This window comes from Mycobacterium sp. NGS17 (genome assembly GCF_059813205.1).
Genome location: NZ_JCALED010000001.1, coordinates 510304 through 565330, shown reverse-complemented (window position 1 = coordinate 565330; position 55027 = coordinate 510304). Strand labels below are relative to the sequence as shown.

Sequence of the window (55027 nt, the reverse complement as noted above, 5' to 3'; positions counted from 1 at the left end):
ATGTGCAGCCGCACCCCGTCGGCGTCGCGGAAGAAGCGCAGGTGTCGCAGCTGGTTGACCTTGTCGGGCCCGATCGACTTCTTTCCCGCGTATTGCAGGTACCAGGCGATGTTGCCCAGCGATCCGCCCAAAAAGCTCACACCGGCGCCGGCGAAGGTGATCTTCGAGGTGGACGCGAACACGTAGGGCCGATGCGGGTTCCCGGCCGCGGCGGCCAGCCCGAGCACGTCGACCTGCCGGACGAAGTCATGCGTCAGGGTGTGCACCGCATATGCGTTGTCCCAGAACAGCCGGAAGTCGGGCGCCGCGGTCCGCATCTGGACGAGCCGCAGGACGGTGTCCCAGGAGTAGGTGACCCCGGTGGGGTTGCCGAACACCGGCACCGTCCACATGCCCTTGATGGCCGCATCGGCGGCCACCAACTCTTCGATCAGGTCGACATCCGGCCCGTCGGACAGCATCGGCACGGGGATCATCTCGATGCCCATCGTCTCGGTGATGGCGAAGTGCCGGTCGTAGCCCGGCGACGGGCATAGGAACTTGATGCTCGGTTCGTCCTTCCAGGGCCGCTGCGAGTCCACGCCGCCGTACAACATCGAGAAGGCGACGAGGTCGTGCATCAGCTCCAGGCTGGAGTTGTTGCCCGCGATCAGGTTCTGCACCGGGATACCGAGCAGTTCCCCGAAGATGGCCCGCAGCTCGGGCAGGCCGTGCAGGCCGCCGTAGTTGCGAGTGTCGGTGCCCTCGCTGTCGCGGAAGTCGTCCCCGGGCAGGCTCAGCAGCTGGTTGGACAGATCGAGCTGGGCGGGTGCCGGCTTGCCGCGGGTCAGGTCCAGGGAGAGCTTCTTGGCCTGCAGGTCCGCGTAGTCCTGCTGGTGACGAGTGTTCGCAGCCGCGAGCTCGGCCGGGGTGAGGGACTCCAGCGACACCATGAACCCTTTCGCTGTCGAAGCGGGAAACCAGTCGCGGCGGAGCCGGGCGAAGCGGGTCGCCACTCATCGGACATAGGGGACCCCGCGCACCCGACAGAGCCCATTGACCCTTGCTGCCTTCCGGCCCTGGGGGAGTTCACAGGATAGACGCCGCGCGGGGTCCAGCGACGAGTGTAATACCCGCCTCGGAGTCGACGCCGAGCAACTGGCGGGGGTCATCTGGCCCTCGGTTACCATGGCCACGGAGGATTCGCCTAGTGGCCTATGGCGCTCGCCTGGAACGCGGGTTGGGTTAACAGCCCTCGCGGGTTCAAATCCCGCATCCTCCGCCATTGGTCCGCCAAGCGGACACGTACGAATTGATATGGATTCGGGTCGGCCGCCTTTAGGCTGGCGTGGACTCACCAGCACGAGGAGGGGTATGGGGCGCAAGGTCGCCATCCCGTGGCACGCGTCATTTTCGATCGCTGCCGGCGTCCTCTACTTCTTTTTCGTGTTGCCGCGTTGGCCCGAGCTGATGGGCGACACCGCACACTCGCTGGGGACTTCGCTGCGCATCGTGACGGGTGCGCTGATTGCGCTCGCGGCGCTGCCCGTGGTGTTCACGCTGCTGCGCACCCGCAAGCCCGAGTTGGGGACGCCGCAGCTGGCCCTGTCCATCAGGATCTGGTCGATCGTGGCCCACGTGCTGGCCGGGGTGCTGATCATCGGGACGGCGATCAGCGAGATCTGGCTGAGCCTGGACGCCGCGGGGCGGTGGTTGTTCGGGATCTACGGGGCGGCCGCCGCGATCGCATTGCTCGGCATTTTCGCCTTCTACCTCTCCTTCGCCGCCGAGCTACCCCCGCCGCCGCCCAAACCGATCAAGGCGAAGAAGCCCAAGGAGCGCCGCGTGCGGCGCAAGAAGGGCGCCGAAGCCGAAGCCGAAGCCGAAGCCGACGAAGGCGCGCCGGACGAGGCGGAGGCCACCGCTGCCGAAGCCGAAGAAGCCGAAGAAACAGAAGAAGCCGAGGCGGCCGAGCCTGCGGCGGCCCCTACCGAAGTCACCGCGGAAACCGACGCCGAGGCGGCACCGGAGCCGGCGGCCGAGGCGACGCCCGTCAAAGACACCACCGAGCCGTCCGACGCGGCCGCCCACGAAGGCGACGAGTCGAAGGCCAAGCTGCGCAACCGGCGCCCGACCGGCAAGGGGTCACACCGGATGCGCCGCAGGCGCACTCGGGCCGGTGTGGCCGTAGACGAAAACACCGACGAGGAATAGTCAGCGCCGCCGGAGCCGCTCCACGTAGGCGGCGATACGGCGCAGCGTCTCGTCCGTCCCCCACATCCGGCGCACCTCGTCGTCGACGTCGCGGGCCTCGCGGACCCGCGCCATCGCCGGGGCGTGCAACTGATTCTTCGTCTGCCTGTAGGCGTCGGCGGGGATGCTGCCCAGGTCCGATGCCTCCGCCACGGCCGCCTCGACGAGCTCGTCGGCGACGATGCGGTGGGCCAATCCGCGGGCCACGGCCTCCGCGCCCCGATAGTTGCGGCCCCCGAGCAGCACCTCGTCGGCATGGATTCCGCAGGCGTAGCGCATGACCTCCAAGGCGGCGACCGGGAACGGCACCCCGACGCGCACCTCGGCCGCGCCGATCTGCGCCTCCGGGCCGATCAGGCGGCGGTCGCAGGCGCACGCGAGCACGCAGCCGCCCGCGATGGCGGCGCCGTTGATCGCGGCGACGGTCGGCCCCGGATAGCTGAACATCGCATCGAACGCCGCGGACAGCGCGGGGACCAGCCGATCGGTGTAGCCGGTGCCGCCCTGCACCACCCGATTGAGGTCGACGCCGGCGCTGAAGGCGCGGCCGGCGCCGGTGACCACCAGCGCGCCGGCGTCCGAACGCGCCAGCTCGCGCACCGCCGAAGTCAGCTCTTCGAGCAGCTCGACATCCTGCGCATTGACCGGACCGGACGACAGCGTCAGCACCTGCACGGTCCCGACGGTGCTGATGTCGATCATGATCATTCCTTCCGATCAGCGGCTGACGGTCGCAAGGACCACGGGAATCGGCGTGTTCTCGTCGGTGTGATAGCTCGCGCAGACCCGGTGGTAGCCGTCGGCGATCTGCAACGCAACCCCGGCCATGAAGTCTCCGCGCACCAACAGGATGGGTGACAGCGGTAGGCCCTTTTCGATCTTGGTCAGGTCCGCGGCGACGTGGGGATTGTCCACCGGAAGCAGGCTCAGCTGCGCCGCCCGCAGAATGTCTTTTGCCTTCCGGTGCGCCACGGTCCCGGATTTCAGCTTTTTGATCACCTTCTTCACGGTTTGCTTGTCCGCAAGCATGGTGAGGTAGTCCGCCGCCGCCGGAAAGTCATGAGCCTCAGGCTTTTCCAGCCATTTCACGCTGAGCATCGCGTTACTCCCTTCGCCGGCTCCGACATCGACGCAGCCTACCGGTTCGGCCCCGCGAAATTTGGGATCGGTAGCAACCGAAGCGTTCTGTACTTGCGTCAGGACGACGCCATTGGGGCGGCGCACGAAGGAAGGAACCACAAGTGAAACGTCATCTCGCAGCTGCGATTGCGACCCTGGGCTGCGCCGCGGCTTCAGTGGCCTTGGTGGGGTGCTCGGGCGGCGGCCACAGCGCATCGCCCGCGTCGAGCACGACGGCCAGCGTCGCCACAGGCACCAATGCGCAAGTCAAGGTGGGCGGTACCGACCTGGCCGGCGTGAACCCCGCGTCGGTGACCTGTGTGCGGACCGGCGGCAAGATCAACATCGGCAGCGGCTCCACGGGCGGGGCCCAGCAGGCGCTGGCCGTCGTGATGACCGACGAGGCCACCCCGAAGGTCCAGTCGCTGGCCCTCGTTGTCGACGGCAACGCCCTGGCGGTCAGCGACAACATGGGCGCGAAGGTGGGTTCGGCCAACGTCGCGGTCGATGGCAAGACCTACACCATCACCGGTCAGGCCCAGGGTGCCGACATGAAGAATCCGATGGCGGGAATGATCACCAAGGACTTCAACATCAAGGTGTCCTGCGGCTGATCGGTTGCGGCCTCGAGCGGCGGACGTGCCTCACTCACGCGTCCGCCGCTCGCGGTTTGGCCAACCAGACGCCGCCCCCGGACTTATGATGCAGCCGTGTCGATCTCGGACGAATTGGCGAAGGCGCGTCGTATGGCGCTCGCCGCCGATGAGGCCGGTGCGCGGGATCTGCTGCTCTCGCTGATTCCGAGGATCGAGCGGGAGGATCGAGACGACTTCATGGTGGAAGCCCTTGCGCAGCTTGGGGAGATCTATCTCGCGCGCGGAGCCTACGACGGGGTCCGCGAATCCGTCCGCCGCATCCGGGACTGCGTGGCGATCTACGCCGGCATCGTCGCCGGCGATGAACGGGTGCGGCTGTCCGGCGCCGAGATCACACTGATGATCCGCCGCTACTCGCGGCGCGCCCAGTTCCTGCAGACCGGTCTGGCCGCGGCGCTGGGCGACCACGATGGCGCGGCGGCGGAGCTGGGGCGCTTGTGCGACAACGACTCCGGTTCGGAGCCCGGTGAACTCACCGACGAACACCGGTACCTGTGCACCCTGGCGCATGTCCTGTGCGCCACCGCGCTGTGCGACGACGACCTGCATGTCCGGTCGGTCCCATTGTGGCAGAACGTTCTTGACGGCCTCGAACACACTGGCGGCGGCGCTGAGCGGTCCGACTATCTGTGGGTCGCCGCCGCGACCGGGTACGGCAGGTTCTGCGTGGAAACCGGTCGGTTGTCAGAAGCGGAGCCGTGGCTGCGCCGCGCCGAAGCGCGCGCGCGAACCAACGGCTGGGAATTGGCCACGGCCAGAGCGCAATTGGAGCGCGCCGCGGCGCGCTGGGGGGCGAACGACCACGCCGGCACCGAGGAGCTGGTGGGACAGGCCTATCCCGTCATCGCCCGTCATGACCGGGCCCACGACGTCGCCCGGTGCTGGCTGTACATGGGACTCACTCGGCTGGCAGCCGGCGCACTGGAGGCCGCCGACGAATGCTGGGAACACGCCGAGCGGCACTGGCGGGAGTTGGGAAAACCACTGCCCCTGCACCGCATCCTGTTGCAGCGCAGCTGGATCGCCATCTTCTGGAGCCACTTCTCGGACGCGGTCGAGCTGATCGCGCAGGCGCGGGAGCTGCTGGACTCCTCGCCGCGCAGCAGCTGGCTGCAATACGCCCAGCTCGACAATCATCTCGGCACGGTCTGGCGCGCGGATGCGTTGGCGGATCTCGGCTTCGACAGCTCGGGCGATCCCGATGAGACGCTGCAGGAAACGGAGGCGCGCCAGGCCGAGGGCCTCGGCGTCCTGCGCGGCGAGGTCGGCACACCGGAGTACTGGCGCGGGATGGCCAAGCTCGAGCAGGCCGCCGAGCTCAAGGTGCCGGCCGCGCTGGCCGTCGACTCGGTGCGGTATTCGATCGCCGACGCCGACGCGAGGGCCCGCTGGGCCACCGGCATTTCGGCGCCCATCCTGGCCGGCGCCTTCGCCGTGGCCTGGGAGTGGGAGAACACCACGCTGATCAGTGAGCTCGTCGAATACCACAGTGCGCGTGGAACTTTCGAGGGTCTGCAACGTCCGCGACTCGGCGAATGGGCCTCGACGGCCCTCGCGTCGGTGCCCGTCGACGCCGACGCCGAGCCCGCCGCCCTGTCCGCCGCCGGCCCATCCGTCGCGGCGGGCGCCTCGTTGACCAGGCTAGGAGCGTTGCCGCCCTTGCGGATGCAACCCGGGGAGGCGCCGATCCTGAGCCACTACCGCGCCCTGGCATTGCAGCGCTACGGGCGCGAGGTCACCGCGGCCGAGCCCGCTTGGTGCACGTGGCCGTGAGTGAGCCCGACCGGCCGACATTGACGCTGCGCTACGCCGACCTCGGGATCGCGACGTACGCCAGCCTCCAGATCGTCGGTCAGCCGTCGAGAACCGTCACGTGGGTGCTGGAAGAGCCGCTGCTGCTGGCCGCGCTGCAAGAACTCAGCGCCGCCCTGCCCGAGCCGCACGGTGACGAAACCCGGCGTGACGCCATCGAGCGCGCGCTGACCACCGGACCATTCGCCAAGCCGGACACCGAACTCACCGTCGCCTACATCCTCGGCGTGCTGCTGATCGGTGCGCCCGGGTGGCAGCTGTTGGCCGAATGCATGACCTCGCCCCGGGCGGTGCTGTTCGTCTCGCCCAGCGCGCGGCTGGCGCGAGTGCCCTGGGGACTGCTGGCGATTCCGAAATCGGGCCCCAGCAAAGAGGAACTGGTGCGTGCGCGCCAGGACGCGATCACCGCGAGCGGCCGCGCCGCGGCCCAAATCCCTTGGCGGCTGGACAACATCGACGAGTTGACCGACGGCCATCGGCTGATGGAGTTGGTCGACGTGCTGATGGCGGTGCCGCCCAACATCGTGCACTCGCCGCGCACGCCCGCCGGCTGGGACGCCGGGCGCGGCGGGCCACCGCTGCTGGTTCTCGACCCACGGGTGCCGGGGCAGCGACCGGACTCCGCGCTCGGCTCGGTGCTGGGCAGGCCATCGCCGCACACGCCGCTGGCGCGGCACTTCGCCGAACTCCTCGAACGGCGTCCCGTCCTGCCGCATGCCGACACCGTGGTCGACCTGTTCCGTCGCCAAGATGCCGATCGCGCCTGGCTGGCCGGCCTGCTCGCTCAAACCCCTTGCCGGCTGCTCTATGTCGGGCACGCGAGTTCGGCGACCGACCAACACGACGGGGGAACTCGGGCGGACCGGGCGGCCCTTCACCTGGCCGACACGGCGGCTATCCCCGGGGATGCCAACACAATCGGCGATCACCGCCCGCTGACCGCCTCGGATCTGATGGCCCTTCGATTGCCGATGCCGCCGCGCGTGGCGCTGCTGGCGTGCGGCTCGGGGGGTGACTATCAATTCGATGAGGCGACCGGGTTGGTGGCGGCGATGATCCTCAACGGCGCGCAGTTGGTGACCGCCACCTTGTGGTCGCTGCCGACGACGGCCGCGTATCGGCAATTTGAGTCGCGCGATGCGCTGGGCGCGCAGCAGGCCGACCCGATGGCGGATCTGGTGGCCGCGGTGGACTCTTCGCACGATGTCGCGCCGGAGGCGGGATGCGAGGTGAACCGTTGGCAGCGGGAACAGCTGCGGCGCTGGCGCGGCGGTGATGTCAGCGCCAGCCCACTGTATTGGGCCGCCCTGGTCACGTTCGCGGTTGACGGCGCCCGCTGACGCTCACAGCGACGCCACCCAGGCCGCGTGGACGGCCAGCACATCGTCGGGCAGCGAAAGCTCCTCGCGTGCCGTCGGATCGAAGGCCACCAGCACGAGCAGGCCCGGCCGCAGCATGGATAGGTCGCGACCACCCTCGCGTCGCGCCAGCTTGCCGATGAACGTCTCACCCGAGACGGCCACCACCTCGATGAACGCCTGACGTTTGACCTTGCGCACGGTGCCGACCCCGACGGTACGGTTTCCCGCATCCCCGCGACGGCGGGACCCGAACCATTCACCCGACAGCTTGTTCATGCGACCAGGGTGCTGCCGAATACCGGCTACCGAACCCAACTTTGTGGCTGCCGCAAACTTTGCGATGGCCCTATTCTGTGCTGATGAGCGCCGAACCGCAGGTAGCGACCGCCGTGGGAGGTGAGGCGGTGGGCCAGCCGCGGCGGTTGGTTATCGAGGCGGCCTGGCGCGCCATCGGTCCGGGTGTGGAGGCTTTCAGCGCCGACGACGGGGGTCCGCTGAGCCGGACCGTCAAACGCATCATCGACCCATTGGTGCTGCGACTGCGCGGCAATCCGGCGTATTCGGCCCCGGTCGTGACGCGCGAGACGGCACGCGCCATGCACGACCTCATCGTCGGCAGTGGTTCCGAATTACGCTCCGCCGCAGCCTGGTTCGAGGCGCTCAAACTGGAGCGCCGCCGGCAGCGGATACGCAGCGGGAACGCCCAGGAATTGTACTTTCCGGTCTGCTTCGAGCTCGCCGTCACGAAAGGCGCACCGACGCCGCATGATTACGCGACGGCGGCGGCGGTGCTCGGTGACATCCACCGGGATCGCGATCGCACCGCGATCGAGGTGCTGCACCGATACGTGGCGGACGCCGAGGTCGTTGCCAGGCTGGCCAAGCAGTTGGAACGCAGTTGGCGCGACGTGCGGGCGGGCGAGGCCGTCGTCGACTCGTTGCGGGGCGAGCTCGACACGGTGTTGGGCGCGGCCGGCAGCCATGGCGCCGCGGCGGCACGTCAGCGCGTCTGGTCGGCGATGATCGCCGGCACCACCCCGTATAACATGGGTGCGCTGGCCCGCACCGACACGACGCGGCTGCCATGGTCGATCGTCGAGCTGGGCTTGAGTTCGATTGCGCCGCAGCGCCCTCCGGCGATCTCCCGGGGTAAGGATGGGGACCGCCCGCTGGACCGCAGCATCGTGGACCGGGTGCGCGCGACCCTGCGCCGCGCCCTGGATCGCGACGCGCTGCCCGAAATCCCGTTGCTGTGCGAGGAAGAAGTCGACCGGGCCTGCGCGCCGTGGGGGCTGCTGGCCGAAGACAAACAAGCCACTTTGGTGGCCGGCATCGAGGTCGCGGTGCAGCTGGCTCCGCTGGACCCATCCGCTTCTTGCCGCTATGACTTGGCGGCCCAGATTCAGGCACGACTTCGCAAGGAAGCCTACGTGTTACACGCCCGGCGCTATCTGGCCGACAACGGACCGATTCATCCGCGCCAACAACAGGTGGTCGACGACCTGGGCGCCTACGCGCAGCCGTACCTGAGCCGGCTGTGGGCCCGGCTGCATGGTCGCGACGTCTGGCAGGAACCCTGTGCCGACGTCGACGACGTGCGCGCACTGCTCGACGGGGTGGCGCGCTCGGTGAGCCTCGACCACCGGCAACGAATCAAATCGATGCTGGAATTGCAGGTGGCCGGATGAGACTTGTTGCTGATGCCGGGCTTTGGAGCACCTGGCCCGTCGATGCGCCCGTCGCGACGCCACTGGTCGCGCTGCTCGAAGTCAGCGGCGCGGTGCTGTCCTGGTCGGTGGACGATCCCGACGATGCGGCTCCGCACATCACGTTCACCGATGTGTCGCGCGCGGACTGGTTGTGGCGGATCTTCGGCGAGGCCGGCCATGTCGCGCTGGTGTCGGCCATGAACCACACGACCGGGCGCCCCCACAGCATCGAGCTCACCGGCGTCGAGCTGGTGCCGGGCTCGATCGCCCCGCTGCGCAGGCTGGCCATCGGGCATTGGCTGCGCCGGTGGTGGCCGGCCAGCAGGCACGACGGCATCGCCGGCCTGGACCGCGCGCTGCTCGATGCCGAGGTCGCGCTGTTGACCGCCGGGGCGCAGAGCTTCTTTCCCGACGACACCCTGGACTCCGATGTGGCGCAGCTGCTGGCGCCGCACGCCGCCGCGCTGATAGGCCATGTCCGCAGCGATGATTCACGGATCGTCGACCTGGTACGTGCCGGTGCCGGGCTCGCCGACGAATTCGGCGCGGACGGCGATCGGTGGTCCGAATTGATTGCGGCAGTTGATGATACGGACCTGATCATTGCCCCGCCGAGCGATCGTCGCGACGATTACGCGCTGGCCGCCGGTGCCGGCGCGGGTCCGCGCGGCGCGGGCGTGATAGCACGGGGCGTCGCGTCCATCGCCTGGAGCGGGGTTCCCCCCGCGATCTTCGACGCCGCCGAGAGCACCGTCGACTGGAGCATCGAGTCCGGCGGCACGGGGGTGGTCGCCGTCGTGCAGGCGGCCGTCATCGGGCCGGACCCGGCAACCGGCCTACCGGTGCGGCTGCGCTCGGCGCCCATCGACGGCACCGGCACCCTGGACGCGACCGGGCGCGCCACCCTTGCGCTGAAAGACGCCCAGCGGCGCGCCCTGACGGAGTCGGCGGCATGGGACCACGATTGGTCGACGACATCGGTGGTCGTCGGCGCCGAAACAGCCGAAGCCGCCGAAATGCGGGAGCGGGCGCGCCGGTGGGCGCGGGCGCGCCAGGACCTGCCGCCGCGAGACGCGTTCCTGGCCGAGATTCTGGCGTCGGAATCTGCCTATTAGGTCTACTAAGAACCCCGCTCATTCCCTATGCTGAGCGAGTGCCAAACACCTATCGCGTCGTTCAGTGGAACACCGGAAACGTCGGCAAGAGCTCACTGAAATCGATCGTCACCAACCCCACGCTGGAATTGGTCGGCTGCTACGCCTGGTCACCGGAGAAGGCCGGCCGCGACGCCGGCGAACTCGTCGGCATCGAGCCGCTCGGCATCAAGGCGACCAACGACATCGACGAGCTGCTGGCGCTCAAGCCGGACTGTGTGGTCTACAACCCGATGTGGATCAACGTCGACGAGCTTGTCCGCATCCTGTCCGCCGGCGTCAACGTGGTGACCACCGCCTCGTTCATCACCGGACACAACCTCGGCGACGGCCGTGACCGCATCTTGGAGGCCTGCGACAAGGGCGGTTCCACCATCTTCGGCTCGGGTGTCAGCCCGGGCTTCGCCGAACTGTTGGCCATCGTGTCGGCCATGGTGTGCAACCGGATCGACAAGGTCACCGTCAACGAGGCCGCCGACACCACCTTCTATGACTCGCCGGAGACCGAGAAGCCCGTCGGCTTCGGCCAGCCGATCGACCATCCCGACCTGCCGGCGATGGCCGCGAAGGGCACGGCCATTTTCGGCGAGGCCGTCCGGCTGGTGGGCGACGCGCTAGGAATCGAGCTGGACGAGGTGCGCTGTGTCGCCGAGTTCGCCCAGACCACCGAGGACCTGGTCATGGCTTCCTGGACCATCCCCGCGGGACACGTCGCGGGGACCTACATCAGCTGGCAGGGCATCGTCAACGGCAAGGTCCTGATCGACCTCAACGTCCGGTGGAGGAAGGGGCAGACCCTGGAACCCGACTGGAAGATCGAGCAGGACGGCTGGGTCATCCAGGTCGACGGCCAGCCCACGGTCACCACCAAGGTCGGCTTCCTGCCGCCGCCGTACTTCGAGGCCACCACGCTCGAGGAATTCATGGACCTCGGACACATCATGACGGCGGTGCCCGCCATCAACGGGATCGCCGCCGTCGTCGCCGCGGCGCCGGGAATCGCCACCTACGCCTATCTTCCGCTGACACTGCCGCGCGGCAACGCCTACGTCGGATAGCCCGGTTCAGCCCTCGCCCGCCGCCATGGCCTCGCCGACATTCGCCCGTCGCCGAGCGGGTTTGGCGTAGCGGGCGCCCAGGGACGGCACCGCGAGCGGGCCTTGGTCACGGACCGCCTCGATGGCGTTGCGCAGCGGACGGGCAAGGCCCGCAAAGGATCCCATGTCGAACAGCAGCGGCGTCAACAGCCGGTTGTGGACGAACCCGAAGGCGCTGCCCGTCTCTGGGTCGGCCCAGCCGAGTGTTCCGCCCAGGCCGACGTGACCGAAACCGCGGAGCAAACCGGGAACCGGCGACTCGTGGTAGCCCAGGTGAAAAGGCATGGGCACCACCATGTTCGCGTCGGGCCACTTGCGGCGCGCCTGCCCGGCCAGCCCGCGGGTCAGGTCCTCGGAGAGGAACTTCTTTCCGTCGATGCGGCCGTCGTTGGCCAGGACAGCGAACATCTTGGCGAGGCCCCGACCGGTGACCACGCCGTTGGCGGCGGGGATCTCGCCGTCCAGGAACGGGGTGTCGCCCTTGATCAGGGAGATGACGCCGGGGAAGTACATCGCGCCCAGCGCGCCGGAGAACGGCAGGCCGGCCACCCGCGGCGCGATGAAGCTGAATACCGGTGCGCGCAGCCTGCCCTGCGGTATCAGGATCTGGGCCGCCGTGGTCGGTGAGCCTTGCGGTGGGCGGCCCAGGTGCAACCCGTCGGTGTTGAGCGGACGCGCCACCTCCTGGCGGATCAGCTCGCGCATGCCCTTGCCGGTCACCGCCCTGGCCAGACCGGACAGCAACCACCCGTAGGTGAGCGCGTGGTAGGCCTGCACACCGCGCAGGTGATCGACCGGCGCCGCCGCCAGCCGCTCCTCCATGAGGAGGTGGTCCATCAGTTCCGTCTTGCTGACCCCGCGCAGGTGTGACAGCCCGGACCGGTGCCGCAGGACGTCGCGGACCGTGATCTCGGCCTTCCCGTTGGCGGCGAACTCGGGCCAGTAGTCGGCGACGGGCGCGTCATAGGAGAGCAGGCCGCGGTCGGCGAGCCGGTGAATCACCGTGGAGGCGACCCCTTTGGTCGCCGAGAACACCATCGCGCCGGTGTCCGCCGTCCAGCGCTGGGTGCCGGCCCGGTCCGACCAGCCGGTCCAGACGTCCACGACGGGAATTCCGTCGACGTAGACGCTCAGCGCTCCCCCGCCGAACCGGCGACCGGGAAACAGCTGGGAGAACAGTCTGATGGCGCTCGCGAAACGAGGGTCCGCAGCACCGGACACACCGCGTGGCAAACCAGCGTCGGTGACCAGCAGAGTCGACGGCGTCACCGCGTCGCGACGCCTCGAGCGTTCACGAGCTTGAAGCTATCAGTCGTCCGGTGGCTCGGGTTTCGAACCGCGGGCTTCTTCGGTGGGTGAGTCCCCCAGATACCGCCTCAGCCGCAGCAGCTGATTGACCACCATGCCGATGCCGAGCAGCATCAACACCACCACTACTGCCACCACGATCGCGGTGCTCACCCGTCCATGATGACAGGGCGGGGGTTTCGATATCTCCTGTTGAGGGGTAGCCAGCACGCCATGAGCAACGAAGACAAGCTGAAGAACAAGATCGAGGACCTCGGGGGCCGCGCGAAGGAAGCCATCGGCAAGGCGACCGGCGACCACGACACCAGGGACGAGGGCAGGGCGGACCAGGCGAAGTCCAGCCTGAAGGACGCCGGCGAAAAGGTGAAGGACGCCTTCAAGAAGTAGTGAACATCCGCAAGCTATCGGCCATGTCGGCCGCGGCGCTGGCGGGTGCGTTCGTGGCGAGCGCGCCCGCCCCGTCCGCGGCGGCCGAGCCGTGTCCCGACGTCGAAGTCGTCTTCGCCCGGGGATCCGGGGAAGCGCCCGGCGTCGGCGGGATCGGTCGGCCGTTCATCGACGCGTTGCGCTCGCAGGTCGGCGGCAGATCACTGACCGTGTATCCAGTCAATTACCCTGCCAGCACTGACTTTTCCAGCCCTGACTTCCCGCTCACCGTGATCGACGGCATCCGGGACGCCAGTTCGCACCTCGAATCGATGGCGGCGAATTGCCCTAATACCAAAGAGGTGCTCGGCGGCTACTCGCAGGGCGCGGCGGTGGCGGGCTACACCACCTCGGCCGCCGTGCCCGCGGGCGTGCCCGCCTCCACCGTGCCCCCACCGATGCCGCCGGACGTCGCGAAGCACGTCGCCGCCGTGACATTATTCGGCACCCCATCGGGCCAGTTCCTGCAGAAGTACAACGCGCCGCCGCTGACCATCGGGCCGCTGTATCAGCCGAAGACGCTCGAACTGTGCGCGCAGGGCGATCCGATCTGCGGGAACGCCGACACCACCAACTTCGCCGCGCACACGTCGTATCCAGTCAACGGCATGACGAACCAAGCCGCCAACTTCGCCTCCAGCCACCTCTAGATTTTGCGGTCTTGCACAATGAGCCCATGCGGGTTCTGATCACGGGTGGTACCGGTTTCGTCGGCGGGTGGACGGCCAAGGCAATCTCCGATGCGGGGCACTCCGTGCGATTCCTGGTCCGCAACCCCGACAAGCTGCACACCACCGTCGCCAAGCTGGGCGTCGACGTGTCGGACTTCGCCGTCGCCGACATCATCGATCGCGTCGCGGTGCGCGCGGCCTTGCAGGGGTGCGACGCCGTCGTGCACAGCGCCGCGCTGGTCGCGACCGACCCGCGCCAGACACCCGAGATGCTCGCCACGAACATGCAGGGCGCTCAGAACGTGCTGGGCCAGTCCGTCGAGCTCGGCCTGGATCCCATCGTCCACGTGTCCAGTTTCACCGCGCTGTTCCATCCGGACCTGGAGACGCTGACCGCGGACCTGCCGGTGGTGGGCGGGGCGGACGGATACGGGACGTCGAAGGCGCAGGTCGAGATCTATGCGCGGGGGTTACAGGATGCGGGCGCGCCGGTCAACATCACCTATCCCGGCATGGTGCTCGGCCCGCCGGTCGGCGACCAATTCGGTGAGGCCGGCGAGGGGGTGCGGGCGGCCGTGCAGATGCACGCGATCCCCGGCCGCAGCGCCGCGTGGCTGATGGTCGACGTCCGCGATCTGGCCGCGCTCCACACGGCGTTGCTCGAGCCCGGGCGCGGGCCACGCCGCTATACCGCCGGCGGTCATCGGGTGCCCGCGGCCGACCTCGCGAACCTGCTCGGGGAGGTTGCCGGGACGCCGATGGTCGCCGTCCCGATCCCGGACAGCGCGCTTCGCGTCGCGGGCGCGGTGCTGGATCGGGCGAACCGTTTCCTGCCCTTCGAAACGCCGTTCACCTGGGCCGGCATGCAGTACTACACGCAGATGCCGGCGTCCGACGATTCCCCGAGCGAACGGGACCTCGGCATCACCTTTCGCGATCCCAAGGAGACGGTGGCGGACACCTTCGCGGCGATGCGCGCCGAAGGCGGCTAGCGCTGTGCGTCTCAGCCGGCCGGCTTGATTTCCAGGCCGACGTGCACCTTGTCGATGCCGCCGCGGACGATCGAGTGCGCGTAGAACCACGGCGCGTGGTACCAGTACCGCTTGAGGACGGCGTTGTAGACGCGTCGCGTCTCCGCCTTCGGTAGCACCCTGGCTGTCGCTTCGACCTCTTCGCTCTTCGGCTTGCCCAGCGCGCCGCTCTTGGCGATCGTCACCCTGGGAGTGTTGTTGATTCGCTTGGTTTTCCACGAACCGTCGTCGGTGATCACCAAGAGCGTGTCGTCGCCGTCGGGCACGCCCCAGATCGGTGTCGGTTTCGGACGGCCATCCTTGGTGAACGTCGTCAAGAGCAAGTACTTGGACTGAATAACGTCCTTGAAGCTGGGGGTCACGCGTCTTCCCTATCTATGAATGGAATGCCCCAAGCCTATCCCCGATAGTTAAGAAACTTAAACTTGACTAGTGGCGGCGCAGGTCATCCCATCGCGGCCGAAATGGATTGGCTCACCGGGCAACTGTCGATCCTTCGCGACCGTGGTCGGCTCGCCTGAAGCTTGACCACCGCGATGTCGGGTGCAAGCATGTCAGCTACCCCGTTTGGGCGATCGCCCAAACCAGCGGGCTGACGGTTTCTCGGAAATGAGACGGCTCCATGGCAAAGCGAACCAGGTACAGCGAATACCACGATCGGTACGCGAATTACCGGCGAGAGCTCGACCAAGACGGCATCCTGTTCATGGTCTGCCAGGCGCGCCGGCCGCGCGATAGGACCACAACGTGACGGCAGCCGAACGACCCAAGGCGCGCGACTCGACGACGCGCGACATGCTGGTGGCCGCGACGAGTCAGATCATGCTCGAGGAGGGCTACGCCGCGGCCACGTCGCGCCGCGTGGCCGCCAAGGCCGGCGTCAAACCGGCGTTGGTGCACTACTACTTCCCCACGATGGACGACCTGTATCTGGCCGTCTTCCGCCGCGGCGCGGCCGTGTACCTGGAGCGCCAGCAGGAGGCGCTGGCGTCCGACCGGCCGTTGCACGCCTTCTGGGATACCCTCATCGAGCCCAAGGACACCCGGCTACTGCTGGAGTTCATGGGACTTGCCAACCACCGCAAGGAGATTCGCGCCGAGATCGCCACGTGGTCGGACCGGTGGCGCGAGCAGCAGATCACCGCGCTGAACTTCATCATCCGCGAACACGACATCGACACCGACGAGTTCCCGCCCGCGGCCATCGCGGTCTTCATCGCCTCGATCGGCCGCACCCTGATCCTGGAAGAAGGGCTGGGATCCTCCGGGGGCCACCAAGCCGCCATCGCCCTGGTCAACCGGCTCCTTGACAAGTACGAGATGCCCGAGCCGAAGGGCCGCCGCGGCCGCAAGGGCTGAGCCGGCTAGCGTCGTCACCGAACGTGCACTGGGGGCGAGATTTCGGCCATTTTTCCGCCCTGAGATCACGTTCGGCGAGTTTCACGCACCCGTCCTCACTCAGGGCAAGACGACCCGCAGCCGCTCCCAGCCGCGCACGGTCGACGTCGACGCCAATTGTGCGGTGTCGTAATCGATGTCCCATTCGGGCCACCGGTTGAGGATCTCGTCGAGCGCGACGCGGCCCTCGAGGCGAGCCAGGTTGGCGCCCAGACAGTAGTGCACACCTTTTCCGAACGTGATGTGTGAGATGTTGTCGCGGCGGATGTTGTAGGTGTCCGGATCGGTGTAGCGGCGGTGATCGCGATTGGCGGCGCCGAACAACAGCAGCATGGCGCTGCCCGCCGGGACCGTCGTGCCGTAGCACTCGAAATCCTTTGCCATCCAACGCGCGACGTGCGGACCGGTGGGCTCGAATCGCAGCGTCTCGTCGATGGTACGGGTCAACAGTGACCGGTCCTCGTAGACTTCGCGGCGCTGGTCGGGGTGCTCGGCGAGCACCTTGGCCAGCCAGCCGATCAGGCGGCCGGTGGTCTCGTTGCCCGCGCCGGCAACCACCTGCGTGTAGTGCAACACCTCTTTGCGAGTCAGCTTGCGGTGCACCCCGTTCTCGTCATCGAATTCGACATTGAGCAGAGTCGTCATCAGGTCATCAGAGGGGTTTTTGGAGCGCCAGTCGACATAGTCGGCATAGATCCGGCCGTCGGCGATGGAGTCGGCGTCGGCGACCTTCAACGGTGCGCCCGGCTTGGTGCGCAGGTTGGCATCGTTGGCGTCGCGCACCGAGATCTGTTCGGATTCCGGAATTCCCAGCAGCATGCCGATCACGCGCATCGGCATCATGGACGCCAGCTCGGCGATGATGTCGAAACCGCTGGATCCGACCAGCGGATCCAGGCAACGTACGCAGTATTGCCGAATCTGGTCCTCGAGGGCGGCCATCCGGCGGGGGGTGAACACCCGCGACATCAGACCGCGCAACCTGGAGTGTTCCGGCGGGTCCTGAAACATCATGACGCCGCCGGGCATGTCGAATTTCGACTGGACCAGCTCGAGGATGTCGCTTCGCCGGTTGGAGAACGTCTCCCAGTCGGCCAGTCCATGTTCGACGTCGGAATACCTTGACAGGGCCCAGAAGTCGTAGCGCTCGTTGTAGTAGATCGGCGCCTCTTCACGAAGCCGCGCATAGATCGGGTAGGGGTTGGCATTGATGTCGACGTCGTAGGGGTCGTAGTAGACGTCGGTGTCATTGGTGACGGTCATCGATGCTTTCCTTACTTCAGGCAGCTGCCGGCGGGCAGATCGCCGTGAGATCGTCCAGCGCAGCGGCGGGGACCGGCGATCCATCGAATGCACGACAGACGCCGACCATGGTGATCCTCGCCGTCCATCCGGCCCATGACATCCTCCACCCATCGACTTTGGGCGATCGCCCAAACGCGTGGCGCAGGCCATGTCTAGCAGCATCGCGACAAGTCCGTCAAGAGCGGTGCGCCGACGATCTGCAGTTCATCATTCGGGCCGCGGGAGATGATGGTCCGATGGCGAATGACAAAGCGGCGACCGGGCTTCTGCTGATCGATCCCTACAACGATTTCATTTCCGCGGGAGGGAAAGTGTGGGATCGGTTGCGGGGCGTCATCGAGGGCAATGATTGCGTTACCCATATGCAGCAGGTGCTCGAGGCCGCCCGCGGGGCGAACCTGCGGGTCTTTTATGCGCTGCATCGTCGTTACCGGCCGGGCGACTACGAGACGTGGAAATACGTTGCGCCCGTGCAGCGAGCGGCGTGGTCGCGCAAGACCTTCGAATACGGCAGTTGGGCGGCGAGATCCGTCCCGGGTTCGAGCCGCAACCGGGCGACGTCGTCGCGCATGAGCATTGGTGTTCGAGCGGTTTCGCCAACACCGATCTGGACCTGCAACTCAAGCGTCACGGTATCGAGCGGGTCATCGTCATGGGTTTGATCGCGCACACCTGCGTCGAGGCGACGGTTCGATTCGCCGCCGAACTCGGTTATGACGTCACCGTGGTCCGGGATGCCACCGCCGACTACTCGGACACCGAAATGCGCGCCGCCCTCGAGGTGAACATGCCCAACTACGCCTCGGCCATCGTGACCGCCGACCAGGCCGTCGCTGCGATCACCTCCCTTTAAGGGCACGTCACAAGGCCGTCCACTCCGTGAAGATTTGCGGCACGGGTGTGAAGGCTTCGTTAAGAACGAGGCACGACGGCCGCGCGACCCGCACGGTAGACCTATGACAGCCGCCGCCACCCGCGACGGCGCCCTGCGTTGGACTGAGGCGCCGCTGCGTGCCGTGCCCGGCGCGGCATCGGTGCGGGTGACGGCCACCTATGCGGTCACCCTGCTCGGCGTCTATCTCATCCTGGCGGCGCTCGGTCCACACGCTCACGAGGTGGCCGTAAGCCGAATGAGCACCAACGTGCACAATCTCGGGCGCGGACAGCTGGGCACCTTGATCGGGAGCGCATTCGTCAACGACGGCGGTGATCTGTTCTTCTGGTTGCCCGGGCTCGCCTGCCTATTGGCGTTGGGCGAACTGATGTGGTGCGGCCGGGGACTACTCCTGACCTTCGCCGTCGGCCACATCGGCGCCACGCTGATCGTCGCGGTCGGGCTGGTCGCCGCTATCGAAACGGGAATGCTGCCGGCCTCGGTCGCACGTGCCAGTGACGTGGGGATCAGTTACGGCGCGATGTGCGTGCTCGGCGCGTTCACGGCGGCGGTTCCCGCGCGCTGGCGCGGTGTCTGGGCGGGCTGGTGGCTGGGTGCCGCGGTGGTGGCGGCCGTGGGCGCGGACTTCACCGCCGTCGGCCACGTGGTGGCGTTGCTGCTCGGCATGGGGTTGTCGTTCCGGATGCGCCCGCTCACCTCATGGACACCCCTGCACCAGGCCCTGCTGGTGGTGGGCGTGACGTTCGGCTATCTCGTGCTCGCCGGGCCGTCGCTGCTGGCGCCGGTCGGCGGGCTGGCGGGCGCGCTCATCGGACTGGCCGGCAATCGCTCGCTAGTCAGAGGGCCCCGTCAGTGTGTCGACGCGGTAGCGGCCGGCGGTCCAGGGCGGTGAGCCCGCGGTCGGCGTCAAACTGACCGTCACCTGCGACTTGCCCGCGGTGACCGACCGCGGCACCAGGTAGGTGTCGTCCAGCCACCGGTGAAAGGTGTTGCTGCGCGGTTGCAGCCAGTTCCCGGTTGGCACGCCGTCGACCGCAACGTCGGCCGATTGGAAGCCGGCCGCTTGATCCGATGTGCGGCGCAGCAATAAGCCGTGGTTGTCCGGATCGATCTGGACGTGAAACGTGATCGCGCCCTGGGCGCTACGCACCGAGCCGACGACGGGCAGGGTGTCCTGAGTGCCCTCGTATTCGCTGACCAGCAGCTGATCGGTTGCGTCAGAATCGTTGTAGCCGTGCAGGACTCGGCTGATAGGGTCGGCGGGGCTGACGTCGTCTCCCCCGGTGACCTCGGCGTCCGGCTGTGTGTAGAGGAACGCGGTTGAGCTGTAGTCGGGTTGGACCATGTTCCTCTTGCCGTGCTCGATGCCGAACCGGATCCCGGAGTGATAGCCGATCGCGTCGGCCAGCATGATCCGGTACACGGAGACGCAGTAGTCGGCGCACCCGCCCGTGGCCGTGCGTTGATCGGGTTGGCCGTTGAGCGGGTCGCTGAAGTGCGTGCCGTTCTTGAAGTACCAGCCACCCTCGTAGAGGTCCTCGGTGCCGGTTCCGTACCACTGCGGGGACGCGGATCCGTCGGTGTAGACCCGTTCGGTGCCTTCGAGAAAGTACGGTGCATCGTCACTGAATGCCGTTTTGGTTCGGTAGCCGTGAATGGTGTGACTGACGCCGACGAATTTTCCGTGCCCCTGTTCTTCGGCGAAAACCCAGTCCTGGCCGGGCGTCGTCGGTCCGGCATGTGAGCGCGCGGTGAAGTAGCCGGCGCGGCCGCCGGCCAGCGCGGGCGCCCACTGCGCGTCGGGGGTGGTGGCGACGTCGCTGGCTATCCCCGTCACCGGTTCGGCCCCCGCGTTGACGAGCGTGACGCGGGCCGACTCCGCGAATGGCATTGGCCACCAATCGGATAACACCAACGATCCATCGGGTGCCGGGATGGTCGCGAACATCAGAGACCGCACGGGGTTCGCGCCCAGTCCGGCGCCGAAGAACTCCCCGAGCGGCGAATCCACCGTGGTCCTGCCGTCGAACTCGATTTGCAGCCGCAATCCGGTCAACCGCTGGGCCGCCGGTTCGGGCAGCTGGAGCCTCAGCGCCGAGATGCTGGCCGATCCGGTCGATTCGGCGATGGTCTGCCCGGCGCCGGCGGGGAGATCGATGACCCGATTGATGTGCGCGACGCCGGCGGCCGCAGGCTTGGGGTCGGTTGCGCCGGCGGACCGGAGCGTGTCCAGCACGTCGGAAGCGGGTTCGGCTGGCGAGAACGTGTTCATCCCGTCGGCGTCGGGAAACTGGCGGTAATCGACGTGGTAGTACTCCAAATGTGATGCGACGCTGACCCGCATCGACCGCCGATAAGGCATCGGCACCTTGATGTAATCGCCTCCCGGCGATTGAGCGGCGTTGGCCACCAGCGGCCACACGAACGGGGCACCGAGGTTTCCGTCGACCAGCGATTGCAACGGAGTATTTACTACGGTCTGCCCGTCCAGCTCGATGCGGATGTTTCCAAGGGCACGAACGTTGCCGCCGTCGCGGGTCAGCCAGATCGAATCGATCTCTCCCGCACCGTGATCCTCCGCGATGACGCAGCCGGCACCGCCCGTCGCCAGGCACCCGCCACTGCCGTTGCGATTGCCCGTGGAGATGTCGAAATCACCGCCGCTGCGATCAAAGCTCGACACCTGCAGGGTCTGCGATCCGGGGTTCAAGTAGGGCAACCGGTCCAACCGGCGGTAGGTGTCCCAGCCGACCATTCTTGCGCCGGATCGGTTCGTGTCGGGTATGGCCGGCTCCGCATCGGCCACACCCGCACCGGAAATCGGCAGCAGCAGCAACGCGAATAGCGCGGCACACGCCCGCACCGCCACCGACATCCGGTTAGTCCTTCTCGGCTTTGAGATCTCGATCCCGGCTGGGCTGAACGCGTTTGGGCTCGCCCGGCATCTTGGGGTAGTTCGGCGGATAAGGCATGTCGCCAAGGCCGCGCTCCTGGTCGGCCTCGGCCATTTCCAGCAAGGGCGAAATCGATTGAGCCACATGGTCCATCGCCGCCCACGGATCATCGCGTCGCGTGATCAGATCGGGCACGGTTGCCATGGTGTAGTCGTCGGGCTCGGCGGCGGCCAGCTCCTCCCACGTCAGCGGCATCGATACCGTCGCGATCGGGGTGCGCCGCACCGAGTACGCCGATGCCATGGTGCGGTCCCGCGCGTTCTGGTTGAAGTCGAGAAAGACCCGCGTGCCACGTTTTTCTTTCCACCACTCCGTGGTGACCGCGTCGGGCGCGCGGCGCTCCACTTCGCGGGCCAGGGCGATGCCGGCGCGGCGCACCTCGATGAAATCCCAGTCGCTGGCGATCCGCAGAAAGACGTGGATGCCGCGACCGCCCGAGGTCTTCGGGTATCCCACCAGACCGAGTTCGTCGAGCAACGGCCGCAGCACGTCGACCGCGACGGTACGCGCCTGCTCGAAGGCGACACCGGGCTGCGGGTCCAGGTCGATGCGAAGCTCGTCGGGGTGGTCGGTGTCCGGGCAGCGCACCTGCCACGGATGCAAGGTGACCGTGCCCATTTGTGCGGCCCACACGACCGCCGCCGGATGGGTCACCCTCAGCGCGTCGGCCGTCCGCCCCGACGGAAACGTCACCCGACACGTCTGCAGGTAATCGGGGTGGTGCTGGGGGATGCGCTTCTGGTAGATCTCCTCGCCGTCGACGCCGTCCGGGAAGCGCTGCAGATGGGTGGGCCGGTCGCGCAGCGCGTCGAGCATCGGACCGCCCGCGACGGCACGGTAGTAGTCCACCAGGTGTCGCTTGGTGCCCTTTGATCCCAGTTTGGGGAAATACACCTTGTCCGGATTGGTCAGGCGCACCGCGATGCCGTCGACGTCGAGCTCTTCTGCAGCAGCCATGCCTCCGATTCCAGCACAATCAGGCTATGGACCTCCCTGTCATGCCGCCGGTGTCGCCGATGCTGGCCAAGTCGGTGCCCTCGATTCCCCCTGACGCGTCCTATGAGCCCAAGTGGGACGGCTTCCGGTCGATCTGTTTCCGCGACCGCGATCAGGTCGAGCTGGGCAGCCGCAACGAGCGGCCGATGACGCGCTATTTCCCGGAGCTGGTCGCCGCGGTCCGGGCCGAGCTGCCGCAGCGCTGCGTGATCGACGGTGAGATCGTCATCGCCACCGGGGCCGGGCTGGATTTCGAGGCGCTGCAACAACGCATCCATCCGGCCGACTCGCGGGTGCAGATGCTCGCCAAGGCCACGCCGGCGTCCTTCATCGCGTTCGATTTGCTCGCCCTCGGCGACGACGACTACACGCGACGCCCCTTCGGCGAACGGCGCGCCGCCCTGGTCGACGCCTTGGCGGCCTCGGGGCCCTCGATCCATGTCACACCGGCGACGACCGATCTGGGCACCGCGCAGCGCTGGTTCGACGAATTCGAGGGCGCCGGCCTCGACGGCGTGATCGCCAAGCCGCTGGACATCACGTACCAACCGGACAAGCGGATCATGTTCAAGATCAAGCACGAGCGGACCGCCGACTGCGTGGTCGCCGGCTATCGGGTGCACAAGTCCGGCGCCGGAGCCATCGGTTCGTTGCTGCTCGGTCTCTATCAGGATGATGGCCAGCTCGCGTCGGTCGGGGTGATCGGCGCGTTCCCCATGGCCGAGCGGCGCCGGCTGTTCGACGAACTGCAGCCGCTCGTCACCGATTTCGAGAATCACCCATGGAATTGGGCCGCGCACGAAGCCGGCGAGCGGACCCCTCGCAAGAACGAATTCTCGCGCTGGAACGCGGGCAAGGACCTGTCGTTCGTGCCGCTGCGGCCTGAGCGGGTAGTCGAGGTCCGTTACGACCACATGGAAGGCCAGCGGTTTCGTCATACCGCGCAGTTCAATCGGTGGCGTCCGGACCGCGAACCCCGCTCGTGCACCTACGAACAGCTCGAACAGCCGGTGACCTTCAGCCTCGGCGAAATCGTGCCGGGACTCGGTTCGGGCTAGATCGGCGGTCGATGCCGGCCGGACGGCGTCTCGTACGAGTTCCTTGACACCCCAACGTTTTTGGGCTGCGATCCAAAACCTAGTTGCTTGTCGGTGGTGGTTGGGGTTGGAACGGTGTGTACCACCACCAGTCGGCGCGTTCGCCGAGCGGCCCACGGCAGGGTGAGACCGCGGGTGGAGGTTGGGTTGGTGGGCGCGCGAGCGATCCCGGGTGCAGGGGTCGCCCGGAGTTGTCGGTGACGCTGAGGTTGTCGGCGGGTCCGGTGATGATGATGACGCCGCGGTGGTGCAGCCGGTGGTGGTACGGGCATAGCAACACCAGGTTGGCCAGTTCGGTGGGCCCGCCGTCTTCCCAGTGCCGGAGGTGATGGGCGTGCAGGCCACGGGTGGCCCCACAGCCTGGCACCGCGCACATCCGGTCGCGATGCTCCAGCGCGCGGCGCAGCCGCCGGCTGATCACCCGCGTCGCACGGCCGGCGCCTATGACTTCGCCGTCGCGGTGAAACCAGGCTTCACAAGTGGCATCACAGCTCAGGTAGCGCCGTTCGGCGTCGGACAGCAGCGGACCCAGATGCAACGCCGCCGCGGGCTTTTCCACGTCGACGTGCACCACCACGGTGGTGTGCTGGCCGTGCGGGCGGCGGGCCGCCTCAGCATCCCAGCCGGCCTCGACCAGGCGCAGGAACGCCTCGAGCGTGCCCGGCAACGGCGGCCGCTGATCGGCCGAAACATGTGCGTCGTTGCCCTGGCCGTGGTCGTGTTTCCATTGGGTGATCAGCGCATCACGATGCGACGCCAGCGCCGCATCGAATTTCGCGGCATCCAAGTGGTCAAGTCTGATCCGATAGCAGGCGCCCGCCTCATCGGAGGTCTTGCGGATCGAGCGCTCGGGCTCGGGCCGCGGTTCTGGTGCCGGTCGTGGTTCCAGCTTGACCGCGGTACGCAGCTGGTTGACCGTGGCGACACTGGCCAGCTGCGCATAATGCTCATCAGACCCCACCCCTCCCCGGGCGGCGATCACCCCGACCTGATCCAGCGACAACCGGCCCTCCCGCAACCCGGCCGCACAGCGGGGCAATTCCTCAAGCCGGCCAGCGATGGCCGCAATCGTGTGGGCGTTTGCCGATGAGCAGCCCAGCTTCCAGGCCACTAACGCCGGTACCGACCGGGCACCGGTGATCCCGCACAGCCCGTCGCGATCGATCTCGGCCACGATCTCCACCATGCGCCCGTCAATCGCGTTGCGCTGACCGGCCAACTCCGCCATCTCCTCGAAGAGCACCTCGAGACGATCCTTGGGTCGCATTTCGACGCTGGCTGCAGTCGCGGTCGGGGACATGACACCAGCATTGCAGTGAGGTCCGACAAACTCGGCCACCCAAGCCGGGCAAGCTCAGTCGATGTGCGCCGGCGGATCGGCGAAGCCGAGATCCGCCGGATGCTGGTCGGGACCCATCAGATCGCAGTGATTCTCGGGCACGAGGTAGGAACTGGCGCCATGGGGAACGAATTGGGTGACTGTCACACAGCGTTGCCAGGTGCCGTCCGGCTGGACGGGTCCGTCGCACTTGCTCAGAACCGGTCCCCCGTACACACAGCCGGCGCTTGCCGGCGGCGCTGCGACGACCAGCCCCGCGGCCATCACCAGGCCGGCTAATCCTGAAACGATGTGGCGCTTCATGGTTGCCTCCCGCCAACGACGCTACCGCTTGCGCGAGCGCGAACTACCCGGTTTGGCCGGGTTTGATCGGCATCCGAGGCGGGCACGCGGCAACCATGTCAGTCACAGCCTTTCAAGACCTGCCGTTGGCCGATCGCGACCGCAAATGGGACGGGGACGCGGCCGAAAAGCGGGTGCGTAAATGGGCCGACGCGCTGGACGGTCCGAACCAGAAATACCGCGACGCGCACGTCTGGTACGACGGCGACAAAAAGGACAACTTCACTGCCTACAAGCTGCTGATCGCCGACGTCATCGACGGCGGTCTGAAGGCAGTGCCACGCGGCGTGATGGCGGCGGGCGCGATCATCGATGGGGCACGCGGCGGTATCGACGTGCCCAAGTCCGATGTCGATCGGATCAAGAGCCACCTGGCGAAGTACTACACAAAGATGGGTGAAAGTCCGCCGTGGGAACGGGATTAGACCCTGACCATGAGCTGCGATAGCCCGCGCAGCGTGACGTTGGGCTTGTACTCGGGCTCACCGTCCAATCGGGCGTTCGGGAAACGCGCGGTCACCGCCGACAGGGCCACCCCGGCTTCCAGCCTGGCCAGTGGCGCACCCAGGCAGTAATGCGCGCCGCGTCCGAATCCTAAGTGCCGCAAGGCCTTACGATCCGGATCGAACACGTCGGGCCGGTCATATTCGGCGGGATCGCGCTGGGCGGCGGCCGTCAGCAGCATCATGATGTCGCCCCTGGGCACCTCGATGCCCCCAATGGTCATGTCGGCGCCTGCGGTTCGGGCGATCATCTGCACCGGCGGGTCGTAGCGCAACGTCTCTTCGATGACCGCGGGCACACGGTTGGCGTCGGCGCCCAGCGCGGTCCACTGCGACGGCTGGCGCAGCATCGCCAGCACCGCGTTGCCGATCAGGTTCACCGTCGTTTCGTGACCGGCGACCAGCAACAGGACGCAGGTGGAAACGATCTCCTCGGCGGTCAGTTGGTCGCCCGACTCTTCCACGGCGATCAGGCCGGACATCAGGTCGTCGCCGGGCCGCGAGCGTCGCCGGTCGATCAGCCCATGCAGATAGGCCCGCAGCCACGTTCCGGCGGCCATCCGCTCTTTCAGGTTGTCTGACGGCGTTCCGGTGAAGGCGACGAACGGGTCCAGCGATTGCGCCAGCAGCGCGGACACCCGGCTGAATTCCGGTTCGTCCTCCAGGGGTACGCCGAGCAGTCGGCAAATGACCGCCACCGGCAATGGGTAGGCGAGGTCTTCGACGACTTCGAACCGACCCTTGTCGGCGATGCGGTCGAGCAACCCGTCTATCAGCGCGGTGATGTCGGGCTGCAGCGCGTTCACCACTTTGGGCGCGAACGCTTTGCTGACCAGTTTGCGCAACCGGGTGTGGTCCGGCGGGTCCAGAAATAGGAACCCCGGCGGGCTCGGCACCGGCACCTCGGCACCGGCCTCGATGAGCTGTCGGGTCTGCGCCTCGATCTGGGCGCGGGCCGCTGTCGACTTGTTCCGGTCGTTGCTCGACGACGGATGCCTCAAGGCGTCGTCGCAGTCACGGTACGTCGAGAACACCGCGAGGTTGCCCTCCGGCAACGCGAACGACCCGCGTTCACGAAACTGCGCGAACAGCGGGTAGGGGTCCGCACGGACCGCCGGGTCCAACAGCCGTACCAACAATTCGTCGGGTTTGGTGGACTCGGCGGGCGCGGTCGTCATCCTGACATTGTGCCCGCCTGCCGGCAGCGCCCTATTCAGCGGCGCAGGAACTCCACGATGTGGCCGGCCAGCTGCGCTCCGGCGTCCTCCTGTAGGAAATGCCCGGCGCCCTCGATCACTGGGTGTTCGATCCCCTGAGCGCCGCGCATCTGCCGCTCGAAGATGGCGGCTATCGGCCCGGTGATCGGGTCGCTGTCGCTGAAGGCGACCAGCATGGGCGTCGCGCTCACCGAAAGCTTCGTCCAGGCGGTCTTGTTGGCCGCCGCGGCGGGGTCGTCCGGTGAGGTGGGCACCAGACCGGGCATGGCGCGCGGCCCGGCGCAGTAGTCGTCGGTGGGAAACGGCGCGTCATAGCCGGCGCGCGCCTCTTCGCTCATCTTTTGGCGACAACCGCCCTGGACGAACGCGCCGACGTTCAGCGCCGGCGCCGAGGTTATGGCGTCGCGGAATTTCCACCAGACGTCGGCCATGGGCTGTTCGCCATTCGGCAGCCCGGTGTTGGCGACGACCAACCGAGCGAATCGTTCGGGATGCTCTGCGGCAAGCCGCAATCCGATGAGCCCGCCCCAGTCCTGACCTACCAGGGTGACGTTCTGCAGGTCGAGCACATCGAACGCCACCGCCCGCATCCACCCGACGTGCCGGGCGTAGCTGTGGTCTTCGCGGCGGGTCGGCTTGTCCGAGCGGCCGAAACCGACCAGGTCCGGGCAGATGACTCGATGGCCGGCCGCAACCAGTATCGGAATCATCTTGCGGTACAGATATGACCACGACGGTTCGCCGTGCAGCATGAGGATCGGATCGGCGGTTTCCGGGCCGTCCTGGACCCAGGCCACCCGCAGCGTGCCGCCTTCGTCGTCGGATACTTCGCAATACCTTGGGGTGTAAGGGAAATCGAGGACATGGTCGAACCGGTCGTCGGGTGTTCGCAGCGTTTGCATGTCATGTCCCTTCGGATAGTCCGGCCAGGCCCGGGTCCGCCATCAGGCGATCGAGAAAGCCGAGCTGACTTTTCAGCAGTTTGACGCGTGCGGTTGCCACCGCGAACCAGCCCACGCGATCGACTTCGGGAAACTCCCGCAGCGTGCCCGATCCTTTCGGCCACTCCATTTCGAACGTGTTGCTGCGCGCGTCGGCGATGTCGAGGTCGCTGTGTACGGCGAAGGCGGTCACGACCTTGCCGCCGGATTGCTTCAGCTGACCGAGGTCGATGCGGGGCCCGGCCGGCACGGGAAGCCCCAGCTCCTCGAAGAACTCGCGCTGCGCGGCCGCCCAGGGATCCTCCCCGTCGGTGTACTCGCCTTTCGGGATCGACCACGCGCCGTCATCTTTGCGGGCCCAGAACGGCCCACCCGGATGCGCGACCAAGACTTCGACGACGCTGCCGCAGGTCCGGTACAACATCACACCCGCGCTCAGCTTTGCCATCGAGACCTATTCTCCCACAGCGCGTTCCAGATCCTTGAGCGAGGACTCCAGGTGCGCGAGCAGCCGTTGCAGGTGCGGCACGCTGCGCCGGCATCCGACCAGGCCGAAGTCCAGATTGCCGGCGTTGCTGGCCAGCGTGATGTTGAGCGCTTGGCCGTCCAGCGCGATGGACAGCGGGTAGTTGCCGTCGAGCCGGGCGCCGCCGTAGTAGATCGGCTGCGTGGGGCCCGGCACGTTCGAGATGATGATGTTGAACGGCGGTGACGTCGAAGAGACCCAGCCCGGGACTGCCGCCAGCGCCAATGCCGAGGTATTGACGGCCGACAGCGCCAGCGCCTGAAACCGCGGCAATTGGGAGAACACCTTTTTGTTGCTGCGCATCGAGTCGCTGATGGTCAGCAGACGCTGCGCGGGATCGTCGGCGTCGGTCGCGAGGTTGCACAGGATTGCTCCGACCAGATTGCCGCCGGCGTCGGCCTCTTCCTCGGTGCGCAGGCTCACCGGGACCATCGCGATCAGCGGAGTGTCCGGCAGCGCGTCCTGCTCGAGCAGGTAGTAGCGCAGGGCGCCCGAGCACATCGCCAAGACCACGTCGTTCACCGTGACTCCCGCGGCCTTCTTCACGTTCTTGATGCGGTCCAGTGACCAGGACTGCGCGGCGCACCGGCGGGCGCCGCCGATCTTGACGTTCAACATCGTCTTCGGCGCCCCGAAAGGCAACGTCAGCTGTTGCTCGAACAGCGCCGCACGCGCCAGCCCTATCGTCGAGGGGGCCAGTGCCGCAAGGGATCCCGCCGTGCGGGCCAATGAGCTCAATGGGGACGCGGGATTGGATTTACGCTTGGGTTTGCGCAGAGTCCATGGGGCGCGAATCTCGGTGTCCTCGGGGTCGGTGGTCAATGCGCGCTGCATCAGTTTCTGCGCGGAGACGCCGTCGATCAATGCGTGGTGCACCTTGGTGTAGATGGCGAACCGGCCGTCTTTCAGGCCTTCGACGATGTGCGTCTCCCACAGCGGGCGGTGCCGATCGAGCAGGCTGCTATGCCACCGCGAGGTGAGCTCGAGCAGTTCACGAACCCGTTTGGGCGACGGCAGCGCCGAACGCCGAACGTGGTAGTCGATGTCGACGGCGTCGTCGTACGACCAGCCCAGGTTCGCGATTCCACCGACAAAGCTCGCGGGATGCTTGCGAAAGGTGGGCTGGAAATCCCGCTGATCGGCCAGGCTCTTGTAGAGCTCTCGAACGAAGCCGCGCCCGGCGCCCGGCGGCGGCTCGAACAACTGCAAGCCTCCGACGTGCATGGGATGTTCGCGAGATTCTCCCAGAAGAAAGATCGCGTCGGTGGGCATTATCAGTTCCATCCACCTATTACACCCATTTAGGCCTGATCCGGAAAGCCTTTCGTGATCGGACCGGCGTCAGTTCATTGGGTGACCACCGACCATGTCGAGGTCGCGATCAAATCTCCGCGCTCCAGCGCCGCGGCGCGGTGCTCGTGCACCTTGGCGTACTCCTGGGTGGTCACCATATCGATGAAGGCCTGCGGGGTTGGATACTCGACGATGAGAATCGCGTCCCACCAAGGGTGTTCGCCATCGCCGATCACCACCGACGGCGCTCCCCCGGCGTAGCGCAGCCTCGCGCCGACGCGTTCCAGGTGCGGCACCACTTCCTGGCCGTACTGTAGGTAACTCTCCAGGCCACCCTGGGGCTTGAACTTCAACAGGTTGACCATCACCACCGGCGCATCAGCCGGTCGCGCCGCGAGGGCGGCGAACTGCTCGGGCGTCGGTTCCAAGCCGCTCATGTGAATCTCCTTGCGCTGGTTCCCATTTAGAAGGATGCGGGGGCCGTTACAGCAGATCTGTGATGGTCTTCAAGCCCGCCTCGTAGAGCACGCCGGGCAGCATCCCGCCGTCGCATTCGATGGTGGTGCCGTTGACGAAGTCGGCCTGTCCACCGGCCAGAAAAACGCAGACCCGCCCGACTTCGGCGGGCTCACCGGCGCGGTGCAACGGGACGGCGGCGAAATATTTGGCGCCATCGGGGTCGTCCTTGGGTAACACGAATGATCGGAAATTCTCCGTCATCGTGGGGCCCAGCGCGATGCAGTTGACCCGCACCGTGGGCCCCCACTCTTCGGCCAGCGAGCGGGTGAGGTGGTTGAGACCGCTTTTGGCCGCCCCGTAGGAGACCAGGGTTGGGGATCCGGCCGGATGTCCGGCGCCGCTGGAGATGTTGATGATGCAGCCGACGCCGTCCTGAGTTTGCATCTGCCGATAGGCGCGGATGGCGAACCACAGCGGGCTGATGAGGTTCATCTGCACGGCGAAGGCGTGAAACAGAGCCGTGCGCGCGTATTCGTCCTCGTCCGCGGGCGCGCCCTGAATGCGTTGCACCAGTTCGGGAATGCTCTCGGCGTGCGGCGCCGGAACGGTACCGCCGGCATTGTTCACCAGAATGTCGACCCGACCGTGGGTGGCCACGACGTCGGCGACGAACGCATCGATCGAGCGATGGTCGCCCTGATCGCACACCTTCTGGGAAGCGCGGTCCGCCCAGTCCGGTTCTATGCCCGGGATGGTGTCGAGCGGTGAGCGCGAGCAGCCGACCACTGTCGCACCGGCGCGCAACAGTTCATGGGCGATGCCCACGCCCACGCCGCGGCTGGTGCCGGTGACGATCGCGATCTTGCCGTCGAGGACGCTCATCAACAAACCCTCTCACAAACCGTTCGTTGTTGACAGTCACTGTCACCAAGTCATAGCCTGCCAATTCATTCGCCAGCGCGTACCGTCCGTCCGGGAGGTCAATGATGGGTAGCCCAGCCAAACTCCGTGTCATCCAGTGGGCCACCGGCGGCGTGGGCAAAGCGGCGATCGAGTGCGTCATCAATCACCCACAGCTCGAGCTGGTGGGGTGCTGGGTGCACAGCGCGGAGAAAAACGGTGTCGACGTCGGCCGGATCGTCGGGACGCAGGAGCTCGGCGTCACCGCCACCAACAGCATCGACGAAATACTGGCGCTGGACGCCGACTGCGTCATGTACAGCCCATTGATACCCAATGACGACGAAGTGATCGCCATCCTCCGTTCCGGCAAGAACGTGGTCACCCCCGTCGGCTGGGTCTATCCCGATCCGGACAACAAGCGTCACCGGGCCGTCGCCGACGCGGCGACGGAAAGCGGTGTGACGCTGCATGGTTCGGGCATTCACCCCGGCGGCATCACCGAACGCTTCCCGCTCATGATTTCCTCACTGTCGTCGGCGATCACCCATGTGCGTGCCGAGGAGTTCTCCGACATCCGCACCTACAACGCGCCGGACGTGGTGCGCCACATCATGGGGTTCGGCGGCACCCCCGAGGAAGCGACCGAAGGGCCGATGGCCGGGCTGCTCGAAGCGGGCTTCAAACAGTCGGTCCGAATGATCGCCGATCACATGGGCTTTCGCATCGATCCCAACATCAGGACCATCCAGGACGTCGCCGTGGCGACCGCCGACATCGACTACGACGCCTTCCCGATCACGACCGGCACGGTGGCCGCGCGCCGGTTCCGCTGGCAGGCGCTGGTTGACGGCGAGCCGGTCATCACCGCGGCGGTCAACTGGCTGATGGGTGAAGAGAACCTGGACCCGGCCTGGCACTTCGGCGACCGGGGCGAGCGCTTCGAGGTGGAGATCACCGGCGACCCCGACGTGAGCCTTACCTTCAAGGGTCTGCAGCCGGAGACGATCGCGGAAGGCTTGGTGAAGAACCCCGGCGTCGTCGTCACCGCCAACCACTGCATCAACGCCATCCCCGACGTCTGCGCCGCCGAACCGGGCATCAAGACCTACCTCGACTTGCCTTTGTTCGCCGGTCGTCCGGCGCCGAACCTCGCGTCGCTGCGGCTGGGGCCCGCCGGATGAGCTACAGCCACCCCGATTCGATGCGGGGGCACGTCGCTATCGTCACCGGTGCCGCCCAAGGCGTCGGAAAGGGCGCCGCCACCGCGCTGCTCGAACGCGGCGCACAGGTGCTACTGGTGGACATCCAGGAAGAGGCCCTCAACAGCACCACCACCGAACTCAAGACGATAGGACGGGTGGAACAGCTCGTCGCCGATCTTCGCGACCCGGACAGCGCGCAGCGTATCGCGGCCGCGGCGGTCAACGCATTCGGCACGGTGCACGGTCTGGTCAACAACGCGATCGCCACCAACGAGCCCAAGGCATTCGTCGACATCACCACTGAAGACCTGGCGCTCGGCTACGACGTGGGCCCGCGCGCGACGTTCCTGCTGATGCAGGCCGTGCACCCGTTGATGGTCGAGGCCGGCGGCGGGTCGATCGTGAACCTCGGTTCGGGGACGGGCACCGGCGGCGAGCCGAAGTGGGGCGGCTACGCCGCCGCCAAGGAGGGCATCCGCGGGCTGTCCAAGGTGGCCGCGCTGGAATGGGGGCGCGACAACATCCGCGTCAATGTCATCTGCCCCTTCGCCGAATCAGACGGCGTCAAGTTCTGGAAGTCGTTCGCGCCCAGGGAATACGACAAGGCCGTGGGGCGGGTTCCATTGAAGCGCATCGGGGACGTCCGCACCGACGTGGGTGCGCTGGTGGCGTTCCTACTCGGCGATGACGCCACCTTCATCACCGGGCAGACCATTCACGTCGACGGCGGGATCGGCTGCTTCCGATGACCTTTCCGACCAGGCCAGTGTCGCTCCGCGACCGGCAGCGCGCGCAGATCCGGGCCGAGATCCGGCGTGCGGCGTTCCGCCTGTTCGTCGAGCGCGGCTACGACTCGGTGACCACCGAGGAAATCGCCACGGCCGCAGGCGTTTCCCCGCGCACGTTTTTCCGGCACGTGCCCGCGAAGGAAGAGCTTCTGCTCGCACCGGTGCGCTATGGTGGCGCCGCGATCGTCAATCTCCTCGAGGGCCGGCCCGCCGCCGAGTCACCCGATGTCGCGCTGATCAACGCCATCATCACGCGGACCCGCTCATTCGAGCAGGCCGACACCGAGGAGTGGCGCGAAGCCCTGCTGGTGGTTCCCGACCTACTCGACAAGGTCACGGTGCACCGGCCGGCCGACAAGGAGCGGGCCACCAAGCTCATCGCCGAACGGATGGGCGTCGATCCCTCGGCCGATATCCGTCCCGGGCTGCTGGTCCAACTCGCCTTCGCGGCTGCCGATTTCGCCTTCCAGCAGTGGGTGCGGCAGTCCGGGAAACCGTGGCCACTGGACCGCTACGTCACCGATGCGCTGGACGCGGTCAAAAGTCCACACTGGAAGCGGAAGTAAATCCGCTCAACGGCGCCGCGCCACTTCGGGATTGGCGATCCGGATGGGCGCCCCGTCCAGCCAGGCCACCACCGATTCCACCGAGTCCGAGTAGAAGGCGCCCAGCATTTCCCGCGTGACGTACCCCAGGTGGGGAGACAGCGTCACGTTCGGAAGCAGCCGCAGCCGATGGTCTTTCGGCAGCGGCTCGGTGTCGTAGACGTCCAGCCCGGCCCCGGCAATGCGCCCGGCTTCCAGCGCGGTCAGCAGGGACGCCTCGTCGACGATCGGGCCCCTGGAGGTGTTGATCAGGTAGGCATGCGGCTTCATCAGCGCCAGCTCGGCCGCGCCGACCAGTCCCCGGGTGCGTTCCGAGAGCACCAGATGAATGGAGACCACGTCAGAGGATTCGAACAGAGCGGCCTTCTCTACGCGGCGGGCGCCCACGCTGGTGGCGGCGTCCTCGGTGAGATTCTGGCTCCACGCAATGACATCCATGCCGAAGACCCTGCCGTATTCGGCCATGCGTCTGCCGACCCTACCCAGACCGAGCAGCCCGAGGGTCTTGCCGGACAGGGTCATACCCGCGCTGCTCTGCCAGCCGCCGGCCCGCATGTTGCGATGCTCGTCGGCGAGATTGCGCACCGTCGCGATCATCAGCCCCCAGGCGAGTTCCGGCGTGGCGTCGCGCATGGACCTGAATCGGGGATGGGCGAAATCCGAGTGCGCCACCAATATCCCGTGTTCGGTCGCTGCGGCCATGTCCAGGTTCGGCAGGCTCCTGCCGACGATCGTGATCAGCTTCAGGTCCGGCAGCCGCTCGATCAGGGTGCGGGGAAAGGCCATCCGCTCACGCAGGGTGCACACCACGTCGAACGGCCGCAGCGCATCGGCCGCCTCGTCCCCGGCCAGGTGGCGGTCGAAAACGGTTACCTCGGAGCGCTTTTGCACGGGTGACCAGTCGGCAGCCTGTAAGGCCACGCCCGCGTAGTCATCGAGAATCGCTACCCTGGGCATACTGTTTCCCCAATCCGGTGAAGGGCTCAGCGCAACATTACGTCCCCGCCGTGACTACCGCATACTCATCTGGTGGGGAGGCGGCTCGCTCCAGTCCTGTTCGCGGCGTTTGGTGTCGCCGGCCGACTGGCTTAGTCAGGCACAATAATGAGCTTGCCCCGCTTGGCGAATCTGGTTTGTTCGAGTTGCGTAAGGGCTGAGATTGCTTGCGATAGTGGCACCGTTTGGGCGATGGGTAGCCGCAGCACCCCTGCGCCGGCGGCTCGCGCGACGGCCTCGATATCGGTTGTGACTGCCTTGGCGATCACGACGTGGAATGGGCCCGGCAGGGCGCTCCTGACCATGTTCGCTGGACTCGGCTTGACGCTGATGATACGACCGTTGGGCGTCAACATCTTTCGGGAGTCTCTGACCGGTAACGTGCCGGCGGTGTCCAGGACGACATCGAATCGGCGGGTGAGGGGGATGGGATCGAAGTCGAAGTCGACGATCGGATCGATACCGAGTTCGCGTGCCTCGTCCGCCGAGCCGGCCCGGCAGCTTCCCGCCACGGCCGCCCCGTGTGCCAACGCGAGTTGCACCGCCGAGCGACCCACTCCCCCAAGGCATCCGTGCACGAACACCGACTCGCCACGCTGCAGCTTCCCTTGGTTGAACAGGGCTTGGTAGGCGGTCAAACCGACAGTGGGAACGGCGGCCGCCGCCTCGAACGTCAAGGCAGCGGGCTTCCTGACGACACCCTTCTCTTCGGCGACGACCACGTCAGCGAACGCGCCTGACCACTTGATCGGCGGCCCCCCGAGCACTTCGTCGCCCACCCGCACCCGAGTCACGTCGTCGCCGACTGCCTCGACGATGCCGGCGAAGTCGTAACCCATCCCACGTGGGAAGGTTCGGCCGGTCACCATCTTCATCGCGCCGTTTCGGATTACGAAGTCCATCGGGTTAGCAGCGGCCGCGCGCACCCGGACGAGAACATCGTCGGCGCCGAGTTTCCTGGGCTCGAAGCCTTCGAGCCGCATGACGTCCGGTCCACCGTAGCGGTGGTACTGAATTCGCTTCATCGTGTGCATGTGAGTTCTCCGATCAGTGGTGTCGTGGTCAACGGGATAGGGGCACTGCCAGAACAGATTCGAGGAATGCCCGCGTTCTGTGATGCAGCGGAGCCGCGTTGAAGTGAGCAGACCCGTGGTCGCCGCCGACGATCTCCACCAGGTCCGCCCGGACCCCCACGGCTGTGAGTGCGCGATGCAGGCGCCGGCTCTGCTCGATGCCGACGCGACGATCCCTGTCCCCGTGGGCGATCAGGAAGGGTGGCGCGCCGGGACGCGCCAGGCGGCACAGGTTTCCCCGCTCAACCACCTGCGGCCGGCTGGATGGCACGAATCCGAAGAAGCGCGCCAGTGTGCTGTCGGGACCGTGCATTCGTTCGATGGCGTCGGGGTGTGCGTCTTCATCGTGTTTGAGGAAATCGGTGGGCCCGTGGTGCTCCACGACAGCAGTCAGACCACAGGACACCTCCGAGTAGGGTTCGGTGCTGCTCACCAGGTCGCTGTTGTCTCCGGCGAGCGCAACGGCGCTGATGAGATACGCGCCTGCGCTGGAACCGAAGCCCACGATGCGCTCAGAATCCAAGCTGTAGCGATCGGCGTTGATCCGCACCCAGCGCACGGCCGCAGCGACATCTTGGATGGCCGCAGGAAAGACGGCCTCGCCACTGAGCCGGTACTGGACCGACACCACCGCCAGCCCAGCCTCGAGCAGAAACCGCCATGGGCCCATTTGCTTGCTGCCGGTGAAAAAGCCTCCCGGATGTGCGTACACGACCACGGGAACCGGTGTGGCCGCGGGATGGTGCGGGATGTGCAGATCCATGGTGAGTTGCCGAAATCCGATGCGAGTGGCGTACGGGCGATCCAGATGACTCGCTACCCCGGGGAAGACTTCGACCGGCGCCAGAGTGTCGAATTCGGGCCGGAGCACCGCCGAAAGCATTTCGTCAGGGATATCGACTGGCATGCCAGGAATGTGCAAGGGGTGACTCCTCTCGAAATACGCTGCAGTAGAGGCTACTTCCGTCTCAGGGCCCATCCGGCGCGGTCTCGACGAGGACGCCCCGGTCGCGAGTGCGTACTGGCCGTAGGCTGCGCGAAGATCCTTCATTCCGATTCCTGTCTGCGCAGAAGGTGGTATCCCGCCGATTTCACGGCACCAGGTGTCATCACACTACACCAAACCGGCACTTGGTGTCATCACTACATCTTCGCGCTTTAGAATGCGGGCATGAGTCGGTGGGAACCCAACGCGGCCGAGCGATTGGGAGCCGCGGCGGTGGAATTGTTCGCCGAGCGCGGATATGAGGACGTCACGGTCGTCGAGATCGCTGAGCGCGCGGGATTGACCAAACGGACGTTCTTTCGTCACTTCGCCGACAAACGCGAGATTCTATTCCGCGGCCAGGATGCCTACCGCGGCATGTTCGCCGACGCCATCGCCGGTGCGCCCGCCGCGGCCGGCCCCATGGAAGCGATCGGGGCCGCACTGACCGCGTTCGCCGCCGGCTTCACAGACGACCGCCGCGAATTCGTGGCCAAACGTCAAGCCGTCATCGACGCCAATCCCGAACTCAAAGAGCGAGACCTGCTCAAAGCCGCCGCCCTGACAACGGCGATAGCAGACGCGCTGGTCGCGCGCGGGGTAAAACCGCCTGTCGCGAACCTGGCCGCCAACTTCGGCGCACTCGCCCTCGGCGATGCCTTCCAGAGCTGGCTGCAACCCGGAAATCGGAAATCCATGACCGCGCTTGTCCAGCGAGCCCTCCGAGACCTCGACACCGCAATCCAAGCGCTGCGCAAAGGGCCTTGACGGTACTAGCGCGGCGAATTCAACCGAGTTTCACCGTGCCGGGTACAGCTAGGCGGCGGCGGGCGTCCCGATCTGACCGCCATCAGCCCGTAATCTCCGGCGGATAGGGAAGATCCGTGCTGCTGTGCGGGTCGACATGCACCGGGCGACCGAGATAGGGGAAAGCTCGCTGCGGACACGCGGGCCGGTCGCATATCTTGCAGCCCGCGCCGATCGGCACGATCGATTCGGCGTTGGTCGGATCGATTCCGACGGAGTAGATGAGCTTCTCGGCATGGGCGACGTCGCAGCCCAGCCCGATGGCGAAGGTCTTGTCCGGACCGAGATAACGGCTCGGCTCGCTCGTCGTGGTCCTGGCGATCCAGAAATACGTCCGCTCATCGGGCATCTGTGCGACTTGCGTCAGGAACTGCCCGGGCCGGGAAAACGCGTGATGCACCACCCACAGAGGGCAGTTTCCGCCGACGCGGGAAAAGTGAAATGCCGTGGCGGATTGGCGTTTTGAAATGTTTCCCGCGCTGTCGGTACGAACGAAGATGAACGGCACACCGCGGGCGCTGGGGCGTTGCAGGGTGGACAGCCGGTGGCAGATGGTTTCGAAGCCCACCTCGAATCGTCTTGCCAGCTGGTCGATGTCATAGCGGACACTTTCGGCGGCATCGAGGAATCTCTGGTAGGGCAACAGCAGCGCGCCGGCGAAATAGTTGGCCAGACCGATGCGGGCCACGCCGCGCGCATCGTCACTGAGCTGATCGTCGCCGGCGATGATCCCGGTAATCAATCTCTCCTGGGTGAGCAGAGCGATCTGGGTGGCGAGCTGAAAGGCCCGCTGGCCGGGATGAAGCCACCTGGCCAAATACACGGTCTTCGAATCGGGCGCAAACAGGCGCTTGGAGTTGGGATCCAACGTTTGACCGTCGTCGATCACCACCGTGACGCCCAGCCTGGCGGCGAGCAGCTCCGCGAGCCGGCCGTCGAGACCGCCGATGCGCAAACCGTTTTCGTTGAACATGTCTTCCGCGGCGGTGTCCAGTTCGCCGATGAAGAAGTCGCGGACCTCTTCGAACGGCATTGGCTGCTGGGCTATTCCCGACATGTCGACATTGGCGCGACTGTGCAGCGCTTCGAGGTCGGCGGTGGTGTCGTGCAGCCGCCGATGCAGATTGACCAGCGTCTGGCCGACCGCGGGCATGCGGGCGACGAGCTCCTCGACTTGCGCGGGCGTGGCAGACGCATCGGCAAGGACTTCACGCAGGTCCGACACCAAGCGAGCGTCCGACTCCGGCGCGAAGTAATGCGCGGGTAAGTCGAACCGATCGGTGAGGGTGAGCAGGACCGGGACGGTGATCGGACGCTGATCGTTTTCCAGTTGATTGACGTAGCTGGTCGACAACCCCAGGACGCGCGCCAGCGCCACCTGGGTCAACCCCTGCTCCTCGCGCAAACGCCGTAACCGTGCGCCGGCGAACGTCTTCGCCACCCGCCACACAGTACGCCCCGCCTTTACGCAAGATTCGCAAAACGTCGCGGTCAAGGACACATGATTTCGCTTTTACAGGGCATTTACCCCGGTAGCCGCGTCTGCGTATGGTGCGAGTTATGCGGATTCACGACGTTCGAACCCGGCGCAGCGCCGACGACTTCCCCCGCGAGGAGCACCTGGCCTGGAAGTTGGCCGAGGTCGCGGCCGACCCGGTCGCCGTGCCCGCGGATACCGAGGCGATGGTGATTAACCGGATCATCGACAACGCCGCGGTATCAGCCGCGTCGATCACCCGTCGCCCAGTGGCCGCCGCCCGCGCCCAGGCGCGGGCGCACCCGTCCAAGGGCGCCAAAGTCTTCGGGATCGAGGGCGACTACTCACCGGAGTGGGCGGCCTGGGCCAACGGAGTCGCCGTGCGCGAACTGGACTTCCACGACACCTTCCTGGCCGCCGAGTACTCCCACCCGGGCGACAACATCCCCCCGCTGGTCGCGGTGGCCCAGCACCTCGGGATCAGCGGAGCCGACCTGATCCGCGGCATCGCCACCGGCTACGAGGTCCAGATCGATCTGGCCAAGGGAATCTGCTTGCACGAGCACAAGATCGATCACGTCGCTCATTTGGGCCCGTCGGTGGCCGCGGGCCTGGGCGCCATGCTGCGTCTCGACAAGGAGACCGTCTACCAGGCCATCGGTCAGGCACTGCACTTGACCACGTCCACCCGGCAGTCACGCAAGGGCCTGATCTCCAGCTGGAAGGCCTACGCGCCGGCCTGGGCCGGCAAGGTCGCCATCGAAGCCGTCGACCGCGCCATGCGCGGCGAGGCGGCGCCCGCCCCCATCTGGGAGGGCGAGGACGGGGTGATCGCGTGGCTGCTCTCGGGGCCCGACCACACGTATCGGGTCCCGCTCCCCGAACCCGGTGAGCCGAAGCGCGCGATCCTGGACAGCTACACCAAGGAGCATTCCGCCGAATACCAGAGTCAGGCGCTGATCGACCTCGCCCGCCGGATGCGCGAGAGTATCGGCGATCTGGAGCAGGTCGCGACGATCGTGCTGCACACCAGCCATCACACCCACTACGTGATCGGCACCGGAGCGGGCGACCCGCAGAAGTTCGACCCGGATGCCTCCCGCGAAACGCTGGACCATTCGGTGATGTACATCTTCGCGGTCGCGCTGCAGGACGGAACCTGGCATCACGAAAGGTCTTACGCGCCGCAGCGAGCCCACCGGCCCGACACCATCGAGCTGTGGCGCAAGGTCTCGACGATCGAGGATCCCGAATGGACCCGGCGCTACCACTCCACGGACCCCGCGGAGAAGGCGTTCGGCGCGCGCGCCGAAGTCACCCTGAAAAACGGTGAGGTCATCGTCGACGAGATCGCCGTCGCCGACGCGCACCCGCTGGGGGCCCGGCCGTTCGGCCGCAAGCAGTACATCGGAAAGTTCAAAGAACTGGCCGAGGGCATCGTCAGCGACACCGAGCAGCAGCGGTTCCTCTCAGCGGCCGAGGCCCTGCCGGACCTGCAGGCGAGCGCGTTGGCCGCGCTCAACATCACGGTCGATCCGGTGGTGCTGGACAACGCGCCCAAAATCTCTCGGGGAATCTTCTGATGAGCGGGCCGATCGGTGGCGCCCTCCCGGCGGCGACGAAACGGGCGCGCTTCCGTGCCGCGTTGAAAGCCGGCCGCCTGCAACGGTTCCCAGGAGCCTTCTCACCGCTGGTGGCCAAGCAGATTGGCGAGTTCGGGTTCGACGGGGTGTACGTGTCGGGGGCAGCGTTGTCGGCCGACCTCGGTCTGCCCGACATCGGCCTGACCACCCTGACCGAAGTCAGCGCCCGCGGCGCACAGATCGCCTCCGTCACCGACCTGCCCACCCTGATCGATGCCGACACCGGCTTCGGTGAGCCGATGAACGCGGCGCGCACCGTGACCGTGCTGGAGGACGCCGGGCTGGCCGGTTGCCATTTGGAGGATCAGGAAAACCCGAAGCGGTGCGGGCATCTCGACGGCAAGGCCGTGGTGCCGACAGACGAGATGATCAAACGCCTGACGGCCGCCGTCGCCGCGCGGCGGGACCCGAATTTCATCATCTGCGCTCGCACCGACGCCGTTGGGATCGAAGGAATCCCCGCGGCGATCGACCGAGCCAAGGCCTATGCCGATGCGGGCGCCGACCTGATCTTCACCGAAGCGCTGCGCACCCCAGCGGAATTCGCCCAGTTCCGCGCCGCGGTGGACACGCCATTGCTGGCCAACATGACCGAGTTCGGCAAGTCGGAGCTCCTGAGCGCCCGGCAGCTGTCCGACCTCGGCTACAACGTGGTGATCTACCCCGTGACCACGCTGCGGTTGGCGATGCACGCCGTCGAGGCCGGCCTTCGTGAGATCGCAGACGCGGGAACGCAATCCGGACTCGTAGCCCGCATGCAACACCGCAGCCGCCTTTACGAGCTGCTGCGCTACGCCGATTACAACCGATTCGATTCCGATATCTACAACTTCGCGCAAGGAGCCGTGCGATGAGCGCCGTCGAAGACAGCCAACCCCGCATCTACAAGGGCCTGGCCGGTGTCGTCGTCGACACCACCGCCATCTCCAAGGTCGTCCCGGAGACCAACTCCCTGACCTATCGTGGCTACGCGGTGCAGGACCTGGCGGCGAAGTGCAGCTTTGAGCAGGTCGCCTACTTGCTGTGGCACGGCGAGCTTCCCGACGACCAACAGCTCGCGCTGTTCTCCCAGCGAGAACGCGCGTCGCGCCGGCTGAACCGATCCCAGCTGTCGCTGTTGGCCAAGTTGCCCGAGACCTGCCACCCGATGGACGTGGTGCGCACCTTCATCAGTTCGATGGGTGCCGAGGACCCGGACGAGGACGACAGCAGCCCGACGGCCAACCATGCCAAGGCGATGCGGATGTTCGCGGCACTGCCCACCATCGTCGCCGCCGACATGCGCCGCCGGCGCGGCCTGGACCCCATCGCCCCGCACAGCCACATGAACTACGCGCAGAACTTCCTGCACATGTGCTTCGGTGATGTGCCCGAGCAGGTGGTGGTGGACGCCTTCGAGCAGTCGATGATCCTCTACGCCGAGCACAGCTTCAACGCGTCGACCTTCGCCGCCCGGGTGGTGACGTCCACTCAGTCCGATATCTACAGTGCGGTCACCGCGGCTATCGGCGCGCTCAAGGGCCCGCTGCACGGGGGCGCCAACGAGGCCGTCATGCGCGACATGCTCGACATCGGCACCGCCGACAAGGCCGCAGAATGGCTGCGGGGCAAGCTGGATCGCAAAGACAAGATCATGGGCTTCGGTCACCGGGTGTACAAAAACGGTGACTCGCGGGTGCCCACCATGAAGGAGGCCCTCAACCGGGTCGCCGCGGCGCGGGGCGGGCAGAAGTGGCTCGACATCTACGAAATCCTGGAGGCGCGCATGGCCGAGGTCAACGGCATCAAGCCCAACCTGGACTTCCCGACCGGGCCCGCCTACTACCTGATGGGCTTCGACATCGGCATCTTCACGCCGATCTTCGTGATGAGCCGCATTACCGGCTGGACGGCGCACATCATGGAGCAGACCGCGTCCAACGCGTTGATCCGTCCGCTGAGCGAGTATGTCGGACCCGCGCAACGCGCTCTATCGTAAAGACCGTGTTTGCGAAGGTACTTGTCGCCAATCGCGGGGAGATCGCGATCCGCGCGTTCCGCGCTGCCTATGAGCTGGAGATCGGCACGGTCGCCGTCTACCCCTACGAGGACCGCAATTCCGTGCATCGGCTGAAGGCCGACGAGTCCTACCAGATCGGTGAGGAGGGCCACCCGGTCCGCGCTTACCTGTCGGTCGACGACATCGTCGCAACGGCACAGGCGTGCGGGGCGGATGCGATTTACCCCGGCTACGGCTTCTTGTCGGAGAATCCCGACTTGGCGGCGGCGTGCGCGGCGGCGGGAATCACCTTCGTCGGTCCGAGCGCGGAGGTGCTCGAGCTGACGGGCAACAAGTCGCGGGCGATCGCGGCGGCGCGGGAGGCGGGCCTTCCGGTGCTGGCTTCCTCGGCACCCTCGACGTCGGTGGATGAGTTACTGGCGGCCGCCGATACGATGACGTTTCCGTTGTTCGTCAAGGCGGTCGCCGGCGGCGGCGGACGCGGGATGCGCCGGGTGATCGACGCCTCGTCGCTGCCGGAGGCGATCGAGGCGGCCAGCCGAGAAGCCGAGTCCGCGTTCGGGGATGCCTCGGTGTTTCTCGAGCAGGCGGTGATCAATCCGCGCCACATCGAGGTACAGATCCTGGCCGACACCCAGGGCAACGTCATGCACCTCTACGAGCGGGACTGCAGCGTGCAGCGCCGGCACCAGAAGGTCGTCGAGATCGCGCCGGCACCCAACCTCGACCCTGAACTGCGCCAACAGATCTGCGCGGACGCGGTGGCTTTCGCACGCAGCATCGGCTATACGTGTGCCGGCACCGTGGAGTTCCTGCTCGATGAACGCGGCAATCACGTGTTCATCGAGATGAATCCCCGCATCCAGGTGGAGCACACGGTCACCGAGGAGATCACCGATGTCGACCTGGTGTCGGCGCAGCTGCGGATCGCCGGCGGGCAGAGCCTGAAAGACATTGGTCTGAGCCAGGATTCGGTCGTTCCACACGGCGCGGCGCTGCAGTGCCGGATCACCACCGAGGATCCGGCGAACGGCTTCCGCCCGGACACCGGCCGGATCACCGCCTACCGCACCCCGGGCGGCGCGGGCATCCGGTTGGACGGCGGCACGACGCTCGGCGCCGACATCAGCGCCCACTTTGACTCGATGCTGATCAAGCTCACGTGCCGGGGCCGCGACTTCGCGACCGCGGTGCGCCGGGCGCGACGGGCGGTCGCGGAGTTCCGGATCCGGGGCGTCTCGACGAATATCCCGTTCCTGCAAGCGGTTCTGGATGACCCGGACTTTCAGGCCGGCCGCATCACGACGTCGTTCATCGAGGAGCGCCCGCAGCTGCTGACCGCCCGCAGCTCCGCCGACCGCGGCACCAAGATTCTCAACTACCTGGCCGACGTGACCGTCAACAAGCCACACGGTGAGCGTCCATCCGCGGTGTACCCGCACGACAAGCTGCCCGACATCGACCTTTCGGTCGAGCCCCCGGCCGGCTCCAAGCAGCAGTTGGCCGAGCTCGGGCCGGAGCGCTTCGCGGCCTGGCTGCGCGAGTCGCGCGGCGTGGGCGTCACCGATACCACGTTCCGCGACGCGCACCAATCCCTGCTCGCAACCCGGGTCCGCACCAGCGGCCTGATCAAGGTGGCGCCCTACATCGCCCGGACCACACCGCAACTGCTGTCGATCGAATGCTGGGGAGGCGCGACTTACGATGTGGCGCTGCGGTTCCTGAAGGAAGACCCGTGGGACCGGCTGGCAACGCTACGCGAGGCCTTGCCCAACATCTGCCTGCAGATGCTGCTGCGCGGGCGCAACACCGTTGGTTACACGCCCTATCCGGAGACGGTCACGACGGCGTTCGTCGAAGAAGCGACGGCGACGGGCATCGACATCTTCCGGATCTTCGATGCGCTGAACAACGTCGACTCGATGCGACCCGCCATCGACGCCGTGCGGGAAACCGGTGCGGCGGTGGCCGAGGTGGCGATGTCCTACACCGGTGATCTCAGTGATCCGGCCGAAAAGCTGTATACCCTCGACTATTACCTGAAGCTGGCCGAACAGATCGTCGACGCGGGCGCCCACGTGCTGGCGATCAAGGACATGGCCGGCCTGCTGCGCGCGCCGGCGGCGACGACGCTGGTCTCGGCGCTCAAGTCCCGATTCGACCTGCCGGTGCACGTGCATACCCACGACACCCCGGGTGGGCAGCTGGCGACCTATGTGGCGGCCTGGCAGGCTGGGGCCGACGCCGTCGACGGCGCCGCGGCCCCGCTCGCGGGCACCACCAGCCAGCCCGCGCTGTCGTCGATCGTGGCCGCCGCGGCCAACACCGCCTACGACACCGGGCTGTCGCTGCCGGCGGTGTGTGATCTGGAGCCGTATTGGGAGGCACTTCGAAAGGTGTACGCGCCCTTTGAATCCGGGCTCCCCGCCCCGACGGGACGCGTCTATCACCACGAGATTCCGGGCGGCCAGCTGTCGAACCTGCGCCAGCAAGCCATTGCGCTGGGGCTCGGTGACCGGTTCGAGGACATCGAAAACGCCTACGCCGGAGCCGATGCCATCCTCGGACACCTGGTCAAGGTCACCCCCTCGAGCAAGGTCGTCGGCGACCTGGCGCTGGCGCTGGTGGGCGCGGGCGTGAGCGCGCAAGATTTCGCCGACGACCCCGCACGGTACGACATCCCGGATTCCGTGATCGGTTTCCTGCGCGGAGAACTCGGTGACCCACCGGGCGGGTGGCCCGAGCCGTTGCGCACCAAGGCTTTAGCGGGGCGCGGTCCGGCCAAGCCCGAGCAGGCGCTGTCGGCCGACGACGAGAAGGCGTTGGCGACCCCGGGCGTCGCGCGGCAGGCGGCGCTGAACCGGCTCCTGTTCCCCGGGCCCACCAAGGAACTCGAGGACCATCGCGAACAGTACGGGGACACCTCTGGCCTGAGCGCCAACCAGTTCTTCTACGGATTGCGACACGGGGATGAACACCGGGTCGAGCTGGAGCGCGGTGTCGAGCTGCTGATCGGCCTGGAGGCCGTCTCGGATGCCGACGAACGCGGCATGCGCACCGTGATGTGCATCCTCAACGGTCAGCTACGGCCCGTCGTGGTGCGTGATCGCAGCATCGCCTCGGACGTGCCGGCCGCCGAGAAGGCCGATCGGGCCAACCCGGATCACGTCGCAGCGCCCTTTGCCGGCGTCGTGACCGTGACGGCCGACGTCGGCGAGGAAGTCGAAGCCGGCCAAACGATCGCGACCATCGAGGCGATGAAGATGGAGGCCGCCGTCACCACCCCGAAGGCCGGGAAGGTCGCACGCATCGCGGTCTCGCAGACCGCACAGGTGGAGGGTGGCGACCTGTTGATGGTGATCGACTAACTAAGGCCGTTGATCAGGGCCGCTCGCGCCAGCGTCTGCTCCGCCTGCTTCACGTGCGCGGCGTCCACGAGGACGCCGTTTACGCCGACCGCGCCGCGGCCCTTGGCCTCGGCTTCGCGGTAGGCGGCGACATTGCCTTGCGCCCTCGCGATTTCGTCGGCCGTCGGCGCATAGACCTCGTTGGCGACGGCAACCTGATCGGGGTGGATGGCCCACTTGCCGGTGTAGCCGAGCAACGACGCGCGTCGCGCGTCGCGCGCGTAGCCCGCAAGGTCACGGTAGTCGGGATACGGCGCGTCGATCGCGTCGATGCCGGCGATGCGCGCGGACACGATCACCTTGTTGCGCGCGTAAGCCCAGAACTCGCCGGGGTATTCACCGAGCGGCGCGAAGTTGGTGTCCACCCGGGCGCCCTGGGACAACGAGAAATCGCCCACGCCGAAGATCAGGGCGTCCAGGCGTGGGCTGGCCGCCGCGATCTCTTCGGCGTTGGCCAGGCCCTCCACCTCCTCGATGAGAACTTCGAGCCGAATGCGGTGATCCAGGCCGAGTTTCGCTTCCAGCTGGGTGAGCAGCACGTCCACCCACCACACGTCGCGGGCCCGGCGGGCCTTCGGGATGATGATCGTGTCGAGGTTCTGGCCGGCCTTGGTCACCACGTCGACGACGTCGTCGTGACACCACTGGGTGTCCAGGCCGTTGATCCGGATGGCGCGGGCGGTGCGGCCCCAGTCGATGTCGTTGAGCGCGGCGATCGCCTTGGCGCGCGACATTTCCTTGAACGCCACCGGAACCGCGTCCTCGAGGTCGAGGAACACCAAATCGGCGCCGCACCGAGCGCCCTTGTCGAACATGTCGTCGTTGCTTGCGGGCACCGCGAGTTCGGAGCGACGGAGCAGATCGGTCACTGGTGGAGTTTCCTTCTTCTCACAGCACGCCGCGGGCGCGCAGGTCGTCGATGTCGTTGGGAGTCAGGCCGAGTAGCTCGCCGTAGACTTCGGCGTTGTGCTCGCCGAGGCGGGGGCCGAGATGGCCGACCGTGCCGGACGCCGACGAGAAACGCGGGACCGGCGCCTGCACCGTCATCGCCCCGAGCTCTGCGTCGTCGACGGAGATGAACACTTCGCGATGCGCCAGCTGCTCGTCGGCGATCAGGTCGTTGACGCCGTAGACCGGGGCCGCGGCCACCTCGTGGGCGTCAAAGACCTCCATCGCCTCCGAAAGTGTCTTCACCGCAACCCAATCGGCCACCACGGTGTCCACCTCGCGCGCCCGCGCGAGGCGCCGCTGCGGGTCGCAGAAGTCGGGGTCGTTCACCAGATCGTCTCGCCCTATCGCCCGGAACACGCGCAGCGCCAGGGCCGGTGAGCTTCCCGACATGGCCAGCCACTTGTCGTCGACGGTGCGATAGGTGTTGCGGGGCGCCGAAATATCCCACCGATTACCGGAGCGCTCGGGCACCAGGCCCAACTGGTCGTACCCCAGCAGCGTCTGTTCCAGCAGCCGGGCGAGCGGGTCGATGAGGTTGACGTCGATCAGCTGTCCCGGTCCGCCGTGCACGTCGCGGTGATACAGCGCCATCATCACCGCGTAAGCGGCATTCAGTGAGGCGACGCCGTCGGCCAACATGAAGGGCGGCAGCGTGGGTGGGCCGCCGGCCTGGCCGGTGATGTGCGCGAATCCGCTCATCGCCTCCCCCAGCGTGCCGAACCCCGGGCGCTCGCTCTTGGGTCCGGTCAACCCGTAACCCGTGATGTGCAGCATCACGATCCGGTCGTTGACCGCCCGCAGGTTCTCGTAGTCCAGGCCCCACTTGCGCAGCGTCTGCGGACGGGTGTTGAAGATGACGACGTCCGCGTGCTCCACCAGGCGGCGCACCAGCGCCTGGCCTTCGGCGCAGCGCAGGTCCAGCGTGATCGCCCGCTTGTTGCGCGACAACGACTTCCACATCAACCCGACCCCGTCGCGCTGATTGCCCCACCCGCGGATCGGGTCGCCTTGCCTCGGTTGCTCAACCTTGATCACGTCGGCGCCGAACTCGCCCAGATAAGTGGCCACCAACGGCGCGGCGGCCAGGGTGGCCACGTCGAGAACCCGCAGCCCGTCAAGCATTGGCACCGGCGGCAACCCTCGTGTTCGACGGGCGTTGCAGCCCGAGGTGTTCCCGCAAGGTCGACGATTCGTACTCGGTGCGGAACAGGCCCCGGCGTTGCAGCTCCGGAACCACCAACCGCACCACGTCTTCGAATGCACCGGGCAGATGCGTTGCCGCTAAAACGAATCCGTCGCAGGCACCGGTTTCGAACCAGTGCGCCATCTGGTCGGCGACCTGCTGGCCGGTGCCGACGAAACGCGGTCCCTGCAGCAGGGTCGCGCGATGATTGGTAAGGTCGCGCAACGTGACCGTATCCCCACCGATGTGGGTACGCAGGTTCTGCACCAGCCCGCGGATGCCGGAGACCGAGGCGAGCAATTCGTCGGTGACAGGATCGTCGAGATCGTGCCGCGCGAAGTCGTAATTCATCAACTCCGACAAGAGGGTCAACGATGCCATGGGATGGACCAGATCATCGAGGAGCATGGCCTCGCGCTCCTTGGCGTGGGCTTCCGACTCGCCGACGACGGCGTAGGCCATGGGGCAGATGCGGACTGTGGCGGGATCGCGGCCTGCGTCGGCAATGCGGTCCTTCTGATCCGCGTAGTGGCCGCGTGCGACGTCGATGCCCGGATCGCCGGTGAAGATCAATTCCGCCCACCGCGAAGCGAATTCGCGGCCCCGGCCCGACGATCCGGCCTGAATGATGACCGGTCGGCCCTGCGGTGTGCGCGGCACCGTCAACGGGCCGCGCGCGGAGAAGAACTCGCCGATGTGCCCGAGCTCGTGCACCTTCGCGGGATTCGCGTAGCACCCGGACGCCCGGTCGTGCAGGATGGCGTCGTCTTCCCAGGTGTCCCACAAGCCGGTGACGACGTCCATGAATTCGTCGGCGCGATCGTAACGTTCGTCGTGGCCGAGGTGGGCGTCGACGCCGAAGTTCTGCGCTTCGCTGTCGTTGACCGAGGTGACCACGTTCCAGGCGGCCCGGCCGCCCGAAAGGTGATCCAGCGAGGCGAATGTCCTTGCGACGTGGAACGGCTGGTAATAGGTCGTCGAGTAGGTGGCGCCCAGCCCGATCTTCGAGGTGGCTTGCGCGAGCACCCCGAGGATCACGCTGAGGTCGAGCTTGACCGGCCGGGCGCCGTAGCGCACCGCTTCGTCCACCGATCCGCCGTAGACCCCCGGCATCGCCAGGCGATCGTCGAAGAACATCAGGTCGAAGCAGCCCTCTTCGAGCTGCCGGCCGATTTTGGCGTAGTAGGAGGCGTCGAGGTATCCGTGCTCGGTTGCGGGGTGCCGCCACGAGCCCGCGTAGACGGAAGTGCTGCCGGCCTGCATGAAGGCGACGAGGGCCATTTTGTCGGTGCGCATTCTTGAAACGTAACATCTGATATTTCAGATATCAAACGTTGCGTTTGGTATTCTGCGCAGGTGGCAGGCATCGACATTTCCGGAACTGTCCGCGAACGCGCCGCGCGCGAGCTGCGCGACCGGATTCTCACCGGCACCCTGGCCGCTGGATCACGGGTCGACCTCGACGCCATCACCGAGGAATTCGCGACCAGCCGCACGCCGGTGCGAGAGGCGCTGCTGGAGCTGTCCTTCGAGGGGCTCGTTCAAGTCGCGCCGCGCAGCGGTGTGACGGTGCTCGGCATCAGCCCGGACGACGTGCTGGACAGCTTCACCATTCTCGGGGTGTTGACCGGGCAGGCCGCGGCGTGGGCTGCCGGGCGGATCGAGCCGCAGGAGCTCGCTACGCTCCGCGAACTCGCGGCCGACGTCGTCGCGCGGTCCGGCGACGACAGCATCGGCGAGGCCAATTGGCATTTCCACCAGATGATTCACCGTGCCGCGCATTCGCCGCGGCTGTTGACCCAGATCAAGCAGGCCGTCCGGGTGGTGCCGAGCAATTTCCTCACCTTGTTCCCCGAGCACGAGAAGCACTCACTCGACGAACACCAAGAGTTGCTGGACGCGCTCGGTGACAAAGACGCCGAGCGGGCCCGCATCATCGCGGAACGACACGTGCTCGACGCCGGCCGTTCGCTGGCCGATTGGCTGGAGCAGCGCCGCTAGGCCTTCCGACACGCAACCACGAGACTTAAACCAGGGCTACGCCTTTCGGCGTGTCGTATGCATGGTTTAAGTGTCGGGGACCGCAGGCCCCCGCCGGCAACGGCGACGAGCGGCTCGAGCAGGACGCGTTCAAATCAGTGCGGGCAAGACTCGGTCCGTCAGCAACTGCACCGACTTCCACGCTTCGTCGACCGGCATGCCGCCGACCAAGGGGTGCATGACGAGCGGGCCGTAATTCTGCGCGGCGCGCACCTCCGCGATCAGCTGATCGGGGGTGAGGAAACGGTATCGTCCCGATGCCCGGACCTGGTCCAGGGTTTGGACACCGGGCAAGTGCATGAGCGAACGCTGATCGGTCGACCATCGACCGTAAGTGACTGCCTCCCAGAGGATATGCTCGCCCAGCTCCGCCCAAGCCCGATCCGGATCCTCGTGCAGGTAGATCATTCCGCGGTTGACCGGTCCCGGCATGAGGATGCATGGCGACATGCCGGTCTCGGCGCACAGCTCGCGGTAGTAATCGGCGATGTCGGGCAGATGGTCCGCCAGACTGAGCGGCAGCCGGAACCGTGCCGCACGGCGCGCAGTGGCGCGGGCGCCGCCACCGACGTACAGCGGCGGATGCGGGCGTGACCAGGTGCCGGTGCCGGCCCAAATGGCCAACATCCGTTCGACCAGGGCGTCCATCAGCTTGCCGCGCTGGCTGAAATTCACGCCAAGCTCGTCGTATTCAATCGCGCGATATCCGAGTCCCACGGTCGTGTGCAGGCGGCCGCGGCTCATGTTGTCGACCAGCGCGATGTCCTCGGCGAGCCGCACCGGGTTCCACAGCGGGCCCAGCGCGCAATCGACGCTGGCGATCAGCCTCGAGGTCCGGGCCAAGAACATCGCCGCGGCCATGATCGGATTGCAACTCCACCCGTGGCCTGTCGCATGATGCTCGTCGACGCTGATGGAGGTGATGCCGCGGGACCCCCCCATTGCGCGAGCTCGAGCGCCGCGGACAAGAGTTCCCCCTGCGTGCGTGGATCACCTTGCGGGGAGGCGAAGTTGAAGCGCAGCACCGTCAAAAGCATTTTGGCCCGCCTCGCTACACTTTCGGCCCGGCCGCCGCCTGCAGGAAGGCCGGAAAGTCCGGGAACAGTGCGCGGTCGACGATCTCGATGCGGGTGCCCGCCGCATCGAGGTAGTAGGCGAAGAGCGCTAGATCCGGCGGAGCGGTGTCGGCAGTCGCCTCAAAACTGAATCCGTTGTCCTCCAACATCTTTGCGCTCTCGACCAAGTTGTCGGTCCAGTAGCCGAGGTGATGGATCGAGTTGCCGGGTGCCGCCGTCCACGCCGTCCCGGGCACCTCCTGGATCAGTTCGACGTGCGGAGCCTGCAGCGAATAGACGAAAGTCGACGTCACCTCTTGAATCCCGGCCGTCGTGCGAAACGGCAAGGTGTAGCTCACCGGGGCGATCCAGCGATAGCCGGCCAGCGCGGCCAGCCGTGACATCGCCGCGCCGAGGTCCGGCACGATGATGCCGGTGTGGTAGAAGTCCTCGGGCCGTAGCGCGAATGCCGTCATGCGTTCCTCGCTATCTGGTTGCGGAGCCAGGCAGTTTCCCAGAAGTTCGTGCTACCGGCCAGCAGTTTTTCATGAGCCTGCCGCAGCACGTCACGGACCCCCGGATGGTCCGCGGGGACGAGCTGTGCAAGGTGGATGGCCTGCAACGCCCGATCGGCGGCCAGGTGCGCCCGGGCTCGATCCACCAGCGCTTCCGCGCCGGCGAGCTCGACGACGTCGGCGGCGACGGAATCGAATCCGACGGGGTACAGCTCGGTGGTCGATTCGTGGTGGAACCAGCCCGAGTAGTTCTCCCAGACGGCCCGCACATCCCACGCGACTTTGCCGTAGCCCTGGCCCACTTCGCATTCCGCGGGCAGGGCGATCTCGCGCATCAAGGTGCGGACGTCTTTGCCGGCGTTCATCCCCGCGACAGTCTCATCGTGGATGTATTGAAGCGCGTCGCGCAGCCGCTGCAACTCGGCGTCGATACGCTCGGCACCCCTGACCGGCTCGAAGTGACCGGTCACCAGGACCTCGGCCCGCAGCTCGCGGACCCTCTCCACCGATGCGATGGCCGTCAACGCGTCGCGGTAGCGGTCGCCGCGCATGGTGACGAGATTGGGAATGTGACCGATCAGCGGTCCGAAGGTGTTCCCACACAGACAGATTCGTTCCTCGGGAAGCCAGACCACCAGCGAGTCGGTGGTTTCGCCGCCGGACACGGATATCAACTCCATCCGCCGGCCCCCGACCTCCAAGCAGAGGGTGTCCTCGAAGTCGATGTCGACGACGGGCACGCTCTGACCGGCCAGCCGTGTGGTGCCCAGGCGCCGCTGGATGGCCTGGACACCGCTGGCCAGGGTGTCTTTGAAGGCGAAGGCGCTGCGGTTGGCCCGGTAGGCGATCAGCCGATCGTTGTCGTCTCGCCAGGACTTCCAATTCGCCTGCGCCACAACGGCTGTCTCGGGATCCCGTACGCTGTCCAGGCCACCGACATGATCCACATGGCCCTGCGTGAAGATGATGTAGCGCACCGGTGACGAGTCCACGGCATCGAAATTGGCCCGGTGCACCGGCCCCTCGAAGCCCATGCCGGTGTTGACGATCACCCGCCCCTCGGTGGTCGTGAGCAGATACGAGTTGGACAAGCCCGGCGAGCACCACAATCCCGGTGCAATCTCTTCGGCCTTCTCGGCCGAAGCCGGTCGCATCGCGTCGGCGCCCGGCCTACTCCGATAGACAGGTTCTGACACGCGGGTGGCTCCTTTATTCGGGACGGACGTCGAACTTGTCGAAGTAGAAGCCGAAGCGGCCGCGGAGTTCGTCGGCGGAGGTGCCAAAGTGCCGCTCGAGTTCGTAACGGATGCGGCCGTGTTTCCCGCGCGGATTGCCGTCCAGGTACCGCTGAAAGCCCTGTCGCACCTTGGGCGGTAAGTCGACGCCCGCGCGCTGGTAAAGCCGCTCGAGCACCGGCATTTCGTTGCCGTTCAACTGATGGAAGTCGATGTCAATGCTGCTCTCGGGTGCCACCAGGTCGCGGTCACGCACGCATGCGGTGAGCAGCCTGTGCACGCGGTCGCTCCAATAGTCCAACAGCCACTGCGGATCAATGCTGCTACGGCGCAACCGATCCGAGTACGCCATCATGGTGATGGTCGACTTGATCACCGAAACGGGGTCGCGGTGCGTGAAAGCCACTGTCGCATCGGGGAAAGTCGCCAGCAGCGGACCGAGCTGCTCGCAGTGCTGTGGACTCTTGAGCACCCATGTTCGCGGGCCGCGCAGAAAGGTCAGCGCCTGCAGCACCTTCTTCATGTAGGCATAGTGCCGGGTTTGATCGAGACCCAGATAGTAATCGCGCCAGTCGGGCACTCGCGCATGCCATTCCAGTACGTATGCGGCCAGATCGAGATCAAGAAGCTCCACCTCCTCTTCGATCGCCTCGGGGAACCGATCATGCATCGCGGCCACCACCGGCGCACTCGCCATCAACGCATCGTGTTCTGACTTGGCACGCGTATAGCGGGGATCGACGCCGAAGATGTCGGGGCCCCGCCCGCGGGCGGGAATGGGATCCTGGCTCTCCCAATACGGCAGGGCCCGCCGCCGTGGGTCGGCGGCGATGAGGTTCACCAGATGCGTGGTGCCCGAACGCGGCATCCCGACGACGATGAAGGGCCTTTCGATCGGGATGGATTCGATCTCGGGATAGCGCTGGACGAGCTCGGTGAGTGACAACCGGTTGCGCAGCAGGCGCACGATACGTTGGCGCAGCGATCCGCGGGTGAGCCGGCGCAGTCCTTCGTCGGCCTCGATCGCCGCGACGTGCACCCGCAGGCGGTCGGCGAAGCCGTCGGTGTCGTCGAGGTCGGCGGCTGCAGTTGTCAGGCCCGCCTGCCCGATGGCCTCGGCGAGCATCCGGTCGATGTCGAGGTCGACGGGCCGAGCTTCGGTGAACTCGAGGATCTGGCGCTGGACGTCGGTCAGCCGGGGCGCGGTCAAGTCGGCGAAGTCGATGTCGTCCACCGCAGAACCCACCGGGACCCCTCTTCGACGCGTCGGGTGATCTGACTCAGACGCTAGACGCGGTGAAGATGCATCGTGCATCCACCTCGGCGGTCGCGCTACAGGTTGGCCAGATCGTCGGGAACGTCGATCTTGTGCTCTTGCAGCGCCTCGAGCGGCACCACCTCGAGGGTGCTCTCGTGCGTCGCCGCCAGCACCACCGGCGCGGCACAACCGTCGTGGTGAGCCCGTAGCCAGTTCAGCGCGGTCACGCACCAGCGGTCACCCGGCAGCAGGCCGGGGAACCGATACTCGGGAACCGGGGTCAACAGGTCGTTGCCGATGGAACGCTGATGCTCCAGAAACTCGGCGGTCATCACCGCGCAGATGGTGTGCCGCCCGAGGTCCTGAGGGCCGGTCGAGCAACAGCCGTCGCGGTAGAAGCCGGTCAGCGGGTCTGCGCCGCACGGTTCCAGCGGACCGCCTAACACGTTTCTATCGGGCACCCGTTCAGTATTGCGCGCCCGGGCGTGAAGTTTGAAGCAATTCCACCGACCCGATTGACTGGTTTCCGATGCCGGATGGCGCCGCCCGCCGGTTTGGACGCCCGGCCACCGGGCGTGTTAACTCGAATCGATGTCGACACCGCCGAACCAACCCCCGAATGCGCCCGGTGAGCCACCCTGGGGATGGCAGCCGCCCGGTTACGGGCCGCAGCCGAATCCGCACCACCCACCGCCGCCGGGATATCGGCCCCCGCAGGCGTATCCGGGATACGCCGGCTACCCGGGTTATGTCGACCCGCAGGCGCCCTATGGCCGCGATCAAACTACCGGGCTACCGCTGTCGGATAAGTCCGCCACAACCGCCGGCTTGCTACAGCTGTTCTTCGGCTTGTTCGGGGTCGGCCGCTTCTACATCGACTCGACTCAGATCGCGGTGGCGCAGTTGTGCCTCGGCCTGTTCGGAGTTCTCTTCAGCCTGTTCTGTTTTGTCGGTCTGCCAGTTCTGCTCGGCGGCATCGTTTGGGCCATCGTCGACGCGATCTTGATGCTCACCGGCAACGTCAAAGACAACCACGGTCGCAAGCTGCGTTAGGCGTCCGACGC

55 protein-coding genes, 1 tRNA gene, 1 other RNA gene and 1 pseudogene (1 of these 58 cut by a window edge) are annotated in these 55027 nt (G+C 66.7%); 26 read left to right on the top strand and 32 right to left on the bottom strand.

Annotated features, from left to right (window positions below):
- Positions 1-929 carry the 5' portion of an aspartate aminotransferase type Ic gene (locus tag AC5Y7E_RS02750; RefSeq protein WP_499947567.1) on the bottom strand. It extends 364 nt beyond the left edge of the window, so 929 of the gene's 1293 nt are visible here — the first part of the coding sequence; its start codon is at positions 927-929; its stop codon lies off the left edge, out of view.
- Positions 930-1002: 73 nt separating this feature from the next.
- Positions 1003-1099: signal recognition particle sRNA small type (gene ffs, locus AC5Y7E_RS02745), an RNA gene on the bottom strand.
- 76 nt (positions 1100-1175) lie between these two features.
- On the opposite strand from ffs, the gene AC5Y7E_RS02740 reads away from it, so the two are divergent.
- Together AC5Y7E_RS02740 and lucA are read left to right on the top strand one after the other, a co-directional pair.
- Positions 1176-1264: transfer RNA gene (locus tag AC5Y7E_RS02740), tRNA-Ser, on the top strand.
- Positions 1265-1353: 89 nt separating this feature from the next.
- On the top strand, positions 1354-2193 hold the full coding sequence (gene lucA / locus AC5Y7E_RS02735) for a lipid uptake coordinator LucA (RefSeq protein WP_499947355.1): 840 nt from the start codon (positions 1354-1356) through the stop codon (positions 2191-2193).
- Here the strand turns inward: lucA and AC5Y7E_RS02730 are convergent, their stop codons facing one another.
- The gene (locus AC5Y7E_RS02730) at positions 2194-2934 is read right to left on the bottom strand and encodes an enoyl-CoA hydratase/isomerase family protein (RefSeq protein ID WP_499947354.1); all 741 of its coding nucleotides are present in this window, start codon (positions 2932-2934) and stop codon (positions 2194-2196) included.
- A 15-nt stretch (positions 2935-2949) separates the two neighbouring features.
- Positions 2950-3330 carry a hypothetical protein gene (locus AC5Y7E_RS02725; RefSeq protein WP_499917162.1) on the bottom strand — a complete coding sequence of 127 codons (381 nt, stop codon included), beginning with the start codon at positions 3328-3330 and terminating at the stop codon, positions 2950-2952.
- Positions 3331-3506: 176 nt separating this feature from the next.
- Between AC5Y7E_RS02725 and AC5Y7E_RS02720 the strand changes: the two genes are divergently transcribed.
- The 3 genes from AC5Y7E_RS02720 to AC5Y7E_RS02710 all read left to right on the top strand — a co-directional run bounded on the left by AC5Y7E_RS02720 (position 3507) and on the right by AC5Y7E_RS02710 (position 7159).
- Positions 3507-3965: a lipoprotein LpqH gene (locus AC5Y7E_RS02720; protein ID WP_499917647.1), complete on the top strand. Its 459-nt coding sequence runs from the start codon at positions 3507-3509 to the stop codon at positions 3963-3965.
- Positions 3966-4061: 96 nt separating this feature from the next.
- Positions 4062-5780: a hypothetical protein gene (locus tag AC5Y7E_RS02715; protein ID WP_499947353.1), complete on the top strand. Its 1719-nt coding sequence runs from the start codon at positions 4062-4064 to the stop codon at positions 5778-5780.
- Complete coding sequence (locus AC5Y7E_RS02710; RefSeq protein WP_499947352.1) at positions 5777-7159, top strand: CHAT domain-containing protein; 1383 nt, start codon at positions 5777-5779, stop codon at positions 7157-7159. Before AC5Y7E_RS02715 ends, AC5Y7E_RS02710 begins: the two co-directional genes overlap by 4 nt.
- Before the next feature lie 3 nt (positions 7160-7162).
- On the opposite strand, the gene AC5Y7E_RS02705 is transcribed toward AC5Y7E_RS02710, so the two are convergent.
- Positions 7163-7495: a hypothetical protein gene (locus tag AC5Y7E_RS02705; protein ID WP_499917165.1), complete on the bottom strand. Its 333-nt coding sequence runs from the start codon at positions 7493-7495 to the stop codon at positions 7163-7165.
- A gap of 44 nt (positions 7496-7539) precedes the next feature.
- Here AC5Y7E_RS02705 and AC5Y7E_RS02700 point away from each other — a divergent pair, with 44 nt between their 5' ends.
- From AC5Y7E_RS02700 to AC5Y7E_RS02690, 3 genes are read left to right on the top strand one after another with little or no spacing between them, the layout of a single operon-like run.
- Positions 7540-8868 carry a hypothetical protein gene (locus AC5Y7E_RS02700; RefSeq protein ID WP_499947351.1) on the top strand — a complete coding sequence of 443 codons (1329 nt, stop codon included), beginning with the start codon at positions 7540-7542 and terminating at the stop codon, positions 8866-8868.
- Positions 8865-10004 carry a hypothetical protein gene (locus tag AC5Y7E_RS02695; RefSeq protein WP_499947350.1) on the top strand — a complete coding sequence of 380 codons (1140 nt, stop codon included), beginning with the start codon at positions 8865-8867 and terminating at the stop codon, positions 10002-10004. The genes AC5Y7E_RS02700 and AC5Y7E_RS02695 overlap by 4 nt, the downstream gene beginning before the upstream one ends.
- A gap of 38 nt (positions 10005-10042) precedes the next feature.
- A complete protein-coding gene (locus AC5Y7E_RS02690; protein WP_499947349.1) occupies positions 10043-11101 on the top strand; it encodes an NAD(P)H-dependent amine dehydrogenase family protein in 1059 nt (352 codons plus the stop codon).
- A 6-nt stretch (positions 11102-11107) separates the two neighbouring features.
- Here the strand turns inward: AC5Y7E_RS02690 and lipL are convergent, their stop codons facing one another.
- A complete protein-coding gene (gene lipL / locus AC5Y7E_RS02685) occupies positions 11108-12409 on the bottom strand; it encodes an esterase/beta-lactamase LipL (RefSeq protein ID WP_499947348.1) in 1302 nt (433 codons plus the stop codon).
- Positions 12410-12448: 39 nt separating this feature from the next.
- On the bottom strand, positions 12449-12601 hold the full coding sequence (locus AC5Y7E_RS02680) for a hypothetical protein (protein WP_499947609.1): 153 nt from the start codon (positions 12599-12601) through the stop codon (positions 12449-12451).
- A 60-nt stretch (positions 12602-12661) separates the two neighbouring features.
- Here AC5Y7E_RS02680 and AC5Y7E_RS02675 point away from each other — a divergent pair, with 60 nt between their 5' ends.
- From AC5Y7E_RS02675 to AC5Y7E_RS02665, 3 genes are read left to right on the top strand one after another with little or no spacing between them, the layout of a single operon-like run.
- Positions 12662-12835 carry a CsbD family protein gene (locus AC5Y7E_RS02675; protein WP_046182002.1) on the top strand — a complete coding sequence of 58 codons (174 nt, stop codon included), beginning with the start codon at positions 12662-12664 and terminating at the stop codon, positions 12833-12835.
- 23 nt (positions 12836-12858) lie between these two features.
- A complete protein-coding gene (locus tag AC5Y7E_RS02670) occupies positions 12859-13524 on the top strand; it encodes a cutinase family protein (protein WP_499947565.1) in 666 nt (221 codons plus the stop codon).
- 26 nt (positions 13525-13550) lie between these two features.
- Positions 13551-14537, top strand: a complete 987-nt coding sequence (locus AC5Y7E_RS02665; protein WP_499947347.1) for an NAD-dependent epimerase/dehydratase family protein — start codon at positions 13551-13553, stop codon at positions 14535-14537.
- A gap of 11 nt (positions 14538-14548) precedes the next feature.
- On the opposite strand, the gene AC5Y7E_RS02660 is transcribed toward AC5Y7E_RS02665, so the two are convergent.
- On the bottom strand, positions 14549-14938 hold the full coding sequence (locus AC5Y7E_RS02660; RefSeq protein WP_499947346.1) for a PPOX class F420-dependent oxidoreductase: 390 nt from the start codon (positions 14936-14938) through the stop codon (positions 14549-14551).
- 433 nt (positions 14939-15371) lie between these two features.
- Here AC5Y7E_RS02660 and AC5Y7E_RS02655 point away from each other — a divergent pair, with 433 nt between their 5' ends.
- Complete coding sequence (locus tag AC5Y7E_RS02655) at positions 15372-15935, top strand: TetR/AcrR family transcriptional regulator (RefSeq protein ID WP_499917648.1); 564 nt, start codon at positions 15372-15374, stop codon at positions 15933-15935.
- 99 nt (positions 15936-16034) lie between these two features.
- Here AC5Y7E_RS02655 and AC5Y7E_RS02650 read toward each other — a convergent pair whose 3' ends face one another.
- Together AC5Y7E_RS02650 and AC5Y7E_RS02645 are read right to left on the bottom strand one after the other, a co-directional pair.
- Positions 16035-17237: a cytochrome P450 gene (locus AC5Y7E_RS02650; RefSeq protein WP_499947345.1), complete on the bottom strand. Its 1203-nt coding sequence runs from the start codon at positions 17235-17237 to the stop codon at positions 16035-16037.
- A gap of 194 nt (positions 17238-17431) precedes the next feature.
- The gene (locus tag AC5Y7E_RS02645; protein WP_499947344.1) at positions 17432-17701 is read right to left on the bottom strand and encodes a hypothetical protein; all 270 of its coding nucleotides are present in this window, start codon (positions 17699-17701) and stop codon (positions 17432-17434) included.
- A gap of 29 nt (positions 17702-17730) precedes the next feature.
- Between AC5Y7E_RS02645 and AC5Y7E_RS02640 the strand changes: the two genes are divergently transcribed.
- On the top strand, positions 17731-18132 hold the full coding sequence (locus AC5Y7E_RS02640; RefSeq protein WP_499947343.1) for a cysteine hydrolase family protein: 402 nt from the start codon (positions 17731-17733) through the stop codon (positions 18130-18132).
- A gap of 103 nt (positions 18133-18235) precedes the next feature.
- Positions 18236-19066, top strand: a complete 831-nt coding sequence (locus AC5Y7E_RS02635; protein WP_499947342.1) for a rhomboid-like protein — start codon at positions 18236-18238, stop codon at positions 19064-19066.
- On the opposite strand, the gene AC5Y7E_RS02630 is transcribed toward AC5Y7E_RS02635, so the two are convergent.
- Positions 19007-21049, bottom strand: a complete 2043-nt coding sequence (locus tag AC5Y7E_RS02630; RefSeq protein WP_499947341.1) for a glycoside hydrolase family 172 protein — start codon at positions 21047-21049, stop codon at positions 19007-19009. The genes AC5Y7E_RS02635 and AC5Y7E_RS02630 overlap by 60 nt on opposite strands.
- Before the next feature lie 4 nt (positions 21050-21053).
- Positions 21054-22085 (bottom strand): non-homologous end-joining DNA ligase, encoded by a 1032-nt coding sequence (gene ligD, locus AC5Y7E_RS02625; protein ID WP_499947340.1) that lies wholly within the window; start codon positions 22083-22085, stop codon positions 21054-21056.
- 26 nt (positions 22086-22111) lie between these two features.
- Between ligD and AC5Y7E_RS02620 the strand changes: the two genes are divergently transcribed.
- The gene (locus AC5Y7E_RS02620; RefSeq protein WP_499947339.1) at positions 22112-23182 is read left to right on the top strand and encodes an ATP-dependent DNA ligase; all 1071 of its coding nucleotides are present in this window, start codon (positions 22112-22114) and stop codon (positions 23180-23182) included.
- A gap of 79 nt (positions 23183-23261) precedes the next feature.
- Here the strand turns inward: AC5Y7E_RS02620 and AC5Y7E_RS02615 are convergent, their stop codons facing one another.
- Together AC5Y7E_RS02615 and AC5Y7E_RS02610 are read right to left on the bottom strand one after the other, a co-directional pair.
- Positions 23262-24521, bottom strand: coding sequence for an HNH endonuclease signature motif containing protein (locus AC5Y7E_RS02615; protein WP_499947338.1), 1260 nt, complete (start codon positions 24519-24521; stop codon positions 23262-23264).
- 54 nt (positions 24522-24575) lie between these two features.
- The gene (locus AC5Y7E_RS02610; RefSeq protein ID WP_499917179.1) at positions 24576-24863 is read right to left on the bottom strand and encodes a CDGP domain-containing protein; all 288 of its coding nucleotides are present in this window, start codon (positions 24861-24863) and stop codon (positions 24576-24578) included.
- A gap of 95 nt (positions 24864-24958) precedes the next feature.
- Here AC5Y7E_RS02610 and AC5Y7E_RS02605 point away from each other — a divergent pair, with 95 nt between their 5' ends.
- A complete protein-coding gene (locus AC5Y7E_RS02605; protein ID WP_499917650.1) occupies positions 24959-25327 on the top strand; it encodes a hypothetical protein in 369 nt (122 codons plus the stop codon).
- Here the strand turns inward: AC5Y7E_RS02605 and AC5Y7E_RS02600 are convergent.
- From AC5Y7E_RS02600 to AC5Y7E_RS02575, 6 genes are all read right to left on the bottom strand, one after another.
- Complete coding sequence (locus tag AC5Y7E_RS02600; protein ID WP_499947337.1) at positions 25324-26583, bottom strand: cytochrome P450; 1260 nt, start codon at positions 26581-26583, stop codon at positions 25324-25326. The two genes, AC5Y7E_RS02605 and AC5Y7E_RS02600, sit on opposite strands and share 4 nt — an antisense overlap.
- Positions 26584-26618: 35 nt before the next feature.
- Complete coding sequence (locus AC5Y7E_RS02595) at positions 26619-27524, bottom strand: haloalkane dehalogenase (protein ID WP_499947336.1); 906 nt, start codon at positions 27522-27524, stop codon at positions 26619-26621.
- A gap of 1 nt (position 27525) precedes the next feature.
- On the bottom strand, positions 27526-28011 hold the full coding sequence (locus AC5Y7E_RS02590) for an NUDIX hydrolase (RefSeq protein ID WP_499947335.1): 486 nt from the start codon (positions 28009-28011) through the stop codon (positions 27526-27528).
- A gap of 6 nt (positions 28012-28017) precedes the next feature.
- Entirely contained in the window at positions 28018-29373 is a 1356-nt protein-coding gene (locus AC5Y7E_RS02585) for a WS/DGAT/MGAT family O-acyltransferase (protein ID WP_499917183.1), read from the bottom strand.
- Between the two features lie 62 nt (positions 29374-29435).
- Positions 29436-29819 carry a DUF1330 domain-containing protein gene (locus AC5Y7E_RS02580; protein WP_499947334.1) on the bottom strand — a complete coding sequence of 128 codons (384 nt, stop codon included), beginning with the start codon at positions 29817-29819 and terminating at the stop codon, positions 29436-29438.
- Positions 29820-29865: 46 nt separating this feature from the next.
- A complete protein-coding gene (locus AC5Y7E_RS02575; RefSeq protein ID WP_499947333.1) occupies positions 29866-30723 on the bottom strand; it encodes an SDR family oxidoreductase in 858 nt (285 codons plus the stop codon).
- Between the two features lie 104 nt (positions 30724-30827).
- Here AC5Y7E_RS02575 and AC5Y7E_RS02570 point away from each other — a divergent pair, with 104 nt between their 5' ends.
- The 3 genes from AC5Y7E_RS02570 to AC5Y7E_RS02560 are packed head-to-tail and all read left to right on the top strand — an operon-like array spanning position 30828 to position 33300.
- Entirely contained in the window at positions 30828-31925 is a 1098-nt protein-coding gene (locus AC5Y7E_RS02570; RefSeq protein ID WP_499947332.1) for an NAD(P)H-dependent amine dehydrogenase family protein, read from the top strand.
- Positions 31922-32695: an SDR family NAD(P)-dependent oxidoreductase gene (locus tag AC5Y7E_RS02565; protein WP_499947331.1), complete on the top strand. Its 774-nt coding sequence runs from the start codon at positions 31922-31924 to the stop codon at positions 32693-32695. The genes AC5Y7E_RS02570 and AC5Y7E_RS02565 overlap by 4 nt, the downstream gene beginning before the upstream one ends.
- Positions 32692-33300 (top strand): TetR/AcrR family transcriptional regulator, encoded by a 609-nt coding sequence (locus AC5Y7E_RS02560; protein WP_499917188.1) that lies wholly within the window; start codon positions 32692-32694, stop codon positions 33298-33300. The genes AC5Y7E_RS02565 and AC5Y7E_RS02560 overlap by 4 nt, the downstream gene beginning before the upstream one ends.
- A 6-nt stretch (positions 33301-33306) precedes the next feature.
- Here the strand turns inward: AC5Y7E_RS02560 and AC5Y7E_RS02555 are convergent, their stop codons facing one another.
- From AC5Y7E_RS02555 to AC5Y7E_RS02545, 3 genes are all read right to left on the bottom strand, one after another.
- Positions 33307-34296, bottom strand: a complete 990-nt coding sequence (locus AC5Y7E_RS02555; protein ID WP_499947330.1) for a D-2-hydroxyacid dehydrogenase family protein — start codon at positions 34294-34296, stop codon at positions 33307-33309.
- 131 nt (positions 34297-34427) lie between these two features.
- A complete protein-coding gene (locus tag AC5Y7E_RS02550; RefSeq protein WP_499947329.1) occupies positions 34428-35369 on the bottom strand; it encodes an NADP-dependent oxidoreductase in 942 nt (313 codons plus the stop codon).
- 28 nt (positions 35370-35397) lie between these two features.
- Positions 35398-36315 (bottom strand): alpha/beta hydrolase fold domain-containing protein, encoded by a 918-nt coding sequence (locus tag AC5Y7E_RS02545; RefSeq protein WP_499947328.1) that lies wholly within the window; start codon positions 36313-36315, stop codon positions 35398-35400.
- A gap of 264 nt (positions 36316-36579) precedes the next feature.
- Here AC5Y7E_RS02545 and AC5Y7E_RS02540 point away from each other — a divergent pair, with 264 nt between their 5' ends.
- Entirely contained in the window at positions 36580-37161 is a 582-nt protein-coding gene (locus tag AC5Y7E_RS02540; protein ID WP_499947327.1) for a TetR/AcrR family transcriptional regulator, read from the top strand.
- A gap of 82 nt (positions 37162-37243) precedes the next feature.
- On the opposite strand, the gene AC5Y7E_RS02535 is transcribed toward AC5Y7E_RS02540, so the two are convergent.
- Complete coding sequence (locus AC5Y7E_RS02535) at positions 37244-38641, bottom strand: short-chain fatty acyl-CoA regulator family protein (protein WP_499947326.1); 1398 nt, start codon at positions 38639-38641, stop codon at positions 37244-37246.
- 119 nt (positions 38642-38760) lie between these two features.
- Here AC5Y7E_RS02535 and prpD point away from each other — a divergent pair, with 119 nt between their 5' ends.
- From prpD to AC5Y7E_RS02515, 4 genes are read left to right on the top strand one after another with little or no spacing between them, the layout of a single operon-like run.
- Complete coding sequence (gene prpD / locus AC5Y7E_RS02530) at positions 38761-40260, top strand: 2-methylcitrate dehydratase PrpD (RefSeq protein WP_499947325.1); 1500 nt, start codon at positions 38761-38763, stop codon at positions 40258-40260.
- Complete coding sequence (gene prpB, locus AC5Y7E_RS02525) at positions 40260-41174, top strand: methylisocitrate lyase (RefSeq protein ID WP_499947324.1); 915 nt, start codon at positions 40260-40262, stop codon at positions 41172-41174. Before prpD ends, prpB begins: the two co-directional genes overlap by 1 nt.
- Positions 41171-42298 (top strand): bifunctional 2-methylcitrate synthase/citrate synthase, encoded by a 1128-nt coding sequence (locus AC5Y7E_RS02520; RefSeq protein WP_499947323.1) that lies wholly within the window; start codon positions 41171-41173, stop codon positions 42296-42298. Before prpB ends, AC5Y7E_RS02520 begins: the two co-directional genes overlap by 4 nt.
- A 5-nt stretch (positions 42299-42303) precedes the next feature.
- Positions 42304-45687 (top strand): pyruvate carboxylase, encoded by a 3384-nt coding sequence (locus tag AC5Y7E_RS02515; RefSeq protein ID WP_499947322.1) that lies wholly within the window; start codon positions 42304-42306, stop codon positions 45685-45687.
- Here the strand turns inward: AC5Y7E_RS02515 and AC5Y7E_RS02510 are convergent.
- From AC5Y7E_RS02510 to AC5Y7E_RS02500, 3 genes are read right to left on the bottom strand one after another with little or no spacing between them, the layout of a single operon-like run.
- A complete protein-coding gene (locus AC5Y7E_RS02510; protein ID WP_499947321.1) occupies positions 45684-46595 on the bottom strand; it encodes an HpcH/HpaI aldolase/citrate lyase family protein in 912 nt (303 codons plus the stop codon). The genes AC5Y7E_RS02515 and AC5Y7E_RS02510 overlap by 4 nt on opposite strands.
- 19 nt (positions 46596-46614) lie before the next feature.
- Complete coding sequence (locus AC5Y7E_RS02505) at positions 46615-47799, bottom strand: CaiB/BaiF CoA transferase family protein (RefSeq protein ID WP_499947563.1); 1185 nt, start codon at positions 47797-47799, stop codon at positions 46615-46617.
- On the bottom strand, positions 47792-49156 hold the full coding sequence (locus AC5Y7E_RS02500; protein WP_499947320.1) for an LLM class flavin-dependent oxidoreductase: 1365 nt from the start codon (positions 49154-49156) through the stop codon (positions 47792-47794). The genes AC5Y7E_RS02505 and AC5Y7E_RS02500 overlap by 8 nt, the downstream gene beginning before the upstream one ends.
- Before the next feature lie 60 nt (positions 49157-49216).
- Here AC5Y7E_RS02500 and AC5Y7E_RS02495 point away from each other — a divergent pair, with 60 nt between their 5' ends.
- The gene (locus AC5Y7E_RS02495) at positions 49217-49861 is read left to right on the top strand and encodes a GntR family transcriptional regulator (protein WP_499917200.1); all 645 of its coding nucleotides are present in this window, start codon (positions 49217-49219) and stop codon (positions 49859-49861) included.
- A 129-nt stretch (positions 49862-49990) separates the two neighbouring features.
- Here AC5Y7E_RS02495 and AC5Y7E_RS02490 read toward each other — a convergent pair.
- The 5 genes and pseudogenes from AC5Y7E_RS02490 to AC5Y7E_RS02470 form a co-directional block, all read right to left on the bottom strand.
- Positions 49991-50937 (bottom strand): annotated as a pseudogene (locus tag AC5Y7E_RS02490) (LLM class flavin-dependent oxidoreductase).
- Positions 50938-50951: 14 nt separating this feature from the next.
- On the bottom strand, positions 50952-51431 hold the full coding sequence (locus tag AC5Y7E_RS02485) for a VOC family protein (protein ID WP_499947319.1): 480 nt from the start codon (positions 51429-51431) through the stop codon (positions 50952-50954).
- Complete coding sequence (locus AC5Y7E_RS02480) at positions 51428-52666, bottom strand: MBL fold metallo-hydrolase (RefSeq protein WP_499947318.1); 1239 nt, start codon at positions 52664-52666, stop codon at positions 51428-51430. The genes AC5Y7E_RS02485 and AC5Y7E_RS02480 overlap by 4 nt, the downstream gene beginning before the upstream one ends.
- Before the next feature lie 13 nt (positions 52667-52679).
- Positions 52680-53951: a sulfotransferase family protein gene (locus tag AC5Y7E_RS02475; RefSeq protein ID WP_499947317.1), complete on the bottom strand. Its 1272-nt coding sequence runs from the start codon at positions 53949-53951 to the stop codon at positions 52680-52682.
- 86 nt (positions 53952-54037) lie between these two features.
- Entirely contained in the window at positions 54038-54424 is a 387-nt protein-coding gene (locus tag AC5Y7E_RS02470; protein ID WP_499917205.1) for a DUF2237 family protein, read from the bottom strand.
- 130 nt (positions 54425-54554) lie between these two features.
- Here AC5Y7E_RS02470 and AC5Y7E_RS02465 point away from each other — a divergent pair, with 130 nt between their 5' ends.
- Positions 54555-55016 (top strand): TM2 domain-containing protein, encoded by a 462-nt coding sequence (locus tag AC5Y7E_RS02465; protein ID WP_499947316.1) that lies wholly within the window; start codon positions 54555-54557, stop codon positions 55014-55016.
- The last annotated feature ends 11 nt before the right edge of the window (positions 55017-55027 follow it).

Excerpts from the sequence above, each read along its gene's own strand:
- lucA (WP_499947355.1), top strand. The coding sequence starts at position 1,354 with ATGGGGCGCAAGGTCGCCATCCCGTGGCACGCGTCATTTTCGATCGCT.
- AC5Y7E_RS02730 (WP_499947354.1), bottom strand. The coding sequence starts at position 2,934 with ATGATCGACATCAGCACCGTCGGGACCGTGCAGGTGCTGACGCTGTCG.
- AC5Y7E_RS02725 (WP_499917162.1), bottom strand. The coding sequence starts at position 3,330 with ATGCTCAGCGTGAAATGGCTGGAAAAGCCTGAGGCTCATGACTTTCCG.
- AC5Y7E_RS02700 (WP_499947351.1), top strand. The coding sequence starts at position 7,540 with ATGAGCGCCGAACCGCAGGTAGCGACCGCCGTGGGAGGTGAGGCGGTG.
- AC5Y7E_RS02695 (WP_499947350.1), top strand. The coding sequence starts at position 8,865 with ATGAGACTTGTTGCTGATGCCGGGCTTTGGAGCACCTGGCCCGTCGAT.
- AC5Y7E_RS02675 (WP_046182002.1), top strand. The coding sequence starts at position 12,662 with ATGAGCAACGAAGACAAGCTGAAGAACAAGATCGAGGACCTCGGGGGC.
- AC5Y7E_RS02670 (WP_499947565.1), top strand. The coding sequence starts at position 12,859 with ATGTCGGCCGCGGCGCTGGCGGGTGCGTTCGTGGCGAGCGCGCCCGCC.
- AC5Y7E_RS02665 (WP_499947347.1), top strand. The coding sequence starts at position 13,551 with ATGCGGGTTCTGATCACGGGTGGTACCGGTTTCGTCGGCGGGTGGACG.
- AC5Y7E_RS02655 (WP_499917648.1), top strand. The coding sequence starts at position 15,372 with ATGCTGGTGGCCGCGACGAGTCAGATCATGCTCGAGGAGGGCTACGCC.
- AC5Y7E_RS02650 (WP_499947345.1), bottom strand. The coding sequence starts at position 17,237 with ATGACCGTCACCAATGACACCGACGTCTACTACGACCCCTACGACGTC.
- AC5Y7E_RS02645 (WP_499947344.1), bottom strand. The coding sequence starts at position 17,701 with ATGCAGCGCATAAAAGACCCGCAGGTTCGCCCCGCGGGCGGCCTCGAG.
- AC5Y7E_RS02635 (WP_499947342.1), top strand. The coding sequence starts at position 18,236 with ATGACAGCCGCCGCCACCCGCGACGGCGCCCTGCGTTGGACTGAGGCG.
- AC5Y7E_RS02630 (WP_499947341.1), bottom strand. The coding sequence starts at position 21,049 with ATGTCGGTGGCGGTGCGGGCGTGTGCCGCGCTATTCGCGTTGCTGCTG.
- ligD (WP_499947340.1), bottom strand. The coding sequence starts at position 22,085 with ATGGCTGCTGCAGAAGAGCTCGACGTCGACGGCATCGCGGTGCGCCTG.
- AC5Y7E_RS02620 (WP_499947339.1), top strand. The coding sequence starts at position 22,112 with ATGGACCTCCCTGTCATGCCGCCGGTGTCGCCGATGCTGGCCAAGTCG.
- AC5Y7E_RS02615 (WP_499947338.1), bottom strand. The coding sequence starts at position 24,521 with ATGTCCCCGACCGCGACTGCAGCCAGCGTCGAAATGCGACCCAAGGAT.
- AC5Y7E_RS02610 (WP_499917179.1), bottom strand. The coding sequence starts at position 24,863 with ATGAAGCGCCACATCGTTTCAGGATTAGCCGGCCTGGTGATGGCCGCG.
- AC5Y7E_RS02605 (WP_499917650.1), top strand. The coding sequence starts at position 24,959 with ATGTCAGTCACAGCCTTTCAAGACCTGCCGTTGGCCGATCGCGACCGC.
- AC5Y7E_RS02600 (WP_499947337.1), bottom strand. The coding sequence starts at position 26,583 with ATGACGACCGCGCCCGCCGAGTCCACCAAACCCGACGAATTGTTGGTA.
- AC5Y7E_RS02595 (WP_499947336.1), bottom strand. The coding sequence starts at position 27,524 with ATGCAAACGCTGCGAACACCCGACGACCGGTTCGACCATGTCCTCGAT.
- AC5Y7E_RS02590 (WP_499947335.1), bottom strand. The coding sequence starts at position 28,011 with ATGGCAAAGCTGAGCGCGGGTGTGATGTTGTACCGGACCTGCGGCAGC.
- AC5Y7E_RS02585 (WP_499917183.1), bottom strand. The coding sequence starts at position 29,373 with ATGGAACTGATAATGCCCACCGACGCGATCTTTCTTCTGGGAGAATCT.
- AC5Y7E_RS02580 (WP_499947334.1), bottom strand. The coding sequence starts at position 29,819 with ATGAGCGGCTTGGAACCGACGCCCGAGCAGTTCGCCGCCCTCGCGGCG.
- AC5Y7E_RS02575 (WP_499947333.1), bottom strand. The coding sequence starts at position 30,723 with ATGAGCGTCCTCGACGGCAAGATCGCGATCGTCACCGGCACCAGCCGC.
- AC5Y7E_RS02570 (WP_499947332.1), top strand. The coding sequence starts at position 30,828 with ATGGGTAGCCCAGCCAAACTCCGTGTCATCCAGTGGGCCACCGGCGGC.
- AC5Y7E_RS02565 (WP_499947331.1), top strand. The coding sequence starts at position 31,922 with ATGAGCTACAGCCACCCCGATTCGATGCGGGGGCACGTCGCTATCGTC.
- AC5Y7E_RS02560 (WP_499917188.1), top strand. The coding sequence starts at position 32,692 with ATGACCTTTCCGACCAGGCCAGTGTCGCTCCGCGACCGGCAGCGCGCG.
- AC5Y7E_RS02555 (WP_499947330.1), bottom strand. The coding sequence starts at position 34,296 with ATGCCCAGGGTAGCGATTCTCGATGACTACGCGGGCGTGGCCTTACAG.
- AC5Y7E_RS02550 (WP_499947329.1), bottom strand. The coding sequence starts at position 35,369 with ATGCACACGATGAAGCGAATTCAGTACCACCGCTACGGTGGACCGGAC.
- AC5Y7E_RS02545 (WP_499947328.1), bottom strand. The coding sequence starts at position 36,315 with ATGCCAGTCGATATCCCTGACGAAATGCTTTCGGCGGTGCTCCGGCCC.
- AC5Y7E_RS02540 (WP_499947327.1), top strand. The coding sequence starts at position 36,580 with ATGAGTCGGTGGGAACCCAACGCGGCCGAGCGATTGGGAGCCGCGGCG.
- prpD (WP_499947325.1), top strand. The coding sequence starts at position 38,761 with ATGCGGATTCACGACGTTCGAACCCGGCGCAGCGCCGACGACTTCCCC.
- prpB (WP_499947324.1), top strand. The coding sequence starts at position 40,260 with ATGAGCGGGCCGATCGGTGGCGCCCTCCCGGCGGCGACGAAACGGGCG.
- AC5Y7E_RS02520 (WP_499947323.1), top strand. The coding sequence starts at position 41,171 with ATGAGCGCCGTCGAAGACAGCCAACCCCGCATCTACAAGGGCCTGGCC.
- AC5Y7E_RS02505 (WP_499947563.1), bottom strand. The coding sequence starts at position 47,799 with ATGCTTGACGGGCTGCGGGTTCTCGACGTGGCCACCCTGGCCGCCGCG.
- AC5Y7E_RS02500 (WP_499947320.1), bottom strand. The coding sequence starts at position 49,156 with ATGCGCACCGACAAAATGGCCCTCGTCGCCTTCATGCAGGCCGGCAGC.
- AC5Y7E_RS02485 (WP_499947319.1), bottom strand. The coding sequence starts at position 51,431 with ATGACGGCATTCGCGCTACGGCCCGAGGACTTCTACCACACCGGCATC.
- AC5Y7E_RS02465 (WP_499947316.1), top strand. The coding sequence starts at position 54,555 with ATGTCGACACCGCCGAACCAACCCCCGAATGCGCCCGGTGAGCCACCC.